Source organism: Treponema phagedenis (assembly GCF_008153345.1).
Classification (GTDB): Bacteria; Spirochaetota; Spirochaetia; order Treponematales; family Treponemataceae; genus Treponema; species Treponema phagedenis.
Window position 1 is genome coordinate 864,886 of the sequence record NZ_CP042818.1, and the last position, 57,671, is coordinate 922,556.

General features: G+C 39.6%; 45 protein-coding genes. 16 read left to right on the forward strand and 29 right to left on the reverse strand.

All coding sequences use genetic code 11. The features are described 5' to 3' along the window. Nucleotides 1-482: 482 nt before the first annotated feature. A complete protein-coding gene (locus FUT79_RS03795; protein WP_002700009.1) occupies nt 483-845 on the reverse strand; it encodes a VOC family protein in 363 nt (120 codons plus the stop codon). A gap of 1,533 nt (nt 846-2,378) precedes the next feature. On the opposite strand from FUT79_RS03795, the gene FUT79_RS03800 reads away from it, so the two are divergent. Continuing rightward, the gene (locus FUT79_RS03800) at nt 2,379-3,665 is read left to right on the forward strand and encodes a haloacid dehalogenase-like hydrolase (RefSeq protein ID WP_024752241.1); all 1,287 of its coding nucleotides are present in this window, start codon (nt 2,379-2,381) and stop codon (nt 3,663-3,665) included. Nucleotides 3,666-3,921: 256 nt separating this feature from the next. After that, on the forward strand, nt 3,922-5,922 hold the full coding sequence (locus FUT79_RS03805; protein ID WP_162147452.1) for a methyl-accepting chemotaxis protein: 2,001 nt from the start codon (nt 3,922-3,924) through the stop codon (nt 5,920-5,922). 65 nt (nt 5,923-5,987) lie between these two features. Here FUT79_RS03805 and FUT79_RS03810 read toward each other — a convergent pair whose 3' ends face one another. The 6 genes from FUT79_RS03810 to FUT79_RS03835 form a co-directional block, all read right to left on the reverse strand. Continuing rightward, the gene (locus FUT79_RS03810; RefSeq protein ID WP_002699748.1) at nt 5,988-6,656 is read right to left on the reverse strand and encodes a PrsW family glutamic-type intramembrane protease; all 669 of its coding nucleotides are present in this window, start codon (nt 6,654-6,656) and stop codon (nt 5,988-5,990) included. 3 nt (nt 6,657-6,659) lie between these two features. Continuing rightward, nucleotides 6,660-7,910 (reverse strand): phosphoribosylamine--glycine ligase, encoded by a 1,251-nt coding sequence (purD, locus tag FUT79_RS03815; protein WP_002699750.1) that lies wholly within the window; start codon nt 7,908-7,910, stop codon nt 6,660-6,662. A gap of 33 nt (nt 7,911-7,943) precedes the next feature. Further along, on the reverse strand, nt 7,944-9,473 hold the full coding sequence (gene purH, locus FUT79_RS03820) for a bifunctional phosphoribosylaminoimidazolecarboxamide formyltransferase/IMP cyclohydrolase (protein ID WP_024752243.1): 1,530 nt from the start codon (nt 9,471-9,473) through the stop codon (nt 7,944-7,946). Between the two features lie 188 nt (nt 9,474-9,661). Beyond that, nucleotides 9,662-10,159 carry a deoxycytidylate deaminase gene (locus FUT79_RS03825; protein WP_024752244.1) on the reverse strand — a complete coding sequence of 166 codons (498 nt, stop codon included), beginning with the start codon at nt 10,157-10,159 and terminating at the stop codon, nt 9,662-9,664. A 392-nt stretch (nt 10,160-10,551) separates the two neighbouring features. Next, the gene (locus tag FUT79_RS03830; protein WP_024752245.1) at nt 10,552-11,889 is read right to left on the reverse strand and encodes a DUF5723 family protein; all 1,338 of its coding nucleotides are present in this window, start codon (nt 11,887-11,889) and stop codon (nt 10,552-10,554) included. 4 nt (nt 11,890-11,893) lie between these two features. Then, nucleotides 11,894-14,542 carry a hypothetical protein gene (locus FUT79_RS03835; RefSeq protein ID WP_148889279.1) on the reverse strand — a complete coding sequence of 883 codons (2,649 nt, stop codon included), beginning with the start codon at nt 14,540-14,542 and terminating at the stop codon, nt 11,894-11,896. Between the two features lie 350 nt (nt 14,543-14,892). Between FUT79_RS03835 and FUT79_RS03840 the strand changes: the two genes are divergently transcribed. Both FUT79_RS03840 and FUT79_RS03845 read left to right on the forward strand, forming a co-directional pair. After that, nucleotides 14,893-15,921, forward strand: coding sequence for a KamA family radical SAM protein (locus FUT79_RS03840; protein ID WP_148879399.1), 1,029 nt, complete (start codon nt 14,893-14,895; stop codon nt 15,919-15,921). Between the two features lie 185 nt (nt 15,922-16,106). Beyond that, nucleotides 16,107-16,931 carry a sigma-70 family RNA polymerase sigma factor gene (locus tag FUT79_RS03845; RefSeq protein ID WP_024752248.1) on the forward strand — a complete coding sequence of 275 codons (825 nt, stop codon included), beginning with the start codon at nt 16,107-16,109 and terminating at the stop codon, nt 16,929-16,931. A gap of 18 nt (nt 16,932-16,949) precedes the next feature. Here the strand turns inward: FUT79_RS03845 and FUT79_RS03850 are convergent, their stop codons facing one another. From FUT79_RS03850 to FUT79_RS03870, 5 genes are all read right to left on the reverse strand, one after another. Continuing rightward, nucleotides 16,950-17,990, reverse strand: coding sequence for an extracellular solute-binding protein (locus FUT79_RS03850; RefSeq protein ID WP_024752249.1), 1,041 nt, complete (start codon nt 17,988-17,990; stop codon nt 16,950-16,952). Nucleotides 17,991-18,035: 45 nt separating this feature from the next. Continuing rightward, on the reverse strand, nt 18,036-18,968 hold the full coding sequence (locus FUT79_RS03855) for an ABC transporter permease (RefSeq protein WP_002699771.1): 933 nt from the start codon (nt 18,966-18,968) through the stop codon (nt 18,036-18,038). Continuing rightward, on the reverse strand, nt 18,965-19,840 hold the full coding sequence (locus FUT79_RS03860; protein WP_002699773.1) for an ABC transporter permease: 876 nt from the start codon (nt 19,838-19,840) through the stop codon (nt 18,965-18,967). The genes FUT79_RS03855 and FUT79_RS03860 overlap by 4 nt, the downstream gene beginning before the upstream one ends. Beyond that, nucleotides 19,837-20,976, reverse strand: coding sequence for an ABC transporter ATP-binding protein (locus tag FUT79_RS03865; RefSeq protein ID WP_002699775.1), 1,140 nt, complete (start codon nt 20,974-20,976; stop codon nt 19,837-19,839). Before FUT79_RS03865 ends, FUT79_RS03860 begins: the two co-directional genes overlap by 4 nt. 499 nt (nt 20,977-21,475) lie before the next feature. Further along, complete coding sequence (locus tag FUT79_RS03870) at nt 21,476-22,108, reverse strand: MBL fold metallo-hydrolase (RefSeq protein ID WP_002699780.1); 633 nt, start codon at nt 22,106-22,108, stop codon at nt 21,476-21,478. A 28-nt stretch (nt 22,109-22,136) separates the two neighbouring features. Between FUT79_RS03870 and FUT79_RS03875 the strand changes: the two genes are divergently transcribed. Further along, nucleotides 22,137-22,892 carry a hypothetical protein gene (locus FUT79_RS03875; protein WP_024752251.1) on the forward strand — a complete coding sequence of 252 codons (756 nt, stop codon included), beginning with the start codon at nt 22,137-22,139 and terminating at the stop codon, nt 22,890-22,892. A 5-nt stretch (nt 22,893-22,897) separates the two neighbouring features. Here the strand turns inward: FUT79_RS03875 and FUT79_RS03880 are convergent, their stop codons facing one another. Together FUT79_RS03880 and FUT79_RS03885 are read right to left on the reverse strand one after the other, a co-directional pair. Next, nucleotides 22,898-23,455 (reverse strand): DbpA RNA binding domain-containing protein, encoded by a 558-nt coding sequence (locus FUT79_RS03880; RefSeq protein WP_024752252.1) that lies wholly within the window; start codon nt 23,453-23,455, stop codon nt 22,898-22,900. A gap of 243 nt (nt 23,456-23,698) precedes the next feature. After that, nucleotides 23,699-25,138 carry an SLC13 family permease gene (locus FUT79_RS03885; RefSeq protein WP_148878759.1) on the reverse strand — a complete coding sequence of 480 codons (1,440 nt, stop codon included), beginning with the start codon at nt 25,136-25,138 and terminating at the stop codon, nt 23,699-23,701. A 245-nt stretch (nt 25,139-25,383) separates the two neighbouring features. On the opposite strand from FUT79_RS03885, the gene FUT79_RS03890 reads away from it, so the two are divergent. Beyond that, on the forward strand, nt 25,384-26,550 hold the full coding sequence (locus FUT79_RS03890) for an iron-containing alcohol dehydrogenase (protein ID WP_002699790.1): 1,167 nt from the start codon (nt 25,384-25,386) through the stop codon (nt 26,548-26,550). 87 nt (nt 26,551-26,637) lie between these two features. Here the strand turns inward: FUT79_RS03890 and FUT79_RS03895 are convergent, their stop codons facing one another. Both FUT79_RS03895 and FUT79_RS03900 read right to left on the reverse strand, forming a co-directional pair. Further along, nucleotides 26,638-27,909, reverse strand: a complete 1,272-nt coding sequence (locus FUT79_RS03895; RefSeq protein ID WP_052812565.1) for a hypothetical protein — start codon at nt 27,907-27,909, stop codon at nt 26,638-26,640. A gap of 128 nt (nt 27,910-28,037) precedes the next feature. Continuing rightward, nucleotides 28,038-28,556 carry a C40 family peptidase gene (locus FUT79_RS03900; protein WP_024752255.1) on the reverse strand — a complete coding sequence of 173 codons (519 nt, stop codon included), beginning with the start codon at nt 28,554-28,556 and terminating at the stop codon, nt 28,038-28,040. Nucleotides 28,557-28,723: 167 nt separating this feature from the next. On the opposite strand from FUT79_RS03900, the gene FUT79_RS03905 reads away from it, so the two are divergent. Continuing rightward, nucleotides 28,724-30,451: an AMP-dependent synthetase/ligase gene (locus FUT79_RS03905; protein WP_148889281.1), complete on the forward strand. Its 1,728-nt coding sequence runs from the start codon at nt 28,724-28,726 to the stop codon at nt 30,449-30,451. Between the two features lie 26 nt (nt 30,452-30,477). On the opposite strand, the gene FUT79_RS03910 is transcribed toward FUT79_RS03905, so the two are convergent. The 4 genes from FUT79_RS03910 to FUT79_RS03925 are packed head-to-tail and all read right to left on the reverse strand — an operon-like array spanning nt 30,478 to nt 35,071. Next, the gene (locus FUT79_RS03910) at nt 30,478-31,119 is read right to left on the reverse strand and encodes a DedA family protein (protein WP_082048220.1); all 642 of its coding nucleotides are present in this window, start codon (nt 31,117-31,119) and stop codon (nt 30,478-30,480) included. A gap of 15 nt (nt 31,120-31,134) precedes the next feature. Then, entirely contained in the window at nt 31,135-33,075 is a 1,941-nt protein-coding gene (locus FUT79_RS03915) for an NAD(+) synthase (protein ID WP_024752258.1), read from the reverse strand. An 8-nt stretch (nt 33,076-33,083) separates the two neighbouring features. After that, nucleotides 33,084-33,938 carry a peptidoglycan DD-metalloendopeptidase family protein gene (locus FUT79_RS03920; protein WP_148878763.1) on the reverse strand — a complete coding sequence of 285 codons (855 nt, stop codon included), beginning with the start codon at nt 33,936-33,938 and terminating at the stop codon, nt 33,084-33,086. Continuing rightward, nucleotides 33,935-35,071 carry a PQQ-binding-like beta-propeller repeat protein gene (locus FUT79_RS03925; RefSeq protein WP_002699808.1) on the reverse strand — a complete coding sequence of 379 codons (1,137 nt, stop codon included), beginning with the start codon at nt 35,069-35,071 and terminating at the stop codon, nt 33,935-33,937. Before FUT79_RS03925 ends, FUT79_RS03920 begins: the two co-directional genes overlap by 4 nt. Nucleotides 35,072-35,094: 23 nt before the next feature. Between FUT79_RS03925 and FUT79_RS03930 the strand changes: the two genes are divergently transcribed. The 3 genes from FUT79_RS03930 (at nt 35,095) to FUT79_RS03940 (ending at nt 38,695) form a co-directional block, all read left to right on the forward strand. After that, a complete protein-coding gene (locus FUT79_RS03930; RefSeq protein WP_002699810.1) occupies nt 35,095-35,511 on the forward strand; it encodes a cytidine deaminase in 417 nt (138 codons plus the stop codon). A 323-nt stretch (nt 35,512-35,834) separates the two neighbouring features. Further along, nucleotides 35,835-37,235, forward strand: a complete 1,401-nt coding sequence (gene trkA, locus FUT79_RS03935; RefSeq protein WP_002699811.1) for a Trk system potassium transporter TrkA — start codon at nt 35,835-35,837, stop codon at nt 37,233-37,235. Further along, nucleotides 37,232-38,695, forward strand: a complete 1,464-nt coding sequence (locus tag FUT79_RS03940; RefSeq protein WP_024752259.1) for a TrkH family potassium uptake protein — start codon at nt 37,232-37,234, stop codon at nt 38,693-38,695. Before trkA ends, FUT79_RS03940 begins: the two co-directional genes overlap by 4 nt. Before the next feature lie 626 nt (nt 38,696-39,321). Here the strand turns inward: FUT79_RS03940 and FUT79_RS03945 are convergent. From FUT79_RS03945 to FUT79_RS03955, 3 genes are all read right to left on the reverse strand, one after another. Further along, nucleotides 39,322-40,215, reverse strand: coding sequence for an IS5 family transposase (locus tag FUT79_RS03945; protein WP_244951131.1), 894 nt, complete (start codon nt 40,213-40,215; stop codon nt 39,322-39,324). Nucleotides 40,216-40,369: 154 nt separating this feature from the next. After that, on the reverse strand, nt 40,370-41,086 hold the full coding sequence (locus FUT79_RS03950; protein WP_148889283.1) for an IS4 family transposase: 717 nt from the start codon (nt 41,084-41,086) through the stop codon (nt 40,370-40,372). Further along, the gene (locus FUT79_RS03955) at nt 41,040-41,474 is read right to left on the reverse strand and encodes a DUF4372 domain-containing protein (protein WP_187426853.1); all 435 of its coding nucleotides are present in this window, start codon (nt 41,472-41,474) and stop codon (nt 41,040-41,042) included. Before FUT79_RS03955 ends, FUT79_RS03950 begins: the two co-directional genes overlap by 47 nt. Before the next feature lie 545 nt (nt 41,475-42,019). Here FUT79_RS03955 and FUT79_RS03960 point away from each other — a divergent pair. Both FUT79_RS03960 and FUT79_RS15015 read left to right on the forward strand, forming a co-directional pair. After that, the gene (locus FUT79_RS03960; protein WP_148889285.1) at nt 42,020-44,086 is read left to right on the forward strand and encodes a leucine-rich repeat domain-containing protein; all 2,067 of its coding nucleotides are present in this window, start codon (nt 42,020-42,022) and stop codon (nt 44,084-44,086) included. 57 nt (nt 44,087-44,143) lie between these two features. Then, nucleotides 44,144-44,293: a hypothetical protein gene (locus FUT79_RS15015; RefSeq protein ID WP_187426854.1), complete on the forward strand. Its 150-nt coding sequence runs from the start codon at nt 44,144-44,146 to the stop codon at nt 44,291-44,293. A gap of 445 nt (nt 44,294-44,738) precedes the next feature. Here the strand turns inward: FUT79_RS15015 and FUT79_RS03965 are convergent, their stop codons facing one another. After that, nucleotides 44,739-45,893, reverse strand: coding sequence for a site-specific DNA-methyltransferase (locus tag FUT79_RS03965; RefSeq protein WP_024752260.1), 1,155 nt, complete (start codon nt 45,891-45,893; stop codon nt 44,739-44,741). Between the two features lie 12 nt (nt 45,894-45,905). Beyond that, a complete protein-coding gene (locus tag FUT79_RS03970) occupies nt 45,906-46,025 on the reverse strand; it encodes a type II restriction enzyme (RefSeq protein WP_039943490.1) in 120 nt (39 codons plus the stop codon). A gap of 176 nt (nt 46,026-46,201) precedes the next feature. Between FUT79_RS03970 and trhA the strand changes: the two genes are divergently transcribed. After that, complete coding sequence (gene trhA, locus FUT79_RS03975) at nt 46,202-46,852, forward strand: PAQR family membrane homeostasis protein TrhA (RefSeq protein WP_024752261.1); 651 nt, start codon at nt 46,202-46,204, stop codon at nt 46,850-46,852. 68 nt (nt 46,853-46,920) lie between these two features. Here trhA and FUT79_RS03980 read toward each other — a convergent pair whose 3' ends face one another. Then, complete coding sequence (locus FUT79_RS03980) at nt 46,921-47,136, reverse strand: hypothetical protein (protein WP_024752262.1); 216 nt, start codon at nt 47,134-47,136, stop codon at nt 46,921-46,923. Between the two features lie 137 nt (nt 47,137-47,273). On the opposite strand from FUT79_RS03980, the gene FUT79_RS03985 reads away from it, so the two are divergent. Continuing rightward, nucleotides 47,274-48,350 carry a DUF2804 domain-containing protein gene (locus tag FUT79_RS03985; RefSeq protein ID WP_002699825.1) on the forward strand — a complete coding sequence of 359 codons (1,077 nt, stop codon included), beginning with the start codon at nt 47,274-47,276 and terminating at the stop codon, nt 48,348-48,350. Nucleotides 48,351-48,746: 396 nt separating this feature from the next. Next, nucleotides 48,747-49,040 carry a cupin domain-containing protein gene (locus tag FUT79_RS03990; RefSeq protein WP_002699827.1) on the forward strand — a complete coding sequence of 98 codons (294 nt, stop codon included), beginning with the start codon at nt 48,747-48,749 and terminating at the stop codon, nt 49,038-49,040. 230 nt (nt 49,041-49,270) lie between these two features. Here FUT79_RS03990 and FUT79_RS03995 read toward each other — a convergent pair whose 3' ends face one another. Further along, on the reverse strand, nt 49,271-51,412 hold the full coding sequence (locus FUT79_RS03995) for a methyl-accepting chemotaxis protein (protein ID WP_187426855.1): 2,142 nt from the start codon (nt 51,410-51,412) through the stop codon (nt 49,271-49,273). 472 nt (nt 51,413-51,884) lie between these two features. Between FUT79_RS03995 and mfd the strand changes: the two genes are divergently transcribed. Continuing rightward, on the forward strand, nt 51,885-55,331 hold the full coding sequence (gene mfd / locus FUT79_RS04000; protein WP_148889791.1) for a transcription-repair coupling factor: 3,447 nt from the start codon (nt 51,885-51,887) through the stop codon (nt 55,329-55,331). A 145-nt stretch (nt 55,332-55,476) separates the two neighbouring features. Here mfd and FUT79_RS04005 read toward each other — a convergent pair whose 3' ends face one another. Together FUT79_RS04005 and mgtE are read right to left on the reverse strand one after the other, a co-directional pair. Beyond that, on the reverse strand, nt 55,477-56,103 hold the full coding sequence (locus FUT79_RS04005) for a diacylglycerol/polyprenol kinase family protein (RefSeq protein WP_024752265.1): 627 nt from the start codon (nt 56,101-56,103) through the stop codon (nt 55,477-55,479). A 119-nt stretch (nt 56,104-56,222) separates the two neighbouring features. Continuing rightward, nucleotides 56,223-57,566, reverse strand: a complete 1,344-nt coding sequence (gene mgtE, locus FUT79_RS04010; RefSeq protein WP_002699832.1) for a magnesium transporter — start codon at nt 57,564-57,566, stop codon at nt 56,223-56,225. Between the last annotated feature and the right edge of the window lie 105 nt (nt 57,567-57,671).

The following is a 57,671-nucleotide window of genomic DNA, read 5'->3' on the forward strand; positions in this document are numbered from 1 at the left end:
AGCTACACAATGTATCCGCAATTGAGGTTGCAAGTGTAAGAACTTCAAAACGCTTAAAAAGAGGGTTGCGCATTAAACAATCGCTTCTGTTTGGAGTCGCGATCGCCTGTGCCGTTCTGAATTTGACATTTGTAGCGGTTTACTGTCGGTGTGCAAAATTCGGAACACGGTATTGTTGCTACTCTTGCCCGCCATAACTCCATGTTAATTGGAGAATGTTCCTGCGGAACCTTTTTGAATAAATAAAAAATTTAAAAGCATACTATTTGCAGGTGTACGACTGCATAATTAAAAATCACAACGAAAACTGCTTACAGCGAAAAGCACTAATAGTTTGTATACGTTAGATTCCTTCGCGCTGCTTTCCGGAACTTGCTGCTATGCAGAAGTTTACAGAAAATAACATCGAGATTTTCAAAAGCTGACTGAGTTTTTGTAGATGTTTTACAATAACCTTACTCAAAAAATTAAAGAATTTGAACCTATTCTTCAATAAAATCAAGCTCGATATCGTTGGGATCTACAGCGGTAAGAATTTTCTTTCCTCCGCGTATAGTGCGCGGGGGCGAAATAATTCGCACATTGTTTGACACAAGATATTTCTCTGTTTCTGCAATTTGGTCTACAATGAAAGTAAGAGAAATCCTTCCACCCTTAACCAAATTTGCAGCTTCATTATGAAGAAGTTCTATTTGCGTTCCGCTTTCAGGTTCTGTTAAAAAAGCGATACGTTTTCCGGGCTGCGGAGAAATCATTGAAACAAATGTAAAGTGCAATATTTTTTCATAAAATCCAAGCGACTTGTCCATATCCTTTGTTCGAATAACAACGCTTTTCATCTTCATAAACAACCTCGCAAATTGAATATAGAGAGGAAAAATTCCCTCCGTTATGCGCACGTTTCTTTAAAACCGATGCACCATATTTATTATACCTCATATTTATGTTTTTACCAGATGTTTTGTATTTATTTTTATCATACCAGTAAAAAATTTGCGATACCTTTTTTTTGTGATAATTTTAGACAGCGTTTTTAATAGTGCCAACATTGTGCACTGCATGCTGTTTTTTATTTTTCAAAAATTCACTTCCTATTCGATTGCCCGATAATCACATAAAAAAATTTTATAAAAAGAGCTCGACACAACGGTTTGGTTTTGACGTCCATGTCAAAACCAAACCTATGAGTTTGAAAACTCCTATTATACAAATGCGGTAGTTTTCAAACTCAATTCTGTTTGGAACTACGGGCGTCCATGCCCGTTCTGATTTTTGACGTCCATGTCAAAATGAAACCTGCGAGTTTTAAAGCTTTGCAAACAGTCTTGCTTTAAAACGTCGCTGCTGCTTGGAACCACCGCCGTCCGTGGCGGTTCTGAGTTTTTGCCGTCCGTGGCAAAATGAAACCTTGCGAGTTTTAAAGCTTTGTAAACGGCCTTGCTTTAAAACGTCGCTTCTGTTTGGAACCACGGGCGTCCATGCCCGTTCTGATTTTGATGTCTATGTCAAAACCAAACCGTCTGCGTGGAACCACCGCCACGTCCTGATTTTTAGTCTTCTTGATTAAATCAGTGCTGCAAGTTTAAAAACTCCTATTTATGTCGGTGCGGTAGTTTTTAAACATCGTTTTGCATTATTCTGAGTTTGACAACGGTGGGTAAGTTTACCATAGGAATATTGAATCCACAAACCGCTGTTGCCGACGCTCCAATTATGATAAGAGCAATTTAATTGCAGACGGTATACTATTCATTATCACACTCAAGATATTTTATTTTTGAATTTGCTAGGAAGCAAAATTCTATGAAGAAAAAAATGGAAGCACTGGTTTTGCATATATAAAATGAAATCTTTTTTATATATAGAAATCAATTGTTCTAAAGATAATGAATATATTCAAAAATAAATATTTGTAAAAAGAAGTCCTTCTTTGAAATTTACACTTGTCCTATTTTCGAAACTATGATTTAATAGTGAAACTTTAATTGAATGCAGGAATAATTTTAATATACAATCAATTTGTGGTTACTAATGTGTAAGTCTAAAAACATGCTGTGTATTATTCAAGGCAAGTTTTTAATTTATACATTGATGCCAAAATATTGCAATATTACATAGGTTTCTTACATTAGGTTTTGTGATCTCGAAAAGAAAACGCTGTCTCTAGTAAAAAATGAAGCGGCTAAAACTGGAACGAAAAATTTATAGCCTTGGGCTTGCCGTCAAATATAGCGATGACGGGATTGTAAAAGAGAAGTGAAATAAGGTTGAGATAACAAAGCATTAAGATTTTAATACAATTTTTGGTTGGATGGTTTTCCAATTAAATAATTGATATCTTTGACGAAGAATTGCAGTACGCAATTCAAGGAGGTTTTATGAAAAACAAATTTTTAGGAAAGCGGCAGCTCGTTACCGGTGTATCACTGGTATGTATGTTGTTGTTTTTATCTTGTGCAAGCAAGCCTGCTGAAACAAATTCTGCAGAAGCTTTACTTAAGCAAGGAAACTGGGAACCCGCTAATAGGGCGCGATTAGTGGAGCTTATTCAAAAAAATGCAAACAGTGGCGCCTATGCTGTTTTTGATTGGGACTTTACCTGTATCTTTCAGGATACACAGGAATCTCTTTTTCGCTATCAAATTGATAATCTTCTCTTTAAGTTAACTCCGGAAGAATTTCATACTGCAATCAGAGTTGATGTGCCTAAGAAAAATTTTTCTTCTGACTATGTTAATGTGAAGGGCGAGGAAATCAATATTGAATCAATCGGAGCAGATCTTGATTCCGCTTATACCTATATCTACAACAACTATGAAGGGCTTAACGGAAAAAAATCTTTGCAAGAAATAAAAGCGACAGAAGAGTACAAAGACTTTAGAGGAAAGCTGGCCTTTTTATACGAGGCAATCGGAGGAAGTTTTTCTGCTGAAATCGCATACCCCTGGGTGCTCTATTTATTTACAGGGATGACTACACAAGACGTAGATGAAGTTACACAAAAAGCAAATGACTATGCGCTTACTCAACCGATTGCCCGATATTCAATTGAATCAAGTGATGTGCTTACCGGCAAGGCAGGGAAGGTTTCGTTAAGCGGATATAAACAAGGTTTGCGAGTGCAACCTGAAACACAAAACTTAATGAAGGCTTTAATGCAAAATGGAATTGAAGTATATATCTGCTCCGCATCACTTGAAGATGTGGTACGGGTTTTTGCATCTAATCCAAAATACGGTTACAATGTAAAACCTGAAAACGTTATTGGAATGCGATTAGAAAAAGACGCTGCAGGGAAATATCTTCCGGTGTATAAAAAAGATTATCCCCAAACACAAAGTGCGGGAAAAACAAAGGCAATTAAATCGGAGATTGCTCCAAAGCATAATAATCAAGGTCCCGTTTTTGTTGCGGGAGACAGTAACGGTGATTATGATATGGCCGTCGACTTTCCCGAATCAACAGAGTTAGTTCTTGTTATGAATAGAGTTCGAAAATCTTCAGATCGTATTTCAAAACTTTCTAAACTTGCGGTTGAAGAAACAGGTAAAGCTGACGCAAAAGTAATTTTGCAAGGACGAGATGAAAACAAAGGAGTTTTTATTCCTTATCAAGGTTCTTATCCGTTCGGAAAAAAAACAATTGAGGTGTTGAGCTCGAAATAAGTTTAATTTAGAAAAACAATCTTTTATGCAAGAACCCCTTGCATAAAAGATTGAAAAGCTGTTGTCGGTTTTAGAGTGTACATCTAAATAATTTCTACTATCATGTTATGAGGAATATGAATTGAGTTTAAAAACAAAACTTATTTTGATAAGCGTTTGTACTAATTTATTTGTATTAGGTGTATTAAGTATTTTTTTGTATAATCGCATGTTTATAATGGTTGAAAGACAACTTGACTCGAATAGAGTCGAGGATATGAATATACTGGATACTGTTGTATGTAAATACTTTCAAAACATCAGTGATACAACAAAATTATTATCGAGGCATCCTCTCTTTAAAAATATCGGCAGCAATCTTTCAAGTTATGTAAATGCGAATGATCCGAGCGGGACCACACCGATGATCGCAAGGAATCCTTATGAAGAAGAAGTTCTTCAAGTTTGTAAAAATTTTATGGATTGCTTTGGAGATTCTTTTACCGTCTCGCTTGGTGCTGAAGAAAATGGCGGTTTCATTATGTATCCTACTGCGCCTCGCAGTAACGGTTATGATGTGCGCAAAAGAGGATGGTACAAGGCGGCGGTTGCCAAAAAACACCAAATAGTATTTTCGGAACCCTATCAGACAACTGCCGGGGAATTTGTTATCACTTGCGGAAGAACCGTTACGGATGCAAATGACAAGTTACAGGGAGTCGCAACTATTGATGCAGGGCTTGAATACCTTTCGGACTTTATCAGAACAAGCGCGGATCAAAAAAATGAGATCACAATGATTTTCAATAAAAGCGGACTTATCCTTGCTCATTCAAAAGATACTTCCTTAATATTTAAAAATATTGATGATCTTGGTATCGAGGGAATTAATTCTTTTAGAGAGAAGGAGCTTTTATTTTCTACACAGATAAATGGCACTGCATATAAAGTAATTACAAAAAAGTCTGCTTACAAAGATATTTCTTTATACTATGCTCTGTTAATCCCTCATACAGAGTATAAAAGATATTCTGAACAAATTTTGCTAATAACTGCTGTAGGACTTATAATTTCAAGTGCTTTAATTATTGTTTCCTCTTTTATTTTTGCGGGCACATTGATTAAGCCGATTAATAAGGTAACACTTGCATTGAAAAATATTTCAGAAGGAGCCGGAGATTTAACTGTTCGTCTTAAAAGTAAAAGAAGAGACGAGGTGGGAATGCTTTGTGAGTACTTTAATCAAACAATGCAGAAAATACAGGAATCTATCATTTCAATCAGTAGACAAACAGCGGTTATGAATGAAACTTCCATTACGCTTTCAACTAACATGAATGAAAGTGCTTCATCCGTTCAACAAATAAATACAAATATTTCCGGTATAAAAGAAAAGGTTCAAACAATTTTGCAGGACTCTGATAGGACAGGAGCTAATGTACAAGCAGTGGTTGCCGGTATGCAAAATTTAAATACTACTATGCATAGTCAGACAAAAGAAGTTGAAACTACATTGAATTCATTACAAGGTATTGTGAGTAATATTTCTTTTGTAACCGAGATTTTAGATACCAATATTGATTCTGTTCAAAGTCTGCAAGAGGAAACCGAAGAAGGAAAACAAAGCGTTGAACGTTCGGCTGTTTTAACAAAACAAATCAATGAAGAGTCCGAAGGATTGTTGGAAGCTTCATCCGTTATCCAACATATTGCAAGTCAGACAAACTTGCTTGCAATGAATGCTGCAATAGAAGCCGCCCATGCCGGAGATGCGGGAAAAGGCTTTGCTGTTGTTGCCGATGAAATTAGAAAACTTGCGGAAGAATCAAGTACACAAGGAAAATCAATTACCAGAGTATTGAAAGAATTAAAGACAACAATAGAGGAAGTCTCTAAGCAATCGCTGCTGGTGCAAAATAAATTTGATTCTATATTTAATCTTACCAAGGTAGTACGTTCACAAGAGGATCAAATAATGAAGGCAATGAACATGCAGGCAAAAAGTGGAGAAAATATTTCTCAAGCAATGGAATCGATAAATAGGTTATTGGCCGGTATTACAACGCAGTCTGCGGAAATGCATCAATACGGGGAATCCATTACAGAGGAATTAAAAATTTTGCAGCATGGAATTTATTTGATTAATGATAATATCACCGAAATTTCCGCAGGAACCGAACAAGTTTTCGCGGCAATTGTTGATGTAAATATTCAAGCAAAATTGAATGAAGAAAGTGTTCAAAATGTAACAAAAGCAATACATTCGTTTAAAGTTTAATGTGTAAAAACCGATCGATGTTAAATTCAGCGGTCGGTTTTTATTATAAGAAGTGAAAATTATTTTTATACTTCCTGATATTCACTTAAGTAGTAAAAAACTTTTTGTAATAAGAAAATAATAATAAGAACGGAAAAAATAAAAAAGAAAGAGCCGATAATAATAAAAAAATTATATAGCCCGTGTAATAAAAAAGGAATAAGAAAAAATAAAACCTGTTTCATTTTATTTTTTACTATTGCGATACGCAAGTAAAAGACGCTTAAACCGCCGTGTAATAAAACAGCGGTTAAAGCGCGGACTAATACAAAGTTTGGAAATATAACGCCATAACCGATTGTTTCAAGCCCGCCAAAAGAAAATCCGAAAAAAACAGCCAGAATAAGAGTTTGAAAAATTGAAACACGTTGTTGGGCAGGTAAAGAATCTTCAAATTTTTCTCTTTTAGCAGAGCTAAGAAGTTTAAATAAAAAAAGGAAAAAAATAAGTTTAACTCCTTCTTCTATTAAGGCGGCTTGTATGAAGGATACATATAAAAGGGACAAAGGCGCTTGGAATCCCTTACTATCAAAACCAAGTAGCCATTGAAGAAATAACACTACGACAAGCGCGCAAAAAGCAAAGGTAAAACTCAAAAACAAAGGCAAAGGAGCAATATTTTTTTTGGCTCCCGTAAAAAACGCCCATAGAAGAGCGGGAAGAAATGAAAAAAGAATTACCGCTGCAATAATCATGGTTTATATAATTCCGATATCTTTTCTATACTTCATTCCGGTAAAATTAATTTTCTTAATATTTTCTAAGAGCGTTTTTCTGCATAAGTTAAAATCAGAATCAATGCAGCTGATGCAAAGCACTCGTCCGCCTGAAGTAATAATTTTTTCTTGGATTTTTTTTGTGCCGCTGTGAAAAACTATGATAGAATCAGGTAAACTGTCTAAACCGGAAATCGGAAAACCTGTTTGATATTTTTCAGGATAGCCTTTCGAAGTACAAACGATAGCCATAGCTTTTTTATTGCTCCACTCAAGATCGTTTTGTGTGAGATTACCGTCAATAGCTTTACGCAGTATTTGTCCTAAATCAGATTTGAGTCTGAGCATAAGCACTTGTGTTTCAGGATCGCCGAAGCGTACATTGAATTCAAGCACGCGAATATCTTTTTCTTGTATCATAAAACCGATGAATAAAATTCCGGTATAATTCATTTTCTCGGCAGTTAGACCGGCAGATATTTTTTGCAGTATTTCCGAAATTTTCTTTTGCACTTCATTTGTTACCGCAGGGTTTGGAGAAATACAACCTACTCCGCCGGTATTTAGTCCGGTATCATTTTCACCGATTTTTTTATAGTCGCGCGCTGTTTCAAGTGGGAATATATTATTCTTACTTACAACGCAAAGCTGTGAAGCTTCTATCCCTTGGAGAAATTCTTCCAGAATAACTTTCTTTCCTTCATCTCCGAAAATCTTTTTTATAAAAATAGAATCTAAGGTCCCTAACGCAGCTTCTTTTGACTCGCAAATAAAAACTCCCTTACCGGCACAAAGTCCGTCTGCTTTTATGACTACCGGAAAAGAATAATTTTCTACCAACGCTGCAGCTTGTTCAAAGGAGTACGCAGTATCCCAGTTTGCGGTAGGAATACAGTATTTTTTCATAAAAGCTTTTGCAAAATCCTTGCTTCCTTCAAGTTGTGCAGAGATTTTATCAGGTCCGAAAATGGTTAAGCCTCTTTTTTTAAAAACATCCGATATGCCCATACAGAGCGGTGCTTCCGGTCCTACAACGGTTATATCAATTTGATTGGATTCCGCAAAGTTTGCTAGACCTTCAAGATCAAGCGGTTGTAACGGTACCAGCTCTGCAATTTTTTCAATACCGGCATTGCCTTCAGTACAATACAATTTATTCACGCTTGCAGATTGTGCAAGTTTATAACAGAGGGCATGTTCTCTTCCCCCTGTTCCAATAACTAAAATATTCATATCGGTTCCTTCATCTTTATATCGATTAAAATATTAATGTTTAAAATGGCGTATGTTTGTAATAACTAAAGCAATATTAAATTGGTCAGCAAGCTCAATAACTTTTGGATCTTTTACGGAACCTCCAGGTTGAATAACTGCGGTAACCCCATGTTCCGCTAAATGCTGAATAGTGTCTTCAAAAAAGAATCCGTCTGATGCAAGGACTGCCCCTTTAGGAGAGTGTATTGAGCGGGCAATTGATTTCTCTACAGACCAAAATCGTTTTACCTCTCCTTGTCCTATTGCAAGTGTTTGTTTATTTTTTGCAAGTACTATAGCATTTGAGTTAATATTTTTTACCGCCTTCCAGGCAAATAATAAATCATCCATTTCTTCACTACTTGGTTTTCGTTTGCTTGCAAAGGTAAGATCATCCTTCAATACTATACTATCGGCCTCTTGTATAAGCACACCGTTTAATACTTGTCGGGAACTGTAAGGCTCAAATTTAAAACTGTTGATTTTAGGCATTTCCAATAATCGAATATTTTTCTTTTGTGTTAATAGCGTAATTGCATCTTCTGAAAATGAAGGAGCGATCACAATTTCAATAAAAATTTTTGAAATTGCATCTGCTGTTTTGCTGTCCATTTCTCTGTTTACACTGATAATTCCGCCGAAAATAGATTCCGGATCTGCCTCGTGAGTTTTTTCAAAAGCTTCTGAAAGTGTTGCGGCACTTGCAATTCCGCAAGGATTAGTATGCTTAATAGCTACAACAGTCGGCTCGTCAAATTCTTTTAATACTTTGACGGCCGCGTATGTGTCAATTAAATTATTATATGAAAGTTCTTTTCCATGAAGCTGTTTAAATTCAGCCATGCACTCTTCAGATAAATCAGGTTTTTGGTAAAGAGCTGCCTGTTGATGAGGGTTTTCCCCGTAACGTAGAGCTTGAGTTTTTTTATACGTAAAAGAAATTCTTTCGGGAAAAGTTTCGCCTGCTAGCTCATTAAAATAGTTTGAGATTATTGAGTCATAATAAGCGGTATATGAAAAAGCTTTTGCTGCCAGTTTTTTCCGCATTGCCATCTGTGCCTGATCATCTTTTTGTAAAATTGCAAGTACGGCTGCATAATCCGAAGGATCGGTTACGGTATATACATCGGCATAATTTTTTGCTGCGGCTCTAATCATGGAAACTCCGCCTATATCAATATTTTCAATAATGGCAGCATGATCTTCTTTGTCTTTTTTTAAAGCCGCTTCAAAAGGATAGAGATTATTTACAATCATATCAATAGGATTAATATGCAGTTGTTCGCAATCTTCTTTATCGGTTTTTAAATTTCGTCGAAATAATATGCCTCCATATAAAATAGGATGTAAGGTTTTAACTCTTCCCCCCAATATTTCAGGAAAGCCGGTAATCTTACGTACATCTTGTACCGGAACTTTTGCTTTTCGAAGGAACTCTGCGGTTCCTCCGGTAGAAATAATTTGCCATCCCTGTTTTATAAGTCCGTTTGCAAAATCAGCAATATCCGTTTTGTCATATACGGAAATTAAGGCGGTTTTCATATTTACTCCTAGAAATTATTTAAAAGAGAGTAGCGGTTATTCTCATACATACCGCAAGCTTTCAATGAACGGAAGTATACCACAGCAAAAAAAAATAAAAAAGCGGGATGAGCTTTTTTATTTTTAACTCACAAAAGGTATATGCAGAAAATACATCTGGCGATAATCTGAGATGAAAGTTTTAAGCTTTACTGCTGCGTGTATTGCTCTATTGTATCGCTTAAATGCTCAAGTTTTATTCCCGCCTGCTTGAACATAGCGATTGTATCATTTGCATCGTGATATCGTTTTTCTGCAACAACTCGTACAATACCGCAATTTATAATCAGCATTGCGCAAGTTCTGCATGGAGTCATTTTACAATAGAGTGTTGCCCCATTGATGGCGATGCCGCGCCGTGCTGCCTGACAAATTGCATTTTGTTCGGCATGAACGGTACGCACACAGTGTTGGGTAATGCTTCCGTCTTCGTGTTGCATTTTTTTTAGCTGATGACCGACTTCATCGCAGTGCGGTAAACCTGTAGGCGATCCCACATAACCGGTTACCAATATTTGATTGTCCCGAGCAATAACACAACCTGAACGCCCCCGATCACAGGTAGCGCGCTTCGCAATTGCATGACAAACTTCCATAAAATATTCATCCCAGGTAGGACGTTTATATTCTTCTGTTAATTTTTCCATTCTATACCTTCCAAAAATTAAAATTTTGATTTTTATTTATAACGCATCGCAGCTTTTTATTAAAGCGATCGATATAAATTGTATATATTCACTACTTACATCCCTCAGATAGAATTAAGGTACGCAAAAAGCTGCGGTAAATAGGCAGCACTTGGACTTTGCGTACTATTACAACGTTTTGTAATTAAGCTGCCGTTATACTAATCGGGGCATTAATAATAACGGCTTGCAGATTCAGCATTACTATGGTAAATTGCGCAAGGGCGAAGTTACAGTAAATTTCTAAAACTTCGCCCTTGTGCTGAGTTTTTTTTCATAAAATTTTTATAGTTCGTATAAAATATATTAAAAAACGCTACACTATGAATGCGTTAGGTGTTTTCAAGTAGTTTTTAAAAACCTAAAGCTAATCCCAGCTTTACTCCGGCTCCCGAAACTGAATAAAAATTTCGTGCAAAAGAATTTGAGGCAAGAGAAACCGCTAAAGAAAAAACAGCCCATCGTGAATCTAAGTAAAAGCAAATTTCATTTTGCCAGATTCTATCTAAATAACTGAGAGAAAGGTATGCTCCAAGCACTTTTGCAAATTTACTTTCCAACTTTAATTTAAAATCGGCATAGTATGGTTTTGCATTTACAATGGGGAGTCCGATACTTGTGCTTAAAATAAGGTAGTTGTTTTTTAATGGTCTGAAGTCGGCTCCTGCCCAAAGTTTGCAGGTTCTCATGACTCTTTTTTTTGGTAAAGAGTATACGGGATCGGCTTGTTCCGAATGATATTTTATATATTCCTTTGTCTCTTTTTCCAAATTATTGAGGAAATTATCTACTTCCGCATCAAAATGAAATTTAAAATTCATTCCTTTATCTAAAAAAGTCGGCACAATCGGAAGATGCGTCACTGCAAAATTTACCGTTGCCCAATCAGTTGGGATGTATTCTCCTCCAACCGTTACATCGAATCCTCCGTTTTTAAGTATTTTTTTTGCAAGCTGCCGAGGGGTAATATTTTCTTCATTATTAAAAATTGGCAGAGGCGTATAGATTAAGGCATCAACATCAGTACTGATAGTTATTTTTCCTGTTTCCTGATCGGTTTTCAATACGTAGTTTGCAATTGAACCGTTTTGGAAAAAGATCGGACAAAAATAGTTTCCTTTTATGTATATGCCATAATTCTGTTTTTTCATTTTATACAAGAGGCTCGCTTCCGCATATGCTTCGGCTCTTCCGTTTGTGTGTCCGCTTATTTCTGAGATACCTTTGTTGCCCTTTCCTAAAAAATCCAATACGTTTTTCGGAATGTTTTGCCATGCATACATGTTTGCGCTGATGCTGAATGTTACCGAATGCGCATCAAAAAAGGTCATAGTGGTATAGTCCGTAACATCGGCAAAAGCGCCTACTTCAAAACCTCTATGAGTGCTTTGTTTTGCAATTTTTGTAAGATCAACTACGAGTGTTTCCTTGAAAAAATCCGGAATATGTATTGCGGAGTTAGCGGCTGTTGCGGATACGGATAACCCCTTTCTTAGAGAGAACGCCCGCGGTCTCTTTTCTTTTGGTTGGGGAATCACTATTTCTTCCTCTTCATCTATACCGTCAATTATTATAGGCTCTACTGAAAACTCTCCTTCATCTGCCTGATATTTTGATAACTCAATTTCTTCGGCAAAAATTGTAATAACAGAAATCGATAGAAATATTGAAAATAATAAAAGTTTTTTCATTTTATTAATGCTCCTTAGAACCTGTCATATCATAGGTATAATCGATATCGGTATTCGCAATAATGGAAAGATTTGCTTTTAGTTTCGCATCTCGTTCAATATAGTAATTTCCTTTAGGAATTTTCATAACGATCTCGGGAATAAAGGGAATAGTGTCTTTAATTTTTTGTAGTTCTTGTCCGGTAAAAAGAATTTGCGCTTCATTGCTTGCCTGTCCAACCATAAGTTCTTTTGGGTCAAATATCGGTTTTTTATCCTTATCAAAGGCTTGCAAGGTAAACGCTGATGCTAAACCTGTTGTGTTTTCCACTTTTGCACATAGCAAAACAGAGTGTAGATACTGGGAGATTGTATCGACAGTCGAGGATGTACTTCCCTGCTCTCTTCCAAAGATATCCGTTCGCTTTTCGTCCATAATGTCAGCAAAAGAGAGGGTGCTGTCTTCTGTAACTTCAAATCCCACAGGAACATCAATAAGTATATCTGCCTGAAGTTTGGTGTTTCTGTCTTTATCCAAAAGAAGTTTGATATCCTCTTTATTGAGTATGATTTCTCCAAGGTCAAATTCATAATATATTTTTAAGCTTTCAGGATATTCGTTAATAATATCCATAAATGTTGCCCACGCATTATTATCTTTTTCTTTTTTTAATTTTACTGCATTTTCGGGGATTTCTCCTGTGTACGGAATTTTTTCATCAGCGAGCGGAATTGGTAAGCTTTTTTCTTTTACTTCTTTTTCTACATAGTCCGCCGTTGCGGGATCATTGTTGGAAGCCATAATTATTTTCTGCTTTTCTCCTGTGGAATTTGTCGTATTTGCCCATATTTTTACCTTCGGTTTGACTTTTTTATCTTTAAGAGCCGGAGATCCTATGTAAAAGTATGCGGGAATTTCATGTATTTTTAAATGAGATTTTTTGAGGATTGCGGAAACTTCCGACAAATCAATATATGTACTGTCTTCCGGATAACTGTCTTTTACTGTTTGACCGCTGTCAACCGTAAGCGTTTTCCAATCAAAAATTATTTTTACCTTTCCTTTAAACGAAAGTTCTTGTCCGCTTGAAATATTGTATACGGTTATTGTTTTATTAACTTCGTCATACCCCGGAGGAAAAATTTTTACGGTAAAATCAATATCGGGGTTTCGCCCAAATTTTATTTTTAAATTTTTTCCTCCTTCAATTTTTTTCGTTGTTGTTTTATCGGCAGGGAATTCTTCCGTTGTTTCCGGTATGTTAAAAGCTTTTGATTTTGCTGTTGTTTTGATAGTATTTTCAGAACCGCTTCCTTGTGGAAGACCGTTTTGAATTTCAATTTCCGCTATTACCTTATTAAATTCTATTGCTGTAAGCCATTTTTGTACATCTTGAGAAAATTTTTGCTTGTATTTATATTCCAAATTATGTTCCGGCTTAAAAGAGACCGAGTCAAATTTTTCTATTTTTATTTCTGTTTGTAAGGGTATCGGTTCAGTTTCCGTAATTGTCGCATTGTTAAAAACTATTTGCATTGTTGCGGACACGTTTATCGGATTTTTGTTAACGGTTTGATTAGTCAGTGATAGTGCCGTATTAGAAGGAGTAAAACCGGGATCCCTAAAGTAAAGCCCGTCTGTTTGTTGAATAGAGCGCTTGATGTTCGGTATTATTCCTTTCCAAGCGGCAGGTAAAATCGCTTGCATTTTTGCCTCACCTACAGCTATTTTTGCCGATTGAAATTTTTTATCAATATCCAACGGAAAAGAAATTTCGGGAATACTAACTTCTATCGGATCAATAGTAATTCCTTCGGCTTTTTTTATTTTTCCTTCTAATTTATAAGCTACCTGTATAGGTATATTGCTTTCATCTTTATTTGATTTTACCATAAGATTTATGGTTGCCGAAGGAGAGAGTGATTTATTTGAAAGATTAAAACGGATAGGATCGGTTGGGGCTGTTCCGTTCCATCTTGCCACGGTTTCTGAACCGTTCATAAGAGTAGCTTTTTCAACCGCATAAAAATCTTGGCTCGGAACTCCTCTGGTAACAGTGATGATTAAAGAAGAGTTTTCGCCGAATTCCAGTTTTTGAAAGCCTTTAAAACCGATAGCTAAAAGATTTGCCGGAACCTGTGTCAGACTTGATTTTGAAACGCGTGGAATACTAAGGCTGTTTTTGCCTTTTCCGATTGCGTTTAATAATCCGGTATTTATATCGGAAAAAGGAATATGCACTGTTTGCGATGTTTCGATTTTTGGTGTAACAAAAGAAATTTGTTGTTCTTCCATTTCTGCGCTGAGTGTATCTCCTATAACATCCGCATAATTATCAAAATTAAGGTCAATATCCGTGATTGAGTAATGAATAAGGTATCTTAACTGCTTTTTTCTATTGGGATCCTGTTCGGATTTCGGAATATAATCATATACTGCAATTCTTTTTATCGTATTTGCTTTAGTTTTTTCATCTTTCGTCTTGTCGGTTAATATTTTTTGAATCTTTTCTTTAGAAAGATAGGAATTTGCGCTAAACTCTCTAACTCCAAGGGGGGCTTCTAAAGTCGGCTGTACTTTTATTTGTATTTTATTAAAAGGCTTGAAACTGCAGGCAAAAAAGAGGGATACCAAAAACGTTAGCGGTATTGATAGTTTAATTATGTTTTTCATACATACTTCTCCCATAAAAAGTTTTTCCAAGTGCTTTTGTGAGGCAGAGCCTGAAAAAGCATACTATTCGGGCGATATTTTGTCGAAGAGTTTCAAAAGATCAAATTCGCCGATAAAAATTGCACTATTTTAAATATTTTTCTATATATATCTCTATAAAGAATTATAAGGTCATTTGTTAAAACAGTATAGCATTCTTTTTTCTATTATTCAATTAAAATGAAATAATTGAAATATATAATCGCTTATTTTTACTATTCGGTGTTTTTAAGGCCTATCTTTCCATAAATATACAGTATTTTTATTATTGGCTTTTTTCTTTTTTTTGTAGTATTTTATATGCTATGAGCATGAAAGATGGAGCAGTTGCGAACACATGGAGAACGGAAAGCGCTGCAGAAAGCATAAAATTACGTTTACCCGAAGCGGTTTCCCCCGCTTTTATACGTTTGATCGAAGAAGCGGAAGAAGCTGATGCAAAAGCTCTGCGCCGGCAAGTTTTTGCCGCTGAAACGGAAAAAATTTCGCTTCCCTATGAATCCGCCGATCCGCTCGGAGAAAGTAGATATTGTGTTACTCCCTTCTTGGTTCATCAATATACAAATCGGGTTCTTATGCTTACATCGGGGCGCTGTCTTTCATATTGTAGATATTGTTTTCGACGCGGGTTTACCGCTCGCCGGCAAGGTTGGATCCCTGATACCGAGATAGAAAAAATAACGGATTATCTTAAACAGAATCCCGATATCAAGGAAATACTGGTTTCAGGCGGGGATCCTATGAGCGGCACTCTTGGGCAACTTGAGGCTTTGTTAAAAAGATTACGGCAAACATCGCCCGAATTACTTATACGGCTTTGTACTCGGGCACCAATCTTTGCTCCAGAGCTTTTTACGGAAGAACTCTTGCAATTACTAAAATCAATGAAACCTCTTTGGATTATCCCTCACATAAACCATCCGGCAGAGCTTGGTTTTGAGCAAAAAAAAGCGATTGACTCGTGTATAAATGCGGGGCTTCCTATGCAATCGCAGTCAGTGCTTTTGCGTGGCGTCAATAATTCTGTAGAAACTCTTTGTGCACTTTTTCATACACTTGTCTGTATGGGAGTAAAACCGGGCTATTTGTTCCAAATGGATCTTGCTCCCGGCACGGCGGAATTCCGCGTCCCACTTTCACAAGCTCTGGGCCTCTGGAGAGAATTGAGAAAAAAGCTTTCAGGACTTTCATTACCGCAGTTTGCGGTTGATTTGCCCGGTGGCGGGGGAAAGTTTCCTCTTTCAATTCTTGCACTTTATGACACCATAGTAAAAAAAGACGATGCAGATTCCTTTTCTGCACTTGGACTTGACGGAAAAGTATACACATATCCTGTCTGAATGTATAAAAAATCATACGGGAGGCTCTTGTATTTTTCTTAGGCTGAAATCTCTAATGCTATATATGCATATAGTGTTATTTATCTGAAAATAACAGAAAAAGGACACTAATCAACTTTTCTAAAGAAATATTTTTTCTCTTTTTTTGGCATGATCATTGCTTAATAATAAGTGAGGAGTTTGCAATGGGTGAAAATATATTCTCGCAGTATTTAAAAGATATTAAACGATATCCGCTTTTAACTGCTCAGGAAGAATTATGTCTTGCTGATAAGATTCAAAACGGAGATCGAGGCGCACTTCAACAACTTATCAATTCTAATCTGCGCTTAGTAGTAAAAATGGCAAAAGATCGGACACCCTCCGAAAATCTTTTAATGGATTTAATACAAGAAGGAAACATGGGGTTAATGATCGCCGCTGAAAAATTTTCTTCATCGTTTAATGCCCGTTTTTCTTCGTATGCGTGCTGGTGGATACGGCAATCATTAAATCGATATCTTAACGGTAAACATGAAACAATTCGCTTACCGTTTCGAAAAGCCGATCTTCTGCGTAAAATAGAAAAGACAATAGATCTTTTTAAGGAAAAATATAGACGCACTCCCTCTTATGAAGAGATAGCTGAAATCATTCAGGTTCCTCTGAAGTCAGTGATACAGATGTGCGTGTTTACTGAAAAACCGATAAGTTTTGATAGCCCCTTGCAGATTCATTTTTCGGCAAATTTATATGATTTAACCGAAAATAATGACTATAATCCTGAAAAAGAATATTTTAGAAAAGTACAAATAGAAGCTTTCAGAAAATTCTTGCAAAATACATTAAAATCTCGCGAGAAAGACATTATTGAAGAAAGACTTCCTATTACAGATAAAAATCCTAAGTCCTTACGCTCTTTAGGTATAAAATACGGTATTTCCGCAGAGTCGGTACGTCAAACCGAAATTCGAGCACTGAAAAAACTGCGCATGCATGAGAAATATCTAAAATCTGAATTTTTTTACTAATACTGTTTCTTGCTAAACTCAATCTTTAAAGCGAATGTCTTGCCAATATTGGTTGTATATTTCAAGATATTCGCCGAGATCTTTTTTAAGCACACAGTGTTTGATATCTTCCTCGGTATAATGGGGCTTTTCTTTTTGGTATTTGCCGGCTTCGGTATGAATTGTAGGAGGAAAGCCGAAGCTGTCTAAAAACTCGGCATAATTTTCCGGCTCAAGGATAAAGTTGATAAACTGATGCGCAAGTTCTATGTTTTTAGCTCCTTTTGGAATACAGAGGCTATCCATATAAAGGGGCGATCCCTTCTCTTGCGGGATAAAAAAATCAACCGAATCATACATTGAATCGGGGATTTCTTCAAAAATCGCTTCAGCATATCCGTGTACTACAAGAAAATCCCCCGATGCAAAGGATTTTGCAAAACCGTCCGCGTCGAATTTAATAAGGTTTGGCTTCCAGTTCTTGTTAACAAGTTCTGCCGCCTTTGCGACTTCTTTTTCGTTTGAAGTGTTGACATCATAACCACGGTAGGCAAGGGCTGCCCCCAATACTTCCCGCATATCGTCCATCATGGTCATGCGATCATGCAATTCTTTATGCTCAAAAATATTCCAGCTATGTTCATAGTTTTTTACTTCGTTTTTGTTTACCGCAATTCCTGCGGCGCCCATGTAATACGGCACCGAATATTCCATATTTGGATCATAGACCATACGATTTTGAACCTCTTTTTTGATATATTTCACATTCGGTATTTTTGAAAGATCGATTTTTTCAAGCATATTTGTTTTTTTCATAATTGATACATAGTCTGCCGAAGGCACTACTATATCATAACCCACGCCTCCTGCCATGAGCTTTGCAAACATATCTTCATTTGAGGCATAATCATCATAGACAACCGTTACGCCATACTTGTCTTCAAATTTTTTGATAACCGAATCCGGTGTGTAATAGGTCCAATTATATAGATAGAGTGTCGGTTGGTTTGTTTTATTACATGCTCCAAGGAGGAAGGTTATCCCCAGTACGGTAAACAACGTGTGTAATGTATGTTTCATTTTTCTTCCTTAAAAATAAAATTTAATTTTCAGATTTTTAAACTCTTAGTTTGAAGCCGCAATGGTTTTTAAGAAATTCCGCAGTAAGTACGCAATGGCGATTGTTCCTAAAACCATGATAAGCGAAAGCGCATTGATTACCGGCGAAATACCGTAGCGCACCATCGAAAACACATACAAGGGGAGGGTAGTGGAGCCCGGTCCCGATACAAAAAAGGTAATAACAAAATCTTCCAAGGAGAGCGTTACCGACATCAAAAAACCAGAAAGAATACCGGGCATGATTGCCGGTATGATTACCTTGTATAGTGTTTGCCACTCATTTGCGCCAAGATCGCGGGCAGCCTCTACAATGGAAAAATCAAAATCATCAAGGCGGGCAAGTACCAGCAAAAAGATAAAAGGTAAACAGAATGTTATATGCGCGATAATAATACTTGCCAAGCCGAGCGGTATGTTTATTGCCGAGAAAAAAATCAGCATGGACATACCGATAATGACTTCCGGCAGCACCATCGGCAAAAAGCTTATGGTTTGTGCATAAAACCTTCCTTTAAAACGGTACCACTGCACGCCGATCGCCGCAAACGATCCGATAACGGTAGAAATAAAGGCGGAAACAAAGGCTATTATCAAACTGTTTTTAAATGATAACCAAAGCTTTGCAGAATCAAAGAAAAGCTCTTGATACCATCGCAATGAAAAGCCTGTCCATACGATTGCTTTACCGTCATTAAACGAAAAAATACCGATTACAATAAGCGGCAAAAAAAGAAACAAGAGCACCAATATAAGTACGACTGCGGAAAAAGAAAAGTGTGTATCCTGTGCGGCTTTTAAGGAATGCCGTGCAGGCTCTGATCCTTGCTTCTTTTTTCCAAACTTTGCAACAAATTTTCGATAAACTGTCTCCGGCGATTTTTGATATTGATCGGGCAAAGCTTGCAGTTTTTGCTTGTCGGTTATTTTTTCACTCATACGGGACCCCCTTGTTTTTTATTTGCAAGAGCCTGTTTCACACTTAACATCATCATCCAAATAACTCCGGCTGTGCTGACAAGGGCGATAAGTACCGAGAATGCGGAGGCAAGCGGCCAGTTTCGTATTTTGGTTACCTGATCCACAATCACATTCCCAATCATATACGAGTTTTTTCCGCCGACCAAAAGCGGTACCGTATAGGCGCCAAATACCGGAATAAAGGTAAAGATCACGGAGGTAACGATCCCCGCACGAACATTCGGCAACATAACCTTTCGGATCGCACCGAATTTGGTTGCGCCTAAATCCCTTGCCGCCTCTAAAAGAGAAAAATCAAATTTATCGATCGCCGAAAAAATCGGGAAAATACTGTAGGGTAAATACATATACACCAGCACCATTACCACCGATGCCTGATTATACATCAGCGGCAAACTCTTTTGGATAAGTCCGAATTTTTTTAACGCTTCATTCAAAAAACCCTGATTTCCCAATATGGCGATCCACGCATTGATTCTGATAAGCGAGTTAGTCCAAAAAGGTATGATAATTAAAAACAAAAAGATAATCTGATATTTACTGCGGGCAATAGCATAGCCGGCGGGCAGTGCAAGCAAAATACAAATAAGCGTTACCAAAAAGCTTACCCAAAGAGTGCGCATAAAAAGAATTCCATAACTTGCGGTAAACAATTTTACATACGCAATCGGAGAAAACTGCCACAATACCCCGCCGTATAAACCTTTTTTAAGAAAACTATATACGGCAATAATAACCAACGGCATAACAAAAAAAACAGTAAACCATGCGGACATCGGAAAAGTATACCAAAAACCGCGGTTTTTTAAGCTTGATTTGCTCTTGCTCATGCTTCTATATCCTCAACAATATAACCGTCGCCTGCCGACCAGGATACATAGACCGTATCTTTCCATTCAATTTCGGGGCCGTCATCAAGATAATTCTGATGTTGCTTAAACGTTTGTATGATCGTGCCGTTTTCAAGCTTTACAAAAAACTTGGACTGAAAACCTGAATAAATAGGCTCCTCAACAATACCCTTAAAAACATTCAACTCTTTTGTGTTTGATGCAGGCTTATCCAAGGATATACGTATTTTTTCAGGACGTATCGTAACGCAAACTCGCTGACCCGGCTCCGTTCGGTCATAATCCGTTATCTTCACAATCTTGTCGAGTTCGGGAATATCCAAACTCACCATAAACTCGTCGTTTTCAATCGGTTGACATTCGGTTACCGTTGCTACAAAACTATTAGTTTCGCCGATAAATTTTGCAACAAAATCGGTTGCCGGCTGCTCATAAATTTCGTAAGGCGAGCCGATTTGCAGCACCTTCCCGCGATTCATCACCGCAATTTGGTCGGAAACGGAAAGCGCCTCGCTTTGATCGTGAGTTACAAAAACAAAGGTAATACCGATTTTATCATGCAAACGGTCAAGCTCGATCAGCAAATTGGAACGCAGTTTTGCATCGAGAGCGGAAAGCGGCTCGTCCAAAAGCAGTACGCTCGGCTCGTTAATAAGCGCTCGTGCAATGGCAACACGCTGTTTTTGTCCGCCGGAAAGCTGGTTCGGTTTTTTATTGCTATGCTCTTCCAGCTGCACCAAATGAAGGTATTCTTCCACCTTTGCATCAATTTCGGTTTTTGCATATTTACGCAGCCGCAGCGGAAAAGCAATATTTTCATATACGGAAAGATGGGGAAACAAGGCGTAGGTTTGAAAAACCGTATTGGACTGCCGTTTATTCGCGTCAATTCCTACCATATTAACGCCGTCAAAAGCAACAATTCCCTCATCGGGATGTTCAAAACCCGCGATAATCCTCAGCAGTGTCGTTTTTCCGCACCCCGAGGGCCCCAATAATGAGAAAAACTCTCCCTTTTTAATGCTGATATTTGCATTTTGTAACGCATGAAAATCTCCAAAAGACTTGGACACATTCTCAATAGAAATATCACACCCTTTCACTGTGCCGAGCACCTCCCTTGTATAAAATTCAAATGTAAAAGGTACAGTGTGGCATTTACAGGTTTGTGTCAATACTTTTAAAATAATTTCTCAAAAAACTTTTACCATAGAATGCCCGCAATATCAAAATAAATAAAACGAGCCCGACACGGCACAAGGGCGAAACCTTGGAATTTCCACCATTGTTTCGCCTACGAGTTTTGCCTGTTTACTTAGCCGCTCAGGCAAAACATCGTTTGGAATTTGGCAACGGTGAGCGGTTTACCACAGGCTTGAAAGTTTTTTTCACTAAGATATTGCAAAAAAGACACGTTCAAAGTCTATTCTCAAGAAAAAACAGAGCTGACGAGCATGCACTATTAATTTAGAGATATATGCAATTGCTGTATACACAATGGCAGGTTAGCACCGTACCATCCAAAACAGATTAACTAATTATAGAATAGTTACCGAGCAAACAACTTTAAAATCTCTCTATAAAAAACTATAGTTTTTTAAATAGTCATGGATTTTAATGAAACCTGCGCTCATTTGCAATTGTGGTTGTCGGTCCGTGTCCGGGATATACTTTTACCTCGGGCGGAAGACGCATCAGTTTAATAAGAGAGTTATGCATGTCTTGAGGGTTTGAACCCCATAAATCGGTTCTTCCAATCGAGCAATAAAAAAGGGTATCGCCGGCAATAAGTGCTTTTTCTTTTTCATTATATAAACAAATGCTTCCTTCGCTGTGTCCCGGAGTATGGATGACAAGCCAATCCCCGATAGTATCGCCGTCTTTTAACAAAGCGGTCGGCTCAGGCAGGCTCTTTTTATATGAGTCGATCAGAAAACCTGCACCCATATAAGAAAAAAGCCTTCGGTGATATTTCAGTGCATCCTTCCCGAGAAAATGCGCATCGTTTTTATGAATAAGCACTGGGCTTTGCGGAAAGGCTTCGTATAAATCGGGAACCGCAACAAGATGGTCAAAATGCCCGTGTGTTAAGATAATTTTTATTTTAGTTATTTCATTTTGCTGCAAAAATTTTATAATTTTCTCCGCAGAGTCTGCAGGGTCAATTACCAGCATCTCATGCTCCGCAAACGGCACCAACCAAGTATTTGTAGAAAAATCTCCCAAAACAAATTGCTTTATGATCATGCATAAAGTATACTATATTAGGAAGGATATGATAAGTAGTATTGGTATTATCGCAGGTATTGCCTTATTTTTTTATGTTTTACTTCCTCTTTGCCTTTGTTTTATTGAATACAAAAAAACAAGGAATTTTATTTCGATGCTTTCTAAGGCTGAAGAAAAAGAATTCATACAAGCGACATTTATCCGCATGAAAAAAAAGGAAGTTTTTTTTCATATTAGAGAGTTTGCTCGCGCAGACAAAGATATTCTGGCAGTTCCGTATCGTCTCTGCCGCTTTTTTGAGCAAGGAAAAGCAGGTTTTTCAACCTTATCCCGACATGCTCTTTTCGGTATTACGGAAAATGCAAATTGTATCCTTTTTAAGGGAAAAAACAGATTTTTTTTATTTTTATTACAAGAAACACGTCGAGAGCAAAATGATTTAAAAGCAGAAATCCTTAACGGTTTAGAAGCTCTGTTTTCGGTAAAGCGGTTATTGCGTTTTAAACCATTTTCCGTAATGACAGGAGTGTGTATTTTTTACCTCTATTTTGTATATTTTTTATTTTTAGGTGGAAAAGAAATTTTAGTTTTTTTAACACTCATCGGTATTTTTGCAAAGCTTATTGTATATATACCGCCGGTGTCTGTAGGCTCTTTCTTTTTAGAAAAGAAAATAGAAAAAAAAGCCTCCGTTTCTCATCCCGTAGCGTTTTATCTTATCCAATCAGGACTTAAAATTTTCGCTTTTTTGATAAACGGAGGGCTTATTGCACTTATCGTGTATGTATTTTTTTTACCGTAAGTGAATTATCCTTGTGCTTCCGATACTTCCGCCGGCTCTTCTTGTTTGCGTGAATAACTTACCGTAATATTTCTTCCCCGATACGAGCTGTTATGCAATTTATCGATAATGCCGTCGGCTTCTTCGGTTAACACTTGTACAAACGAATAATTTTCAAGGATGCGAATATCCCCGATATGTTCTCGCTGAACTCCTCCTTGCTGAATAAGAAGCGTAATAATATCGCGCGGATACACCCGCCTGCTTTTCCCGATGCTGATAAAAATACTTGTGGAAACATCGGGTGATAATACGGGGCGCTCTGTTTGCGCCGGTTTTTCCTGTGAAAAAAATCTTCCCCGCTGCCCTTTGGATCCTTTATTTCTCCCAAAAGAAGGAGCTACATTTTCTTTAATAAGATAGCCTGCAACATACGAGCGCATAGTGAGCGGCACGGTTTTTCTAAATAATCTCCTATACTCATTTAAAACTTGAGGATCTGCTTCGGTTTTAACAATCTGTAATATATTTTCCAAAAACGAAATTGTTTTTTCTTCATCTAAAATATTTTTTTCTGCTGTCACAATTAAAACTCCTTAGTGTATACTGCCATATAAAATCAAAAAACTCAAGGGCTTTTAAATTGATTTTGTAAAGGAAGGTTACACATTTTCCCTGATAGAAGTTTTTATGAATTTTGTGTATCCGTGTCAGGCTTAATTTGGCAATTCAGGGGTACTATCTAAAAAGATTTAGAGGCGGTGTAAAGTTCTCTAATCAATCAGAATATCAACAGGCAGCTTGCGGTCCAGCATTTTGCTCGGCACTTACATTCCCATCAAAGCTCTTGCTAAAGGATAGCCGATGAAGGTGCTTATAATAATAGAGACTGCTATCAACGCGCTTCCGTAAGCCGCAACTTGCGATGTTTTTGTCCAGCCGGAGCCGATGGCTAATGCAACGTTTGGGTGCGCCGGCGGAGTAGCAAAGGCATAACCGCCCAGCATCCCGACAATCATCGCGACAGCAGGCGTGCTGATGAGGCCGCCGGTCGCGCTGCAAATCGGAATAGCGACGGCGCAAACCACCGTAACCGTTACCATGTTGGAAGCTAAGTTAGTCATTATTGCAGCCCATGCGGCAAAGATTACCACAAGGACAAAAGGCGAAACAAGGGCAAACATAGGTTTAATTGCATCGGATATCCATGCGGTAAGTCCGATGTCGGCATTAGTCATTGCCATACCGATTGCAAGCGTGCTGCCTGCCATCATAATACTGCCCCACTCCACTCCCTTTTGCATCATCTCTTTAAAATTCATCAGGGGCTTGCCGTCAATTGTGAGCATGCAAAGCAGCACCGCACCGAGTAAAGGCGGAAAGGCGGTTCCCTGCTTTTTCATAAACCCTGCAAAAGTTGGAAGAAGGTTTTTTAAAAACTCAGGGATCACCCACAATGCGACAACCGAAAAGAAGATAACCAAAATTATTTTTTCTTTTTTATCCGCCTTTGCCACAGTTCTGCGCAAAGCATCCATGTTGAGGTTTCGCACCGAAGACATATCCGGGCGCAAAATAAATCGGAAGAACAATATCATCACAAGAAAAGTTAAAAGACCAACCGGAATTGCAAAGCCCATGTACGAAGCATAACTAACCGCCTTGCCTGTCGCAGTATGATAAAAACCCATAGCCATAATTGAAAAAACATGCGCGATGGGAGTCATGCCGCAGGAAATTGCGCATGAAAAAAGCTGCCCCATAATCAGCGCATTGGCAAGCTTATCTTCTTGCCGCAGTTTCAGCTCTTCGCAAATTGCATTCAGAATCGGAAGATAAATAACGAATAAAACCGTCGGCGACATAAAAAGCCCGATAATCAAAACTGCGGCGCAATACGAGATAAGAAAATACCAAGCGCCCCTTCGCGCCAGCGGCCCCGTGATAAACATAATCGCACAGCGTTTAATAAACGAGGTTGTGGAAATCGCATAGGTACACATAAAAGTAAAAAGCAAAAACGCCACCGTCGATTTTCCAAGCGAATGAGTTAAAACCATATTCATGGTAAGCTCCGGCACCAATGAAAGAGCCGCAAGACATAAAAGGCTCGGCCAATCAATTGAAATGGTAAGCCACAAAATCAATGCACCGATAAAAATACCGAGCACCTGCATAGCCGATGCGCTCATGCCGGGTAATGCGGGCAAGAATCTAAAGCCAAACATGCAACACAGAGCCGCCACAATAGAAATTATTCGTTTCATATCTACTCCCAAAGTTCGCAATTTTTTTAAATTACAAAATATTTTTTAAGCATTATTTTTTTTAAAGTTGAATATAGCATATTTTTGCGGTTTTGTACGAGTCATTGAAAAAATTATTCCACTGTAAAATAGGCAACGGTTCAGTACTTTCGCTCTTTAATAAAACGGATATCTTGCACTTTTGTATAAATCTGATATGCTTATGGTAATGGTATTATATTTCTTTAAGAGAATAGGGGGCATGTATGTTTAATTTTAATTTTCACATACCGACTAAGATTTTATTCGGGCAGGGGAAAATTGCGCACTTAGCTGATGAAATTTCCGCTTACGGATCACGAGTGCTGTTTTGTTATGGCGGCGGAAGTATTAAAAAAATCGGATTATATGATGAGATTATTGAGCAGTTTTCCTCTAAAGGAATTTTTTATCAAGAACTTTCAGGTATATCTCCAAATCCGCGTATAGAAGAAGTGAGAGAAGGAATCAAGCTTATTAGAGAACACCAATTAAATTTTATTCTTCCGGTAGGCGGCGGCAGCACTATTGACTGTGCAAAGGCAATATCCGCCGGAGCTGCTTATCAAGGCGATGCTTGGGATCTGGTGATCGGCAAAGCAAAACCTCAGCAAACCATTCCAATCGGAACTGTTTTAACTCTTTCCGCAACAGGCTCCGAGATGAATGGAGGCGCGGTTATTTCCAATATGGAAACAAAACAAAAATTAAGTTTGGGTTCTCCTCTTTTGTTGCCAAAATTTTCTATCTTGGATCCGTCCTATACTTTTTCCGTATCAGCTGCGCAAACCGCTGCGGGAACTGCCGATATCATGAGCCATACATTTGAAAATTATTTTTCTCTAAATGACGATGCCTTTTTGCAAAACCGGCTTGCGGAGGCTATTCTTAGAACCTGCATATATTACGCACCGAAGGCTTTAGCAAATCCGCATAATTATGATGCTCGTGCAAATCTTATGTGGGCGGGAACTTGGGCAATCAACGGTCTACTGAGTGCGGGAAAAAATACCGACTGGTCGGTGCATGCGATGGAACATGAACTCAGTGCTTTTTATGATATTACGCACGGTGTAGGTTTGGCTATTTTAACGCCGCATTGGCTCAACTATGTTTTAAATGAGACAACCGTTCAACGAATTGCAACCTTTGGTACCGCTGTTTGGGGTATTTATACCGATGACATATACGAAACGGCAAAGCTTGCAATTCAAAAAACTTCCGAGTTTTTTGCTTCACTCGGAATACCGATGCGGTTGCGCGATGTAGGTATCGGAGAAGAACATTTGCAAGAGATGGCAGAAGCGGCGGTTCGTCATAAAGGCGGTAAAATTGACGGCTTTCAGGAATTGGGAGCCGAAGATGTTTTGGCAATTTACAAAGCCGCATTGTAATATTCCTTAAAAACTTTTACGCGTTGGGGCTCTTGTTTATACGAGCGTTATTACGACAAAAGATGGGAATGCTCTCCCATCTTTTGTTTATTGCTGCGGAGTCATTGTTTGAAGGATGTATTGTATCTGTTCAGTTGCTCGGACTATCCTACTGTCAGAATCTGATAGCTGCGGAGGTACCTCTTGAGCAGCAGGCGCTTTGTCTTCGTCTGAAAAAAGCGAATTCGGTTTTTCCGTTGCTTTTTTAGCAGCGGATAAAAAAAGCTCATCCGGAGCAGGTACCGATACGGGTGCTTCACTTAAACTGATATCCGAGTCGGCTTCTATAACGGATTCTTGCTCTGGCGTTTCAGAAGGTTCCCGATTTTCAGAAGGTTCCTGATATGGTTCGCTGTCCTCCTGAACAGGTTCAACAAAGTCCGATTCTTGTGTCGGTTCATTTTCTTCCGGTAACTCAGGTACCACCAAAGGAGTTTCAACTTTTGTTTCCGGCACATGTTCTTCTATTATTTGCGGCTCGGGTGTTTTGATTTCCGGTTGAGCGGGAAAAGATTTATCGTCTCGTATTATACGCTCGACACTTCTTGCTGCCCGTGTAAATTTTGAATCTAAGGCAGGCATTTCCGTTAAATCAAGCGCAGGCTTCTGCTTTGGCACAATCTCGGGTTCCGGTTCGGGAATAACTTCCGGTTCTTCTTTTACCGGCTCGGGAGGGAGCTCCGGCTCTTCTTTTACCGGCTCGGGAGAAAGCTTCGGCTCTTCTTTAATTTCAGGGACAATCGGTTCCACCGGTTTTTCAGGTAAAGGTACTTCAACTTTCGGCTGAACAGCAGGTTGCTTTTGAGCAGGCACATCCGTAATTCGCAATAAAAAAGGATTATCTTTATATCCGCCTGAATAATCCGCATAAGGTTTTGCAAATGTTCTGATATTGATAAAAGTACGGTCTTTCATTTGTATTGTGCCGTGCCGTGACCAGGGATAACCGAAAACAACGGTTTCAGGAATTAGAATATGAAAAGCGGAGCCAAATTCTTTATGATGCTCAGGAGTGGAGTCTATTAGGCTATAGAGATTTTCATAATTGGAAATAACTTTTCCGTTTAATATGCGTTTTTCATTTCCGTTTATTGCATTGAACTCGGTCGCTCGGTACGCATATGAATCCTGTTGAAAATGAGGATCTTGCATACTTTCCGTTAAAAGCACCGACCCGATGCCAGGCGTTTTTTTAATAAACAAGTGAAAACTGTCAGACTCTTTTTTTATAATAATATGATCGGCGGGAATATGTAGGTCAAGCGCAAAAACAAAAGAATTAACGCATAGAGCAAGTAAAACGGAGATAAATTTGTTCATACGATTCAGTATCCTTTATTATCAGTATTTTTTCAAGTAGAATATTTTATTTTCTTTCAATTTTTAACCCTTTAAAGATTCGGTTTTATACGGCTCGGTAATAATACACGTATCTTCGATATAGAATTTTATCGAGCGGCAATCGGGTTTAAAAAAATATCTTCCGGCTCAAGTATTCTGCCTGCAAAACGATAGCATTTTTTCCAGTATACATTAGTCAAAGAGGTAATGACAACGCCGGTTACCGCATCGTCCGAAGAGGAGTGAACAAAGTTGCCCGAACCAAGATAAATCCCTACATGGGAGATTCTCCCTGTTGTGTTAAAAAAAAGTAAATCGCCCGGCTGTACTTCTTCATCATCTATTTTTTCCACAAATTCGCCAAGTTCCCGTGCACTGCGCGGCAATGCTAAATTCAATGTATCCAATGCGGTTTTATAAATAAGCCCCGAGCAATCCATACCTTCTTCCGAGCAGCCGGCGTATTTATATGGAGTACCTAAATATTGCAAAGCTGCATTGATAAAGATAAGCCTTTGCGATAGGGATTTGTTATCTGCATTATTTTCATTTCCGCTGAATTGAAAAACAAGTATACATAACCAAATACATACGCAAAAAGATTTTTTCAATTTTTTTTTATTCATTTTGCAACCTTTACCTTATTATCGGGTCAAAATTATCAAAGATTGATATATATTATGACTTATATGCAATATATACATTTTTCTTGCCTTACGTATAATTTATCTTGAGGTACTTAAAATTACAAGATCAGTGGTCTTTGTAATTACTCACCAGAAAGGAGTTCGATATGAATACAAAAACCCCTTGGGATTTCTTAGAAGATTTCCGAGGTAAAACGTTTCACGGTGAATGGCCAACATTGCCGGAAATGTTTGAAATTACAACAGCTCGTTTTCCGAACAGAAATTGTTTAACCGTTTTTGAGCCTAATAGGATAACGCTGTCTTATGCGCAAGCTCTTGAAAAGATAAAAACGCTTGCGGCGTGGCTCAATGCACAAGGATTAAAAAAAGGAATGAAGATTGCCGTTAGCGGGAAGAATTCTCCCGAATGGGCGGTAGTGTATTTTGCAACGCTTTTTGCCGGCGGAATTATTGTCCCGATAGATTACGGGCTCCATGAAGAAGAAATACAAAATTTAATCCAAAAATCAGATCCGTTTTTATTCTTTGTTGATGAAGAGCGCTATCAGTTTTTTAAGAACAATGTGGTGCTCGGTAAAGATTTCAGCAGTAAAGTATATTCATTAAACAAGGCTCACGCTGATGAATACGTGTATAATTTATATACTGATAAAACACCGTCAATTGAGCAAGCAGCAAGTGAAGATACGGCGGCAATTCTTTTTACTTCCGGCACTATGGGAAATCCAAAAGGGGTAATGCTTTCGCATAAAAATCTTGTTGCAGACTGTTATATTGCGCAAACACACCTCAATATTTTTGAAACGGATGTTTTTTACGCACTCTTGCCGCTTCATCATTCTTACACCATGCTTGCCGTATTTATTGAAGCGCTTTCAGTAGGAGCGGAAATTGTTTTCGGTAAAACAATTGCAGTTTCAAAAATGCTTAAAGAACTTGATGAAGGCAAAGTTACCATGTTGCTTGGCGTGCCGCTTTTGTTCAACAAACTTCTTGCAGGAATCCTGAAGGGAGTGCGAGCAAAGGGGCCACTTGTGTACGGACTCATCCGTACCATGATGGGGATTTCGTATCTTGTAAAAAAACTATTTAAGGTAAATATCGGTAAGAGTCTTTTTAAAAAAGTTTTAGCACAGGCAAAGTTATCAACTGTAAGAATTGCAATTTGCGGAGGAGGTCCTTTGTCTCCAAGTGTTTTCAGGGCGTATAATGAATTCGGAATAGATTTTATACAAGGGTACGGCTTAACCGAAACATCACCGATTATTGCGCTTAACCCAGTTGAGCATTTTAAAATTGAAAGTGTAGGAAAATATTTTCACCCGTATATGGAAATGAAAATTCTTGATCCTGATGAAAAGGGGGTTGGAGAAATAGCGGTGCGCGGTCCGATGGTTATGCAAGGATATTATCAAATGCCCGAAGAAACCACCGAAGTACTTTCATCCGATGGCTGGTTTAAAACAGGAGATATCGGCCGTCTTGACGAAGAAGGATACCTTTATCTTTCAGGAAGAGCAAAAAATCTGATTGTAACCGAAGGCGGAAAAAACGTATATCCGGAAGAGATTGAAAATATGTTCCAGCTTTATTATGATGATATTGAGCAAATTACCGCAATGGGATATTTGCTTGACAAAGAAACAAAAAGCGAGGGCATAGAAGTAAAAGTATATCCAACCGATGCGCTTTATAAAAAACTCAACTTTGAACGAGACTCTGCCGAAGGCGATGCGGCTGTTTTAAAACATATACAGGAAATAGTTGATCTTGAAAATAAAAAATTACTTCCCTACCAAAAAATTTCACGGGTAACAATACTTGACAAACCCTTTGAAATGACTACTACAAAAAAAGTTATCAGACGCTAATCATTTAAAGGCTTTTTTCTTAAAAGTTAGAGAAAAGCCTTTGTGTTCTTTTGATCTTCTTTGTCAAGTTTTTTATCGGTAATTTGTATAATCTTACCGGACTTAACCAAATAAATACAAAATCCCGTAACACCGATCAGAACTATCACTCCAAGTATTTTAATAAAGATGCTTCCCGATGAACCGAAAAAATAGGTGAGCCAGAATAAACTTGAGATGCTAAACAGAGCTGCAATAGAATCAAAAACCGCAAATTTATAAAACGGAAACTGAACAAATCCGCTTGTCATTGAAAGAACATTTCGTATACCGAAGGGAATAAAGCGCCCGAATAAATAAGTAAGAAAACCATGATGTTCCAATGCCCGTGAAATTCTTTTTGTATTTTCTTCTGTAACAATTTTTTTGAATACGCCGAAATTAATAAGACCTTTCCCAAGCAGTTTTCCCCAAAAGTATACCAGATAATCACTTAAAACCGCACCAAAATAAAGAGCACATAAAAACGTGGGGATCGAAGCTTTTTCCTGTTGACATAATAAGGCAGACATAATAATAAGCGCATCCTCTGAAACAGGAATATTAAATCCGCCAAGCATTAAACCCAAAAAAATTACCATAGGAAAATATGTAACATATTCTCCTATCCACAAAAGAATGGAATTCATGATTTTAGAATACTGCTATTTTGATAAATTTTCAAGTTCTTCTTTCCAAAGATTCCATGATGAATCACTTGGCATATGTAAGCCTGCACGCGGCGAAAGGCTGATATCGCTTACCTGCGGGCCGTCCGGAATGCAGGAACGTTTATATTGCTGAGAAAAAAACCGCTTAAAAAATACAAAAAGCCAGGAAAGGATTTCTTCCCTTGTATACTCATTTTTTCCCTCTTTTATAAAACTTTGCTCCGCAAGAAATAAAAGTTTTTTAGGTCCGAAACCGTGCATTATTACATTATATAAGAAAAAATCATGTAATCGATACGGTCCGACAATGTGCTCGGTTTTTTGAGAAATTACGCCATTTTGGGGAGGAAGAAGCTCGGGACTTACCGGTGTGTTTAAAATATCGGTTAAAATATCGGTGAACCCTTGTTTATCTTTACCGGAGGTAAACTCTTGCGGATTATCTTTGCAGTTTTCAATAATACTCCGCAACAATGTTTTAGGAATTGAACTGTTCACTCCGTACATTGACATATGATCTCCGTTATATGTTGTCCATCCCAAAGCAAGTTCGGATAAGTCGCCGGGGCCGATTACTAAACCATTCACTTGGTTTGCCTTATCCATTAAAATTTGCGTGCGCTCCCGTGCTTGGGCATTTTCATATGTTATATCGTGCTTTTTTGGATCCTGCCCGATATCTTTAAAATGTTGTAAAACGGAATCCGCAATTGATATTTCTTCAACCGTGCATTGAAGAATTGCCGCAAGCTCAACTGCATTATTTTTAGTTCTTTCAGTTGTTCCGAACCCGGGCATCGTAATAGCAAAAATATCGGATCGGCTTGCTTTAATAAGATCGGCAGCCTTTGCCGCAATCAATAAAGCCAAAGAGGAATCCAATCCGCCTGAAATGCCTAAAAGCATTCTTGTACAACCGATATGCGTAAGACGTTTTGCCAACCCCTGCGCTGCAAGAATAAGCATTCGATTATAAAATAAATCCGCCTGCTTTCTTGATTCTTTTAGTTCAATCGGAATAAACGGCTCATCGTTCACCGGTCTGAACAAGTTCCTCATATCCGTCTTCGCCTGCATTGGCGGAATAGGTACTACTGTACTAACAGCTTGCCGTTGTTCCGCAGCTTTTATTTTTTTATGTGCAAGAATTTGCATATCAATATCCGCCATCACAAAGCCGCCGGTTTCTCTCATAAGAAATTTTTCATTATTAAACCCTGAACCTGAGGCAAGACATTCTCCCGCTTCAAAAATACCGGCTTCACCGGCACACACCATATCAGTGCTTGACTCTCCCCAGCCTGCATTTACATATAAAAATGCTTTACCGATATTTTGCGATATTGCCTTTACATTGCGGTATAAATCAATTTCCGTGCGCGGAAGGCTCGGAATAAAAAGCTGATTGATGATAAGATCTGCAGCGGTGTTTTTTTGAAAATCGCCAAAACAAAATGAGAATAAACCGTTTTCGATTTCAAAAATGAGATCGGTATCAAAAAAGGTTAGTGTTTCGGCATTAAGCATAATTTGTCTTGTCTCATGCGGAGATGTATATACGGAAAATTGCTTGAGTGGAGTATTAAGCGGAACAATTCCTAACACTCTTCCTTGGCAAATGACCGCTGAACAATTATATAATTTTCCTTTAACAAAAAGAGGGAGTCCGACAACGGATACGATTGCCAGTGTTTCTGTTTCATTGATAATATATTCCAATGCGGATTTTGCCGCTGTAAGTAAGGTTTGTTGATAAAATAAATCACCGCAACTTGCAGAAGAAATTGAAAGCTGCGGAAACACAATCATATCCGCTTGCAAGTTTACCGCTTTTCTAATCTCTGCAATTATTTCACGTGCATTATGTTTGCAATCCGCAATCCTTACGATCGGAACCGCTGTTGCAATTCTAAAATATCCTAATTCCGCATTCATTGGTATTCTTATTCCACCTGTAATAAAAAAGATTCTGTTCTTTCATTTCCGCTGATATCTCGCACGGTAATAGCAAGCTCCGTTTTTCCGCTCATAAAAGAAACTGTGCCTAAAAAGAGGCGATCCGGTTTATCATACAATAATTTTCCTGTAAGTTTTGTGCCTGCAAGATATGCGTATCCCTTTTTTGCTGTGATAATTTCAAACGGAATAGTTCCAATGTCGGCTCCGTTAATTGATATACTGACTCTGAACGGCGCATATTGTTTTCCGGATACCTGCATCATATCGCTGATTGAAGCAAATAGTTTGTACTCGCCCTGCCTGATTATTTTGTTTTGTGCAAGCGCAATGGAAGTGTTTTGCCTTTCCAATAGTATATTTTGGATAGTCGGTTTGACAGTATCATTGAAAGAAGGTAAAAGCAGCAGCGGATTAATATATACTTTCTTTTTTGTATCCACTACTTGAAAAATCAGGGTACCGGGCTCTCCCCACGCACTTGAACCTGTTTGTCCGATAATTGCTCCTGCCTCGCTTACAGTAATATTTTTAAACGCAGCGGAATCTTCCAAATTGCCGTACACTGTTTGCAAACCGTCTTCATGTAAAAATATCAGTGCATTGCCAAGGGTGCTTGGAAAATTTCGCAACCGATGTTTTTTCTCTATTGTAATAAGCCGCGTGCCGTGATCCGCCGCTCTGACAGTCTGTGCCGAATCAAAGATTATTCCCTGTTCAAGATTTTTTCCCGCCTGAGCTTGCCCGAATAAATATAAGAATGTAGGATTGTCGGTTGGCCATTCCAATGAAAAAACCGTAAATGCCGTAATCAAAAAAAAGAAACCGAAAGTTTTTCTCATTTTAAACCTCTAATATCGATTTTTGCAATCTTTGAATCCACTCCTAAATAAATCTCTTTTCCGGATTGAGACAGATACACATTATTTGCTTTAAACTGCACAGAGCCGATCTTTTGTATTGGCTGCTCAAAGGCTGAAAGACTGCAATCTTTTTCTTCCTGATTCAGCAGCAGCATGATATTCCGATACGGAGTGATGCCTACGCTGACGATTTCTCCTTTTGCGGGAATTATTGCTGTTTTTAAATTTTTACAATCAATCATGCCTATTCCCTTATCGGTTTCAAATACCGCAATTTTTCCTTCCTTGTCAAAATCAACAAAAACTTGTCTTCTTAGCGGTGCATCCAAATAGCTGTGATGAATAATTTTATATTGATCTTCTTCCAGTCGTATAAGAATAACTCTTTGTGCATCAATTCCGCATACAGCCGCGGCAAGCTTTCCGTTTTCCGAAATTGCAGCACCGAGAATAAGTTGGTAGTTGCTTCCGCCCGGGTAAAATTCAAAAAACACATCTCCTGTACTTTTTATATATACAAGCCGTCCGTCGGAAAAGCCGATAATTGCTCCTGCCGGAGAGGATTGAAAGGCTGTGATCGGCGCCGTATGCAAATACTGCCAAAGTTTTTTCCCCGAATTATCATACTGACATACCACATTACCGCCGGGACCGAATAAGAAGATGCGATCATCATCAATATGCACAAAACCCGGTTCGGTGATTTCGGTTAAAATCTCCCCCGACGGCTTGTACACCCGTGCTTTTTGAGCATTTTCAGGATACATAGTCCATGCATTTTCGGAAGCTGAAATTCTATGATAAATTTTAAAAGAGGATAAAACTTTTCCTGCCGAAGTAAAGTACCCGAAACGATTGCCCAGAATAAATGGCTTCGCATCGGTACTTTCAAAAAGGTTTGACGGAACGGGAATGTCTTTACTATAATCAGGTTCTTCAGCCCGCTCAATCGATTCGGTAAAAAAGCCGCTTTCGGAAGGTTCCGTGTTTGCTATCCAAACGGGCATAAAATACATATCATCGCCCATCGGAATAGCCGCTGCAAAAATATAGAGTAACAAAAATATAAAGGCACATATCAAAAGGGGCTTTTTTTTCTCTTTCAGATTCATGTTTTTTATGTTATACTAGCTACATGGAAATTTCAAGAGAGTATCTTAATTTATTTGAAGAAGCGGCAAAAGCGGCTCAAACAGCGTATTGTCCTTATTCGAATTTTCATGTGGGAGCAGCCCTGCTTTTAGACGACGGATCCGTTATTACCGGAATTAATATTGAAAATCGCTCATACGGATTGTCAAACTGCGCCGAACGAACTGCCTTATTTAAAGCGATTTCAATGGGCAAAAAAGATTTTAAAGCTATCGCTATCGCAACCCCCGACGCAAACTATCCGGTTGGACCGTGCGGCGCATGCAGGCAGGTTATATCCGAATTCATGGATAAAAAAGCCGTTGTATTATTCGGTTCCGAAAAACAAAACATCGTTTACACCACTGTAGAAGAAATCTATCCCTTTGATTCCCTGCACGAGCTTGGCAAAAATAATTAGTATGCGGTTTCTAAGTAAGTTGTTGTCTTAATCGGCGCATCAACAAATGGATTGAGGATACAGTATTACTATGGTAAATTGCCCACCCTTACTCAATTCCAAACGATGTTTTAAAGCATCAACACAAAACTGTAAAATTGAAGCTTTAAAACTCGTAGGCGAACCAAAGGTAGCAATTCCAAGAGTTCGCCCTTGTGCCGTGTCGGACTCATTTTAATAAAAAATATATAGCTTGCTCAACTCCGGTTGAAGTGCCGCCAAACCCTTAGCAAAACTGGGGAAGCATAGGCAAGAAATCCTGTTTGTGGTATCCTGCGATTGCTATGAGAATAATTATTGTCGGCTGCGGCATAACCGGCTCCGAGCTTGCACGCCGTTTAATTTCCAAAAAACATGATGTTACGATTATTGAGCAGGATGAAGAAACCGCCCGCCATGCGGCAAACCGCTTGGACTGTATGGTTATCCACGACGCCGGTAACAGCAGTCAGGTGCTTATTGAAGCGGGAATTGCAAAGGCTGATGCGCTTGTTGCCGTAACGGACTCCGATGAGCTGAATATGATTATCTGCGGTGTTGCCGAAGGGATTGCCCCCGATGTTTTGAAAATTGCGCGGGTACGCAATGAAAATTATGTGCAATCTTTGCATAAAACAAAAGACAGAACGCTTGGGATTAATTTTCTTGTGCATCCGGACGAGGAAGCGGCTAATGCGATTATCAATACGGTAGAACGCGGAGCGGTGAGCGAGATTATTTCGTTTCATAATTCCCCTTATGAGTTAAGCAGATTTATAGTCGGAAAAGGCAGCGCACTTGACGGCATTGCGTTGTACGATATTCGCAAAATCATAGCGGTGCCTTTTGTGGTGGTCTCGCTTGAAATGCGCAATAAGCATGTTATCCCTTCAGGAGAAACAATTTTGATGGCGGGAACACGAATCTCGATTTTAACTTTACCTGAACATATTTCCCGTTTTTATGAGCTTGCGGGCTTTAAGATGCAAAACATAAAAAAGGTTGCGCTTATCGGCTTCGGAAAGGTCGGCCGTCTTATTACCGAAGGTTTGGCGGACAAACCGAAATTCGGATTTTTCAGCAAATTTTTAGGTCTGGGCTCAGGGATGCGCTGGGAATTTGTTATTATCGATAAGGATTCCGCCTCGGCAAAGCAGGCTGCCGCCGAGTTTTCCAACGCAACCGTATATAACGGCGATGTAACCGATGAAGCTTTTGTGGAAGAGATATCCTTAGATTCTTTTGATTTGGTTATTGCCGCAACACAAAATTATGAGCTGAACATGATAACCGGCGCTTACTTAAAAACGCTCGGCGTGCCTAAGATAATTACCTTAGTGCAAAGTGCATTAATGGAAAATATTGCGTATAAAATAGGGCTCGATGTTGCAATCTCTTTTAAGGATACCGTTGTTGATGCGATTATGAGTCATCTCGGAGGTGCGAATGTAACCGGAATCCATACGATGGGTAACCGGCAGTTTGAAATTATTGAGCTTGTAATTGCAAGTAATTCCGAAGTAATCGGAAAAACACTAAAAGAAATTTCAAAACACGGTATATTTCTTATTTTGCTAGTTACCAATGAAAAGGGCTGTACCATCCCCGGCGGCGACACCGAGCTTGCAGCCGGTGATAAATTGGTGTTTATTGTGCAATCGCAGCAAAGCGATGAGATTATCGAATTTCTTGGCGGAAAAAAATGAAAGTCAGCCACTATATAAAAATACTTTTTATGATTTTAGCAATTGTCGCTTTAAGTTTTCTTATTCCTATTGCCGTAGCGCTGTATTTAAAAGAGTATCATTTAATTCCCTCTTTTTTAATTCCGATGTGTGTTGTCTGCGGTATTGCGGCGATTCTTTTTTTCAAAGATTTTTTTACCGATCAAAGAAAGCAACTGCGGCTTTCAACGCAGGGCGGAATTGCCCTTGTGGCGCTTGCATGGATTGGCGCCTGCTTACTCGGTGCCGTGCCTTTTTTAATTTCGGGCGTAATTCCGGAATTTGCCGATGCCTTATTTGAATCCGTTTCGGGTTTTACCACAACAGGCTCCACGATTTTACTTGATGTTGACAGCTGCCCGATGACCATGCATATTTGGAGAACACAAATGCACTGGCTCGGCGGCATGGGAATTGTTGCCTTGACGGTTGCGCTTTTTCCGCTGCTCGGCGTCGGCGGGTTTCATTTAATCAAAAGCGAAACAACGGGGCCGGATAAGGGGAAGGTTACGTCAAAAATAACACAGACGGCAAAGGCACTGTGGTTTATTTACCTTGGCTTAACCCTGCTGCAAATAATTTTACTGATTATTGCCGGCATGTCTTTTTTAGATTCCGTATGCTATAGCTTTGCAACGCTCGGCACCGGAGGTTTTTCTACCAAAAATGCAAGCCTTGGCGCCTACAACTCGCCTGCGGCGGATATCATTATCACCGTTTTTATGTTTCTTGCGGGCGTCAATTTTAGTTTGTATTTTAGATTATTCACCGGACATATCGGAGAAGTGGCAAAAAATTCCGAACTGCGCTCGTATGTTTGGATTGTGCTTATCTCCTCGCTTTTAATCGCTTTCAGCATTTATCCGATATACGGCATGGGCAATTCGCTGCGCCATAGTTTTTTTCAAGTTGTTTCTATTATAACTACCACGGGATTTGCCACAGTAAACTTTGACCTTTGGCCTGAATTCGCAAAATCAATTCTTTTTTTATTAATGTTCATTGGCGGCTGCTCGGGCTCAACCGCGGGCGGCATAAAGGTTATTCGATGGGTTATCTTAAAAAAACAGGCTGCAAACGAAATAAAACGCCTATTATATCCGCACGGAGTTTTCAGCATTCAGCTGAACAAACGCCCCGGAAGAAAAGACGTGGTATACAGCGTAGCCGGATTTATCTTCCTGTATTTTATGCTCTTACTTGCAACATTTTTGGTAGCCTCCATGGACAAAGCCAATACATTTACCGCCCTCACTGCTGCCCTTGCGCTGGTAGGAAATATCGGCCCCGGCTTTGACTTAGTCGGCCCCGCGGGAAACTTTGCCTTTTTCTCCGCCCCCGCAAAAATCTTTTTTTCCTTTTCAATGCTCGCCGGCCGCCTTGAACTATACACTATGCTCCTGTTTTTCTATCCCCTTGTCGCCAAAATAAAAAGTCTATAAAACACCGGCAATTAATGCGGAGCATCCCTAAAAGTACGGACTAAAAAGCCCCTCGATACAATACTCGGCAACGCCATATTCATACGGGCGAATTTTTTCATTTTTTACATCAAGCATTAAATGAAAAAACCGGGCTGTCCATTCCAATTGTGCCGCCTCTTCTGCGAAAAACCAGCAACGTTATTCCCTAACGTCCATAAGTTGCTTCTTATGCACCCCCAATCGGCGCCACAATTTCCATTACCATCCCTTTCGCACAAACCACTGCTGCGCAAGCACACCAAAGGCAGGTTAAGGGCTGCCCCAAGCCCTTAATGCGAAGCATAAAGCCGCCCCTTAATCACAAGCGAAAAAATCCTATTGGGCACCTCTAAAAACCCTGTTTTTAAGTGTGTAAAAGTTGTTAAGTGGGTATTTTCGTAGTATTTGCTTTTATAATGACGTAATTATTTGGTGGTTTTTTCAACGCAACTCATTCGTCGCATTCTCCCCCCCCCTAAAACCTCATTGTCCTTTTCTAAGATAACAATACCGGCAAAGGTTATAGGTTAAGTTCATCATGGTGATTGTAAATGTTGCCCGCGCTAGTCCTATCGTTCTGATGTAAATACCGTGCATTGAATTTGTCAGCGCATTACGTGTTCTATACGTGCTCTTGTTTTTGATTTTTTCCTATTGCTTATTTTCTGTTCTTGTGTGAGTTCTCTTCCACGCGCTCCGCGTTCGCAAATTTGATTTTCTATATTCTTCTGTTTTAAAACTTTCTCTATCTTTTCTCCGATGTAGGCACTGTCAGCATAAATAATGGTATCTTCTTTTGTGATCAGGTTTTTTAATTCTTGGCTATCATGAACATTGGCAGGGGGTACGGTTGCTTTTACAATGAGTTTACTTTTTGCATCTACTTTTGCATGGTTTTTATATCCGAAAAAAGACTGCTTATTCTTCTGCGTCCACCGTGCATCGCAGTCTTTTTGCGCCAGTTTTGCCCCATTTTTCTTTGTTTTCCACTCTTGCGGTATTTCCCGAGCCCTCTGTTCATTTTCCTCTCTCGTATTATGTTGTATTGGTACCTCAACGATCCTCGCATCAATGATTGTTCCTTCTTTGCCGATTAAGTTATTTCGTTGTAATTCCCTCGAGAACTTGTCAAATAATTTCCTTGATACTTTTGCTTCTATTAGTTTTTCTTTAAACAACCAAATTGTTTTTGCGTCAGGCACTTTGTCTTTTAACCCTATTCCCAAAAAACGCATAAAGGATAATCGATCATTTATCTGATATTCAGTTTGATCATCGCTTATGTTATACATGCGCTGTAGGATGACAATTTTGAACATCATCAAAAAATTAAATGGCGGTCGACCGCCCGGTCCTTTCGGGTATTTCTTAAGCGCTTTATTTAAGATGGGCAAAAATAGTTCCCAATTAATTTTTTCGTTTAACCGTTCTAAGCAATCGCCAAGATTACTCAATACTCGCAATCGATCTTCTTCGTCAAAAAGGCCTCTTTGGTTCATACCCTAATTATAATAAATTTTTACACATTCTTTCAAGAGTTTTTAGAGGTGCCCTATTATACATTACTTCATTGCTGTCCAAAATAATTTCATACAAGCCCCAGTTCCAACTGAAATTCAAGGGAAGGAGGTTTTGGGATTGGAACTTCTCCATTTATAAAAGGCAAATGCGTTTAAATATAATTGTAGGGAATACCGACATAAATTCTGTAAAAGACCGGTCAACCTTCGTTTTAAATTTCAGGTACGCAAATAATAAATAGCAAATAAGTGCTATCCATATTTGTGTAAGAACAGCGCTCCGGCTTCTGCCATAAAACTTTTTTATCCTTAAGTTTTGCTTTATAGCTTTAAAAAACAACTCTATACTCCATCTGTTTTTATAGATTTTCGCTATCGTAGAAGCCGCTAAAGACAAGTTATTGGTCAGAATTATGATGGTTTTACATGTGTCCGGATCATAAGACTTTATTTTTCGAAATGGTATGTCCTGTATACCTTGTGCCGCGTTTCCGGTAAACAGAATAATTTCATCCGAAAGAATATTTTTATCGCTTGATTCTTTATGTGTGCTGATTACTTGGTGCTTTATATTTGATTTTAAGCGAGTAACGAAGTAAATATGAGAGTTGCATAACGATTTAAAGTAAGAAAAACTACAATACCCTCTGTCAAAAGCAACGATATCATTTTTTTTGAATGGTATTTTATCTGTATCAACACTTTCATGATGCCGTGCGTTATTAATAACTGCATGACAGGGGATATTTCCTGCAGCATCTAATTTTATCGAGAGCTTAATGCCTCCCTTTGTTTCTCTAAACTCAAGACCATGGGAACGTTTTACGGCATAAATCAATCGTTGTTGCATCAATACTATACAATGGATTTTTAAACTTGAACTGATGTTTTGGCTTTATCGATTGAAGCAGGTTAGAAAGATAATAAAACAGTTGTTCGTAAAGCTCACAGGGACGATTGTTATTCGCATATGATAGTGTTGAACGGTTTATTTTTCTGATAATATTCAGATGATAAAAACTACTGCGATTTACTTTCAGTGCTTGCTCGATACCCCGAAGACTTGTTTGACCGGTTGTTTGTGCAAACACTAAGCTGACAAATTGCTGCCAACAACTAAAACCTTTTGCGCCTTTTTCTGCATTCGTTTCAATGACCAACTTTTCAAATTGAGATCGCGAGAAGACGAACGAAATGGGTTCTAGCAATTGTCCTAATATTGTGTTATACTTATTCAAAGTTCGGTTCTTCTGTATTATAGAATAAAATTGTTTGTGTTTATTTTTTTCTAATTGTACCGGCTGAACCGAACTTTTTCAACTAGTTATTTTGGACAACTGTGACATTACTTGTACTAACCATAAACTCGAGGTATACTTATCCGTATGAGGAAAAACTCGAAAAGAACACTAAACAAAACTTTCTCCAAAGAGCTTTACGTTTACGCGATGAATTGCGCAAATTTCTTCTATGGTATACCTCCCACCCGACAAAACTGTACTGACAGCTTTAGATATAATTTTAAAAAACCGGATTACAGTATTCTATACAATATACTTTTTATTTTTAAATCCGGTACCTTGCCTATGCACACGCTTTTTCGTTTTTCATTTGCAAGTTTTTTTTGTTTTACCACGGATACGCTATACCGGTCTGCTAAAACACTTCGGATATCTTTTTGTCGAATGGAATGATCATCGGCAAAGAGTTTTTACCATATAAAAAACAGCCGCTTTTTGTAAACACATTATTTGCAATATAAGGAAATTGCAAGAAGGAGAACATGATGAAAAACTCATCAATTGTTAAAAAAGGACCCATGGAGGTATACAAGTCCTTATTGGTTGCCGCACTAACAATTGCAGCATTGGGTATTTTCGGGGGGCTTACCGCTTGTAAGCAGTCGGCCACTTCGATGGGCACGCCAGAAAACGGCAACGTTACCGTCACAATAACAGGCGAAAACTTAAAAGACATTCCTACAGGCGGAAAAAACGTTGTGTTTAACGCCGGTACTACTTGGAAAACGGTACAAAAAGACCTCAAATCCAAAATAACTCCCCAAGATAACTACGAAATTGAAACGTGGTCGCTTGAAGGTAAAGAAATAGCCGATTCCTATCAGTTTAAGGCAAATGCAACTATTGTTGTCAAAACAAGGCGAAAAGGAACAAGCCCTGTACCGGCGGGAATTACCGTAACGGTGCAAGGCGATGCGAATGTTACAGGCGTTCCGCTTACACTGCCGGCAACAGATAAAAAGTGGGCGGACATAAAAGCGGATGCCGAAACTAAAATAAGCTTTAACGAAGGCTATGAGTTTGCTTCTTACCGAGTGAACAAAAAAGACGGGGAGTACATAACCGATGGATATGTTTTTACAAAAGACACAACCGTTTTTGTCATATCAAAAGCAAAGGGAGCGCAGCCAAATCCTACAGTTACCATACACATAAAAGGAGACAGTAATCTTATCCTTATTTCTGATGAAATGGCGGTGAATAAGGGTAAAAGCTGGGCGGACATAAAAGCGGATGCCGAAGCTAAAATAAACTTTAAAGAAGGCTATGAGCTTGCCGAATGGAAGCTGGGCGATGCAAACGGAAGTAAAATAGAAGACAGTCATGTATTCACCGAAGAGACGAGTGTTTTTGTTTTAGCAAAGAAAAAAGGAACAACGCCTGCACCGACACCGTTCAAAAATTTTATAACGACTGAAACGAACGGAGTGCTTACCATTACCGGCTACAACGGAAATCCGCCCGCAATACTGGTAATACCCGAAGTAATAAACGGAAAGCAGGTTGTAGGTATTAGCAAGGACGCATTTACGGAAAAAATAAGCATAACAAAGGTGGTATTCCCAAAAAGCCTTAAAACAATTGAAGACGCCGAATGGGGATGGATCGGCCTTGTCTGCAAATACAAAGGAACCTTTTCAGGTTGTAAAAACTTAACTGTGCTTGACTTTTCCGCCTGTGAAAATTTTACCTCCATCGGAAACGGGGCTTTTAATGGCTGCAGCGGTATAACGGCACTTACGCTGCCTGCGTCTATTACCTCCATCGGGCATCAGGCTTTTTACGGCTGCAGCGGTATAACGGGCTCACTTACGCTGCCTGACTCCCTTACCGCCATCGGGGACTGGGCTTTTTCCGGCTGCAGCGGTATAACGGCACTTACGCTGCCTGACTCCCTTACCGCCATCGGGGACTGGGCTTTTTCCAACTGCAGCGGTATAACGGGCTCACTTACGCTGCCTGACTCCCTTACCGCCATCGGGAGCTCTGCTTTTTTCGGCTGCATCGGTATAACCTCACTTGCGCTACCTGCATCTCTTATCTCCATCGGAAGCTCTGCTTTTTTCAGCTGCATCGGTATAACCTCACTTGCACTACCTGACTCCCTTACCGCCATCGGACACTCTGCTTTTTCTGGCTGCCGCGGTATAACGGGCTCACTTACGCTGCCTGACTCCCTTACCGCCATCGGGAGCTCTGCTTTTTTCGGCTGCATCGGTATAACCTCACTTGCGCTACCTGCATCTCTTATCTCCATCGGAAGCTCTGCTTTTTTCAGCTGCATCGGTATAACCTCACTTGCACTACCTGACTCCCTTACCGCCATCGGACACTCTGCTTTTTCCGGCTGCACGCAGGCGGTTATTACGCTGCCTCAAAGCATAACAACGATAGACGTGAAAGCTTTCGGAGATAGGGATAATACAACGTCACTTTGTAAAGCAGTGCGAGTGCCGAACAGCACCATCAAACAGATGGTAGAAGATTCACAGTATACGAAGAATACTGACAAGAATAACCCACCGTATATTGAGGTGTATACCCCTTAACTTCGGTACGGGAAAACTCAGGAAAAAACTTGTCCCGCCTCTTTGAGGCGAGGAGGAATGACTGGAGTGAAGCCCCCGAAAAGAGGCTTTGTAAACAACAACTGCTCCGGCTTTGCCGGGGCAAACCCCGCTGCGGTTCTGATTGCTGATTTTGTCATACCTGCTTTACTTCGCTACGAGTTTAAAAGCTTCAATTCTACAAAATAGTGTTGATGCTTTTAAACATCGTGTGGAAGGCAGGTTAAGGGCTGCCCCAAGCCCTTTGTATAAGCATTCCTATGGTAAGTTACTCACCGTTGTCAAAATCAGAACTGCCACGGATGGCAGTGGTTCCACGCAGCAGCGAGTTTTAAAGCAAAATTATTTACAAAGCTTTAAAACTCGCAGGTTTGGTTTTGCCATGGACGGCAAAACTCAGAACCGCCACGGACGGCGGTGGTTCCAAGCAGAAGCGAGTTTGAAAACTACCACAGCATATTCGGAGTTTTCAAACTCGTGGTTTAGTTTTTGCCATGGACGGCAAAAACTAAACCTGGGCTCTTTTTTATAAAATTTTTTGTGATTTGTATACGATGCATGAAAAACGTATCAAGTTATTAAAAAACGCTATATTAGTTTTTGTTGTGGATAAGAATACGTGTGTATCCTAAATTTATTGATTAGCAGCTGCTTGTTTTAATTTTGCTTTAGATTGAATAGTTAAAAAATCATATTCATGTGCAGAAAATAATTCAGGACTGCACTGTGATAATTTTTGTTTTGTGATTTTAATTGCCTCTTCAGATTTATCAATTCCAATCCATTTTCGTCCAAGCTCTTGCGCTGCTACCAATGTTGTGCCTGAACCGCAGAAAAAATCAAAGATAATACTGTCTTCATTAGATGAGCTTTCGATTAAGTGTTTGAGTAATGATAGATTTTTCTCGGTTGGATATGCAGGATATTGGTAATCTTTAAAATCCCAGATATCTTGCATCTTTTTACCCTTTTGCTCATCAGCATAAATAATTTTTCGGGGGACTTCGTTTGAAGACCATTCTATCAATCCTCGCCTATCCAGTTCTTCAAGTTCTTTCGGATCGGAGCGCCAGTGCCTTCCGGGCGGTGGCTTTAGTCCTTTAAATTCCCCTCCGGTAACGCCGGTTTTTGTTTCACCGGGTGCGTGCAGAGGGATTGTCGTATATAAACGGCCGTTTTTATCTATCTTTTTATAAAGGCGTTTTATATCGTCATCTGAAAAAGGCTCACAGGGGTTATGCCAAATATTATTTTTTGTTTTTGAATAAAACAGTATCAGGTCTTTTATGTTCCCATAGGCGCGCCGTGAAAAATTTTTGGGGTTGCATTTTATTCGCGTAATATCATTTTTAAAATTTTCTATACCGAAAATTTCATCCATGATAATTTTTACATAATGTCCTATTTTATAATCAATGTGTAAATAAATTGAGCCGTTTTTTGAAAGCATTTTATGAGCCGGAATCAAACGTTCGCGTAGAAACTCTAAGAAATCTGCACCAACAAGTTTATCGCTATAAGCAATTTTATCATTACCGCCCGGGCTAACAGTACTTGTTCTATCATCTCCAATAGCAAAAACACTGTTTGTTGCAAAAGGCGGATCTATATAGATAAAATCAACCCTTCCTTCAAGATTATACTCCTGTAACAATATTTGCATAGACGAAAAATTATCGCCCTGAATAAGAAGATTATTCTTTTTATTCCATGGTGCGGAAAATGAATAGTTATTTTGCATACCCAAAATCGCTTCTTTCGTTTTTTTTCCGTTATATATCAGCTCCATATTTCAAAAATTTCATCGCTGCCCATCAATATCCCGAATCCCTTCCGGAATTGTCGGATAAACACGGAACAGGTGATCAAGATAATTTCTTTGGTTTGCATACTCTATACTTAATTCTGTCCAGCGATTCATTTTCCCTCCGTACAAGCACTATTATTTTATTCTATGCTAAAGCATAAAAAAATGCTATCCTCCGGCGGAAACTCTCTTGTTCATGTCTACGCTTTGTAAAAAGAATACGGCATCTTTTGCAACTTTTCGATTTTTATACGGTCAAAAGGAAAGGCAGAACTATAGAAGGAATAATTATGACAAATAAAATCAAAAGACGCTATACAGTCGGGGAAGAAATTGCAAATGCTATTACACACGGAGTTGGAGTGGGGCTTTCCATTGCCGCCCTCGTTTTACTCATTGTGCGGGCAAATCGCTATGCGCCGCCGGAGCTTAAAGCGGGGTACATTGTCGGCTTCAGTATTTTCGGCGCATCTTTAATTATTTTGTATCTGTTTTCTACACTGTATCACGCTTTGCCGCTCGGTGCAAAAAAAGTATTTCAAATTTTTGACCATTGCTCCATTTATATTTTAATTGCGGGAACGTATACGGCATTTTGCTTAACCGCTCTGCACGGAGCAATCGGCTGGACAATCTTCGGGATTATTTGGGGCTTTGCAATTGCGGGCATTGTACTGTATGCAATCTTCCAAAACAAATTCCCTATATTTTCTCTTATTACCTATATTGTAATGGGCTGGATTATCATCTTTGCGGCACGTCCACTCAAATCGCAGCTCCCTTCAATCAGTTTTTTATTTTTAATCTTAGGTGGTATTGTATATACCGCGGGCTGTATTTTTTTTGCATTAAAAAAAATTAGGTGGATGCATACCATCTGGCATTTCTTTGTGCTCGGCGGAAGCATTCTTCACTTTTTTTCTATGTATTATAGCTTGTAATTATAAAGACTTTTGGCGTGCCGCTTCACATCGGTCGACGTACTGCAGGCTCAGGCCATCGCCTTCGGCTATTTTGCGGCAGAAATTGCTGCCTCAAAATGATCCGGCGAACGGCTTAAAAAAACGTTTGCCTCACGCAGATGCGTTGCATTAAGAGCTTGAGCTGCCCTGTAACCTGCTTTATTATCCAGTAATGCGTAGAACTTTATACAATCGCTTTGCAATGATTCCTTGGCTCTCTTTGCCATTTTTCGGAGAAGCGGCGTATTATAAAAACTATACATAATTCCCGCTTTGTATCGACACTCAAACTATTTATTAAAAAAAGCTTGTTACGCCTTTTGTGAAATGTTTTTAAATTTCCGGATTATCTTCCGCTCTTGTTCTTTTGGGCTAAACGGCTTATACTTGGCGCACGATTATGGCGGAGCAGCAGCAACATCTATATACAAGAAAAATATCACCGGCGCCGGATCTTCCGGTAAAAAACGGAGTGCCGCTTTTTGGCTCATACTCCGGCTGGTTTAAAAAATTTGATATTCGCGGCTTAAAGCGCCCTTTCGGGAATCTTCCGATACCGGTGTTTTTAACCAATAGACGTATAATAAGTTCTATGCGTTTTATGTTTTGTAACGCCGATATTATCGGTGAAATGGAATTTTTCTCGGCCGGGTATTTTTCCTTTATGGAAACAAACCTTTGGCAAAGAAAAACAAACAAACGGTTTTCTTATCGTAAACTCCTTCCCGGCGGATTTATGCATTTACCGAAAAGTATCGCATACAGTGTTACCGCATGCCGCACAAAAAAACGATACGCCCGCATTTTTTCTCGGCTTTTACAGGGTATGATGCACATTGATTTTGATTTTTCCAAATCTCGGGATAGACCTGCGTGCGAAGGGCGGCTTGATTTTTACACCGGAATTAAGGGGGCGGTAAATCTTTCTTCGGTAATTCCGTATCAGGTTCGAAGACGCTGCCAGACAACCTATTTGCATTGCGGGACGGTAAACGGCTGGGTGAGCTTCGGCTTTAATGAAGACATCCACTTAGATAAAAACCTCGCGCCCGGTTTTTTTGAATTTCGAAACACCTATATGCCCGCGCGAATGAAGCGAACTATTCTTATAGGACTCGGTTATATTGATCGTAAGCTTATCAGTTTTCAACTTGCAAATTCGGTTGCACCGGACAGTTATTCATACAATGATAATATTTTATTTTATGATGGTAAACGCGTGCCGCTGCCTCCGGTGCGAATAACAAGACCGTACGGAACAACAGGAGTTTGGATTATCCAAGACACTGAAAGAATGGTTGATCTTACCTTTACGCCGATCTCTCAAAGTAAAAGAACAATCAGCGCGCTAATTCTCCATGCGGATTATAACACCATTTACGGAACATTTGACGGAACACTGCTTACATCGACAGGGGAAGCGGTTAAACTAAAAAACTTTGCGGGAATCGGAAAACGCATTCGTATGAGAATTTAATTTTTCCAACATTACTACTATAGAGTTTTTTTGATAACTCGTTCTCTTTTTAATACATTTATACGAATTGTAAAAAGTTTTATAAAAAAGAGTCCGACACAGCGCAAGGGCGAACCCTTGGAATTTCTACCTTTGGTTCGCCTACGAGTTTTGCCTGCTTACGCAGGAGTATCAGGCAAAACATCGTTTGGAATTGAGCAACGGTGAGTAATTTACCATAGTAATGCTGAATCTGCAAACCGTTATGGTTAATGCTCCAAATAGTATAACAGCAACTTAATTACAAAACGTTATACTACTGACACTGACTCGGTTTATGGTTATAATCAGCGTGACTTTTAGAATTATAAACCGTTTCCCTACAATTACACATAAGAAACGGCTGAAGGAGCTTTTATGAATTCACAGGCAAAAATCGGCAATACGGACGGACTTGTATTTGAAGAAAAAAAATTCCTCGTTGCGCGTAAAACATGGAAAAAGGGCGATACAATTCCCAAGCATAATCATGAAGGAATGGATGTTATTTTCTCCGTAATTAAAGGGAAAGTATCCGCACATATAAACGAAGCCGAAACACACGAACTTACCTCCGGCATGCTCATGTATTTTGACGGGAAAAATTATATTTCAGGCGAGATTCTTGAAGATACAATGGTGCATATTGTTCAAATTAAGCAGGCGCAATAGATTTACAGTTTAAGGCAAAGACAATTATCTAAAAATGTTTTTGCCGCTTTATACACTCATCGGTGTAACGTTCTAAGAAAAAACGCCCGACACGGCACAAGGGCGGAACCTTGAATTTTTTACCTTTGGTTCGCCCACGAGTTTTGCCTGTTTTCGCTGGAGTATCAGGCAAAACATCGTTTGGAATTGAGCAGCCTCGGTGCCGGCACAGGCAGGCTGCCGTATCATCATTATATTTTAAACTTTTTCACCTCGTTGGCTAATTTTTCAATGCTTTCCTTATTCTTTTGTGTAATTTCGTTTACTTCCTGTACCGCATTGCTGATTTGCACTGCTCCCGAAGCCATTTCGTTCATGCTGTCCGTGATAATCCGTGTCAGGCTATCCAGTTTTTGCATTTCCTTTGCAACGCCTTCTCCGCCTCTGCGCATTTCTGTCGAACCATTATTAACTTCGGCAGTTATATTATTGATGTCTTTAATGGCAGTGAGTACTTCTCGGCTTCCGTTTTCTTGTTCTTTCATTGCTTCCATTAAACGGTTACTCATATTTTTTACTTCCCCGGATAATTCAAAAATTTCATTGAACTTTTCTCCTACCGCTTGCGCTGACGAGGAAAGATCATTAATTTCTCCTGAAAGTGTTTTTAATGTTGTTGTTATAGCTCTTCCTTGTGTGCTTGAATCTTCTGCAAGCTTTCGGATTTCGTCTGCAACAACTGCAAAGCCTTTTCCCGCTTCGCCGGCGTGAGCAGCTTCGATGGCCGCATTCATTGCTAAAAGGTTTGTTTGACTTGCAATGTGCTGAATAACAGCACTTGCTTCCATAAGTCCGCCCGACTCTTCCGATATTTTTTGCATAATGTTAATCGCAACGGCAACTATATCTTTTCCGCCTGCTGTCGAAGAGGCTAAGTTTTGGATTGTATCATCCGTTTTTCCAAGAGTTTGCGTAATAGAACCGATGTTTGCAACCATTTGTTCTATTGCCGAGGAAGATTCTGCAACATTTGTTGCTTGAGTTTCAATATTTGTATCAAGTTGCTTTATTGTGCGGATAATTTCTTCCATAGCTGCGGCTGTTTCCGTAACACTTGCAGCCTGCGTGAGGGCTTGCTGTTTTACGCCATCGATGTTAGCACTGATTTGATGTACTGCACTTGCTGTTTCGGTCATATTGCTGGAAAGTTCAGTACCGATATCTTGCATGACACTTGTGTTTTCCGCTACCTGTCTAACTGAGTTGGCAATTTTTGAGATAGTTTGATTAAAATATTCGGAAAGGCGGGTTATTTCATCATTACCTGTAACGGGAAGCTTGATTATTAAATCTCCATCTCCTTCTGAAATATTTTGTAATGCATTAACAGTAACCGTTAGTGGTTTTACTATTCTGTGTGCTATAAAAAAGATAATTACCAGAGATACCGTTAAGATAGCAATGCCTATAATTATCATAGAGATTCTAAGAGTACGTACAGTACCCATAAATTCATGTACGGGTGCTGTTATAAAAATAGTCCAGTTTGCATTTCTCATTTTTGAAAATGATGCAATATATGACTGACCGTTATAGTCGTAATAGCCGACTGAACTTTTAGTACTGTTTATGGCCTGATTAAAAAAATTGGCAAGAGAGGCGAGAGAAGAATTTTGTTTACCTTCTTCAATCATGTTGAGTTGTTGTCGTACAATTTCAAAATCTTTGTATGCTATTGTTGTGCCGGTTGTGCCAAGGATAAAGCTGTATCCTGTTTCGCCTACGACAATATCCTTTATTAAATTTGTGAGTAGTAGTGCATCGCCGCCTGCACCCAACACACTAATTACTTTTTGATTAGCGTCGTAGATAGGAACTGCTATAGCAACTTGTAATTTTTTATTTGCTCGAGATTCACGAGGCTCCGAGATAAAGTTTTTACCGGATGCGGCTGCAATAAACCAATCTCTGTCGCTGATATCAATTTTGCTTCCGGTTGGTGTGTAAAGAAATCCGTCTAAACTGCATATCACAAACTGCTCTAATTTTTTATTAGTTGCAACGTCCTTTTGGATGCGTTGCGCTTTTTCCGTGTATGACAGCTCAGGGTTTTGCAAAACCGGTAATCGTGCGATGTCCTCAAGAAATTGAAAAAGTATGGTAGCTCTTCCGTCTATAATTTCCGCAGTGTTTTTTGCTTTATCGATAAGATGGTTTTCAACTTTTTCGATTACTGCTTTTTCAGCAAAATGCCTAACTAAAAGTCCAAGCAGCACATTTGAAGAAATAATCAGCAGACCGAAGACAATGAGTAACTTCTTTCGGATAGAAAAAAGCTTTTTACTCCCAATTTTTCGGGGGGGGGGGGTAATATATCCTATTTTGTCATTCATGTAAAGCACCTCCTACGTACTTTTCACAATTTTTATATCATTTCTTTTGTAGATTGTAAAGAGGTGCCATTAAGTAAAATATTCCTATTGCATATATTTTATCCTAATCGGAACATCAACAGGAGGCGTATAGCTTCAGCATCACTATGGTAAACTTACCCACCGTTGCCAAATTCCAAACGATGTTTTGCCTGAGCGTTTAAGTAAACAGGCAAAACTCGTAGGCGAAACAATGGTGGAAATTCCAAGGTTTCACCGTTGCGCCGTGTCGGACTCTTTTTATAAATAGAAGCTTTAAAACTCGCAGGTTTGGTTTTACCATGGACGTCAAAATCAGAACGGGCTTAGATGCCCATGGTTTCATTTTGACAAGGACGTCAAAATGAAACCTTTGCACAAATTTTCTTTTTTCGGTATACTCATGTAAAACCGGACGCTGTCCGTGAGTGAACAGGGGAACCGACTAATCCGTATGCAAGCGCTTACCAATTTACAAACTAAGATTCATAGCTGGAAGGCTATGCAGACTGCTCGTGCGCAATTTGAGGCACAGACTTTTCCGTATACTGTGCGGGGCTCATCGGGCGGGCTTGATGCTTTTGTGCTTTTTGAATATGTAAAAACATTTCGGGACAGTATTATCCTTGTGGTGCCCACCGAAAAGGAGATAGAAACTGTCCGCGCTGATTTGGATGTTTCGGGTTTGACGGCGGAGGTTTTGCCCTGGTGGGGCAGCATTGCTTACCGCCCTATTCCGAACGCTGCTCCGGTATTTGCGGAGCGGGCGCAGGTGCTTTCGGAGCTTGCCTCCCTTTCTAAGGAATCAAAAAAGATTTTTATTATACCGCAGCGCTCGTTTTTAACGCCGGTGCCGCCGAAGGAGTATATCAAAACTTTGTGCAAGCATGTTTCGGTCGGGATGGCGATTGACACGGTCAGTATTTCCGAGCAGCTGATACGCTGGGGCTATACCCGCGTGCCTCGGGTTAGTTTGCGCGGCGAGTTTGCTCTGCGCGGCGAGGTGCTTGATGTTTGTACCGGCGCAAATACCGGCTCGGCGCAAATTGCCTACCGTATTGTGTTTGATTTTGACACAATCGAAAAAATAAAATCCTTTGATCTGAGTTCTCAGGCAACCCTTGATGATTTTTCTTCACTTATGCTGTATCCGATGAAAGAGGTGCTTTGGGACGATGAGCGCATTGACTGTTTGGAAGAAAATTTGGCAGCGCTTCCCGAATTCTCCGAAGATGCGCTGAAAATAATCGAGGAGCTGCGGATAAAAAGAGGATTTGAAGGAGAGGAAATCTTTTATCCGCTTTGCTTTCAAAAACCCGCCTCGGTATTGGATTATATTGATTCAGATTCTGTTTCGGTTTTTTATCTTGACTTTGACCGGCAAAAAAACGCCGCCGAAGTGCTGGAGCGGGAATACATCGGGTTGTACAAAAAGGCGCGCCAAGCTCTCGACGAAAGCCAGCGGCGGAAAACCTTATTGACCGAATATCCCGAGCCGCATCGAATTTTGCTTAATTTTACGGCGGTGCACAGTGCGTACCGCCGCTCTTTGTATTTCAGAACAATTGCGCAAGCGGAGCCTGAAGAAACAACTGTCAGTTTTAACTCGGAGCCGCCGCGCAGTTTTTTCGGAAACATTGTGTATTTAAAAGAAGAGCTTGAGCATTTGCTGAAAGACGGTTGGAAAATCTGGGTTTTTGCGGAAAGCGAAAATCAGGCACTCAGGCTTTCCGAAATTTTAAAAGATTTTGCCGTTGACATTCTTCCCTTTAATCTCTCCGCCGGATTCGGGATTAGCGAATTAAAGCTGCTGGTGATTCAGGAAAATGAAATCTTCGGTAGGCGCAGAAGGATTCCTAAATCCGTGAAGCAGGTAAAAAGCTCGGTGATTGATACCTTTATCGAGCTGAACCCGGGCGATTATGTGGTACATGTGAATTACGGCATCGGGCTGTTTAAGGGCATTGAGCGGGTAAGAAGCGGCGGCACCGAGCGGGATTATATCAATCTCTTATATGCAAATGAAGAGACGGTGTTTATTCCGATTGAGCAGGCGAATTTGGTGCAGCGTTACATCGGCAATGAGGGCGAAGCGCCGCGTTTGGACATTCTCGGATCAAAGTCTTGGGAAAACCGAAAGAACAAGGTAAAAAAATCGGTAGAGGACATTGCAAACAAACTGATAGATTTATATTCGCGCAGAAAGGCGGCGCGCGGACATGCCTTTCAGCCCGATGATGAATGGCAGCTTGCCTTTGAAGCAGCCTTCCCTTACGAAGAAACGGATGACCAGCTTACCTGCGTGGCGGAAGTAAAGGCGGATATGGAAAAGCCTGTGCCGATGGACAGGCTTGTTTGCGGCGATGTCGGCTACGGCAAAACCGAAGTTGCCATGCGCGCCGCATTCAAAGCGATAATGGGCGGTAAACAGGTTGCCTTTTTATCGCCTACCACGATTTTAGCGGAGCAGCATTTTGAAACGCTTGATGAACGGTTTAAAAATTTTCCGGTAACCGTTGCCCGCATGTCCCGTTTTATTACCCGCTCCGAACAAAAAAAGATTCTGGAGCAGCTGAAAAACGGCGATATTGATATTTTAGTAGGCACGCACCGAATTATCCAAAAAGATGTGGTGTTCAAAGACCTCGGTTTAATGATTATCGATGAGGAGCAGCGCTTCGGCGTAAAAGATAAGGAGCGGCTGAAGCAAATGAAAACCAATGTTGACTGCCTTGCCCTCAGTGCAACGCCCATTCCGCGCACCCTCCACATGAGTTTGCTTAAAATACGCGATATGAGTTTGCTGACCACGCCGCCGCAAAACAGGCGCCCGATCGAAACGGTTATTCAGGAATTTGACCCCGAAAAGGTTGCCGCCGCCATACGCCAAGAAGTTGAGCGCGGCGGACAGGTGTTTTATTTGCATAACAGAGTAGAAACTTTGGACGAAACGGCGCGTATGCTGCAAAACCTTGTGCCTGAAGTGCTTATCGACAGCGCACACGGGCAAATGAATTCCGATGAGCTTGAAGATATTTTTAAACGGTTTAACATGGGCGGCTTTCATGTATTGATTGCGACCACCATTATCGAAAACGGTATTGATATTCCGAATGCAAACACCATCATTATTGATCGCGCGGATATGTACGGCGTTTCGCAGTTGTACCAGCTGCGCGGCAGGGTAGGACGCTCCGATAAAAAGGCGTATGCCTATCTTTTATACCCCAAAGACCGGGCGCTTTCTGAAATTGCCATGAAGCGGCTGCAAGTTATCTCGGACTTTACCGAACTCGGCTCAGGCTTTAAAATTGCGATGAAAGATATGGAAATCCGCGGCGCCGGCAACCTGCTCGGCAGGGAGCAATCCGGCGACATTTACTCGGTAGGGTTTGACCTCTATCTGCGCCTGTTGGAAGAAGCGATTGAGCGGCTGCAAAATGCCGACTATGAGCCGCCGCAGGAAGTTCTTGTTGAACTTGATTACACGGGCTTTATTCCCGACAGTTATATTTCCGTGCCGGAAACAAAAATGGAAATCTATAAAAAAATTGCGGCGGTGCATACCTCAGAAGGACTTGACCGCATGTACGCTGAAATTATCGATCGCTTCGGACAGCCGCCCGAAGAAGTGGAAAGCCTGCTCGCCCTCGCCGAAATTAAAATAACCTGCAACAAGCTGGCAATCTCCTCGCTGAAAGAGCGCGGCGGCAGGGTCAACATTGAATTTATGCGCGTTTCTCGCATCTCCATTGACAAACTCTTGCGCATGATAAAACAATCCGCTGGAAGAGTCCGCCTTGACAGCGCAAAACCGAATGTCCTCATCCTCGAAACCGGCACCATCGGCTTAAAAGAAAAAAGCGAATTCATCAGCGAAAAACTGGGGCAACTGGTGTAACCACCTGACATAATTTGATTTTCGCCTGACATAATTTGATTTTCGCCTGACATAATTTGATTTTCGCCTGACATAATTTGATTTTCGCCTTTTATTTCGACGGAGCTAATGATAAAATTTCCGAAGTTTGTGATGCGGTATGTTTTTATGCTCCAATCAGCATGCACAGTGCGCCGATGCAGATTGGGATAAGAAGGTTGTCAAAGTCTTTGAGCGGAAGCATTTCTATCAAAACAGCGGCGGCGGCGAGGACAAGGCTTTGCCAAAAAGAGAAGGTTGCAAAAAAAGAGCTTACCAATACTGCGATAAAACAGGCGAAGCTGCCTTCAACGGTTTTATCTTTTGCGATGGACAAATGTTTTTGTCCGAAAATTTTGCCTACAAGACTTGCGGAGCCGTCTCCGAAGGCAAGGGCAAAGATAGCGATGCGTGCAACATGAATAGGAAAACAAAGAAGTGCGGCGAGTACTCCTAATGCAAGTGTCAGCGGGCCAAGTACAAAGTGCCCCCTGTCACGTTTCCGTGCCGCCGCCTGAGTTATTTTTGTGATAAGGGGCAGGGAATGACCTTTAAACCTTAATAATTCCGAAATGCAGTATAAAACCGTTATACCGATTATTCCTATCACTGTCGGTACAAAAAAATACGAGGCAAATACAGTAACGATTGCCGATGAAATATGCAGTGTTTTTCTGAAAAACTCGGTAACCAGATCGTCTACCGTTGCGGATTGAGAAATCTTACGATATCTAAACTCGGATAATACTCCCATTATACTCCATATCTTTCCTCTGTTGTATACGACACATAAAAACACATCGTATAAAACAATTACGCGGGCGGTGTTTTGCAAAGTAACATACAAGGCAAAAACCTAACTTGGCTCATTTTTTAAAAAAGCATCCATTGCGAGATATTAAAGAAAACCACCAAACTAAGCGCATCTACAATTGTAGTAATAAGCGGTCCTGCCATTATTGCGGGATCCATTTTTAAGCGTTTTGCAATAATCGGTAAGATTCCGCCGGTAAGTTTTGAAATTGTAACAGTAATTATTAAGGTTAAACCGACACTTGCGGAAACTGCAAGCGGTTTTCGACTGATATAATAGGATTTTGCAAAAATAATCGCTCCGAGTATAATTCCCACCATCATTGCAATACGCAATTCTTTCCAAAGGATTTTAAGCCAGTCTTTTTGCTGTATTTCTCCGGTGGCAAGCCCGCGAATAATCAGGGTGGAAGACTGACTGCCTGAGTTTCCTCCCGTATCCATAAGCATCGGAATAAAGGTTGTCAATACCGTCATTGTTGCGAGTAAATCCGTATATCGGTCAATGATATTGCCGGTAAAGGTTTCCGAGACCATCAGCAGTAAAAGCCAGCCGATTCTATGCTTTGCAAGTGCAAATACGCCGGTATCTAAATATGCTTCTTCGGAAGGCTGCATAGCCGCCATTATCTGGAAGTCTTCAGTTGCCTCTTGCTGCATAACGTCCATGATATCATCAACGGTAATAATACCGATTAAACGAGTCTCCGTATCGACAACCGGCAAAGCCAAAAAACCGTACTTTTTGAACACCGATGCAACCGTTTCCTGGTCATCATTGGTATGTACGTAAATACAATCCTCTTCGTAAATATCCTGAATAAGCGTATCACTTTCATTTAGCACCAGTGAGCGCAAAGAAACAATCCCTTGCAAAAAACGATTTTCATCGATTACATAACAGGTATAAATAGTCTCTTTTTTTAAGCCTGTTGCTTTTATTTGTTGCAAAGCTTGCGCAACTGTCATTGTCTTTTTTAAATTGACGTACTCAATGGTCATTAAGCTTCCCGCAGAATCCTGCGGATACCGTAAAAACTGATTAATGATTGTCCGATCGGTTTCACTCGCGTGCGCTAAAATTCTTTTTACCGCATTTGCCGGCATCTCTTCAACCAAATCGACAATATCATCAATGGCTAAATCATCAAGAATCGGCACGAGCTCTTTATCGGTTATGAGATTTAAAAAAGCGGACTGCTGTTCGCTTGAAAGTTGTGCGAACACATCGGCTGCAAGATCTTTCGGCAGCATTCTAAACAATAATAATGCATTTGCCGGCGTCTCTTCATCTAAAATTTCGGCAATGTCAACCTCATTTGATTGAGAAAGCAAGGACATTAGCGCAACATAATGTTTGTTTTCAATAAATTCTTGTATTTTTTCCAGTTTTTCAGTATTCAAGATAAGCCCTCTAACATGTGTACATAAGAGTATAACCTATTTTTCTTTTTTTTTCTATAGAGTTCTTAGTTTTTTCTTTAAGGGGATAAACTCATTTATAATCGG

Excerpts from the sequence above, each read along its gene's own strand:
- FUT79_RS03795 (WP_002700009.1), bottom strand. The coding sequence starts at position 845 with ATGAAGATGAAAAGCGTTGTTATTCGAACAAAGGATATGGACAAGTCG.
- FUT79_RS03800 (WP_024752241.1), top strand. The coding sequence starts at position 2,379 with ATGAAAAACAAATTTTTAGGAAAGCGGCAGCTCGTTACCGGTGTATCA.
- FUT79_RS03805 (WP_162147452.1), top strand. The coding sequence starts at position 3,922 with ATGAATATACTGGATACTGTTGTATGTAAATACTTTCAAAACATCAGT.
- FUT79_RS03810 (WP_002699748.1), bottom strand. The coding sequence starts at position 6,656 with ATGATTATTGCAGCGGTAATTCTTTTTTCATTTCTTCCCGCTCTTCTA.
- purD (WP_002699750.1), bottom strand. The coding sequence starts at position 7,910 with ATGAATATTTTAGTTATTGGAACAGGGGGAAGAGAACATGCCCTCTGT.
- purH (WP_024752243.1), bottom strand. The coding sequence starts at position 9,473 with ATGAAAACCGCCTTAATTTCCGTATATGACAAAACGGATATTGCTGAT.
- FUT79_RS03825 (WP_024752244.1), bottom strand. The coding sequence starts at position 10,159 with ATGGAAAAATTAACAGAAGAATATAAACGTCCTACCTGGGATGAATAT.
- FUT79_RS03830 (WP_024752245.1), bottom strand. The coding sequence starts at position 11,889 with ATGAAAAAACTTTTATTATTTTCAATATTTCTATCGATTTCTGTTATT.
- FUT79_RS03835 (WP_148889279.1), bottom strand. The coding sequence starts at position 14,542 with ATGAAAAACATAATTAAACTATCAATACCGCTAACGTTTTTGGTATCC.
- FUT79_RS03840 (WP_148879399.1), top strand. The coding sequence starts at position 14,893 with ATGAAAGATGGAGCAGTTGCGAACACATGGAGAACGGAAAGCGCTGCA.
- FUT79_RS03845 (WP_024752248.1), top strand. The coding sequence starts at position 16,107 with ATGGGTGAAAATATATTCTCGCAGTATTTAAAAGATATTAAACGATAT.
- FUT79_RS03850 (WP_024752249.1), bottom strand. The coding sequence starts at position 17,990 with ATGAAACATACATTACACACGTTGTTTACCGTACTGGGGATAACCTTC.
- FUT79_RS03855 (WP_002699771.1), bottom strand. The coding sequence starts at position 18,968 with ATGAGTGAAAAAATAACCGACAAGCAAAAACTGCAAGCTTTGCCCGAT.
- FUT79_RS03860 (WP_002699773.1), bottom strand. The coding sequence starts at position 19,840 with ATGAGCAAGAGCAAATCAAGCTTAAAAAACCGCGGTTTTTGGTATACT.
- FUT79_RS03870 (WP_002699780.1), bottom strand. The coding sequence starts at position 22,108 with ATGATCATAAAGCAATTTGTTTTGGGAGATTTTTCTACAAATACTTGG.
- FUT79_RS03875 (WP_024752251.1), top strand. The coding sequence starts at position 22,137 with ATGATAAGTAGTATTGGTATTATCGCAGGTATTGCCTTATTTTTTTAT.
- FUT79_RS03885 (WP_148878759.1), bottom strand. The coding sequence starts at position 25,138 with ATGAAACGAATAATTTCTATTGTGGCGGCTCTGTGTTGCATGTTTGGC.
- FUT79_RS03890 (WP_002699790.1), top strand. The coding sequence starts at position 25,384 with ATGTTTAATTTTAATTTTCACATACCGACTAAGATTTTATTCGGGCAG.
- FUT79_RS03895 (WP_052812565.1), bottom strand. The coding sequence starts at position 27,909 with ATGAACAAATTTATCTCCGTTTTACTTGCTCTATGCGTTAATTCTTTT.
- FUT79_RS03900 (WP_024752255.1), bottom strand. The coding sequence starts at position 28,556 with ATGAATAAAAAAAAATTGAAAAAATCTTTTTGCGTATGTATTTGGTTA.
- FUT79_RS03905 (WP_148889281.1), top strand. The coding sequence starts at position 28,724 with ATGAATACAAAAACCCCTTGGGATTTCTTAGAAGATTTCCGAGGTAAA.
- FUT79_RS03910 (WP_082048220.1), bottom strand. The coding sequence starts at position 31,119 with ATGAATTCCATTCTTTTGTGGATAGGAGAATATGTTACATATTTTCCT.
- FUT79_RS03915 (WP_024752258.1), bottom strand. The coding sequence starts at position 33,075 with ATGAATGCGGAATTAGGATATTTTAGAATTGCAACAGCGGTTCCGATC.
- FUT79_RS03920 (WP_148878763.1), bottom strand. The coding sequence starts at position 33,938 with ATGAGAAAAACTTTCGGTTTCTTTTTTTTGATTACGGCATTTACGGTT.
- FUT79_RS03925 (WP_002699808.1), bottom strand. The coding sequence starts at position 35,071 with ATGAATCTGAAAGAGAAAAAAAAGCCCCTTTTGATATGTGCCTTTATA.
- FUT79_RS03930 (WP_002699810.1), top strand. The coding sequence starts at position 35,095 with ATGGAAATTTCAAGAGAGTATCTTAATTTATTTGAAGAAGCGGCAAAA.
- trkA (WP_002699811.1), top strand. The coding sequence starts at position 35,835 with ATGAGAATAATTATTGTCGGCTGCGGCATAACCGGCTCCGAGCTTGCA.
- FUT79_RS03940 (WP_024752259.1), top strand. The coding sequence starts at position 37,232 with ATGAAAGTCAGCCACTATATAAAAATACTTTTTATGATTTTAGCAATT.
- FUT79_RS03945 (WP_244951131.1), bottom strand. The coding sequence starts at position 40,215 with ATGAACCAAAGAGGCCTTTTTGACGAAGAAGATCGATTGCGAGTATTG.
- FUT79_RS03950 (WP_148889283.1), bottom strand. The coding sequence starts at position 41,086 with ATGCAACAACGATTGATTTATGCCGTAAAACGTTCCCATGGTCTTGAG.
- FUT79_RS03960 (WP_148889285.1), top strand. The coding sequence starts at position 42,020 with ATGATGAAAAACTCATCAATTGTTAAAAAAGGACCCATGGAGGTATAC.
- FUT79_RS15015 (WP_187426854.1), top strand. The coding sequence starts at position 44,144 with ATGACTGGAGTGAAGCCCCCGAAAAGAGGCTTTGTAAACAACAACTGC.
- FUT79_RS03965 (WP_024752260.1), bottom strand. The coding sequence starts at position 45,893 with ATGGAGCTGATATATAACGGAAAAAAAACGAAAGAAGCGATTTTGGGT.
- FUT79_RS03970 (WP_039943490.1), bottom strand. The coding sequence starts at position 46,025 with ATGAATCGCTGGACAGAATTAAGTATAGAGTATGCAAACCAAAGAAAT.
- trhA (WP_024752261.1), top strand. The coding sequence starts at position 46,202 with ATGACAAATAAAATCAAAAGACGCTATACAGTCGGGGAAGAAATTGCA.
- FUT79_RS03980 (WP_024752262.1), bottom strand. The coding sequence starts at position 47,136 with ATGTATAGTTTTTATAATACGCCGCTTCTCCGAAAAATGGCAAAGAGA.
- FUT79_RS03985 (WP_002699825.1), top strand. The coding sequence starts at position 47,274 with ATGGCGGAGCAGCAGCAACATCTATATACAAGAAAAATATCACCGGCG.
- FUT79_RS03990 (WP_002699827.1), top strand. The coding sequence starts at position 48,747 with ATGAATTCACAGGCAAAAATCGGCAATACGGACGGACTTGTATTTGAA.
- FUT79_RS03995 (WP_187426855.1), bottom strand. The coding sequence starts at position 51,412 with ATGAATGACAAAATAGGATATATTACCCCCCCCCCCCGAAAAATTGGG.
- mfd (WP_148889791.1), top strand. The coding sequence starts at position 51,885 with ATGCAAGCGCTTACCAATTTACAAACTAAGATTCATAGCTGGAAGGCT.
- FUT79_RS04005 (WP_024752265.1), bottom strand. The coding sequence starts at position 56,103 with ATGGGAGTATTATCCGAGTTTAGATATCGTAAGATTTCTCAATCCGCA.